Genomic DNA, 57,671 nt, shown 5'->3' with positions numbered 1-57,671 from the left:
GGGCCGGCCGCCGACACCGCCGCCGGGCTGCCGCCGCTGACCGGCGGCATGGTCGGCTACCTCGGGTACGACCTGGTCCGGCGCTTCGAGCGGCTGCCCGCGCTCACCGACGACGATCTCGGCGTGCCCGAGCTGGGCATGCTGCTCGCCACCGACCTGGTGGTCCTCGACCACTACGACGGCTCGGCGATCCTGGTGGCCAACGCGATCCTGCCACCGCCGGACGCGCCCGGCCGGGAGACGGCGGTCGCCGCCGCGTACCACCAGGCGGTCGGGCGGCTGGACGCGATGACCACCGCCCTGTCCCGGCCGATCCCGCCGATGATTTCCACAGTGGACCGGCCGCCGGCCGGCGACGTGCTCTGCCGTACGCCCGAGGGCGGCTACCCGAAGGCGGTGGAGGAGGCGAAGGAGGCGATCCGTGCCGGCGAGTGCTTCCAGATCGTCCTGTCGCAGCGCTTCGAGCGGGCGACCCACGCCGACCCGCTCGACGTGTACCGGGTGCTGCGCACCACCAACCCCAGCCCGTACATGTACCTGCTGCGCTTCGACGGCTTCGACATCGTCGGCTCGTCGCCCGAGGCGCACCTGAAGGTGACCACCGACACCGACGGGCAGCGGCGGGCGCTGCTGCACCCGATCGCCGGCACCCGCCCCCGCGGCGGCACCCCGGCGGCCGACGCCCGGCTCGCCGCCGACCTGCTCACCGACCCGAAGGAGCGGGCCGAGCACGTGATGCTTGTCGACCTGGGCCGCAACGACCTGGGCCGGGTCTGCCGACCGGGCACGGTCGAGGTGCCCGAGTTCGCCACCATCGAGCGGTACAGCCACGTCATGCACATCGTCTCCACGGTGGTCGGCACGCTCGCCGACGACCGCACCGCCTTCGACGCGCTCGCCGCGACGTTCCCGGCCGGCACGCTCTCCGGTGCACCGAAGGTGCGGGCCATGGAGATCATCGAGGAGCTGGAGCCGGTGCGGCGCGGGCTCTACGGCGGGACGGTCGGCTACTTCGGTTTCGGCGGCGACCTCGACATGGCGATCGCGATCCGCACCGCTCTGATGCGCGACGGGCGCGCGTACGTGCAGGCCGGCGCCGGGGTGGTGGCCGACTCCGACCCGGCCGCCGAGGACCAGGAGACGCGGAACAAGGCGGCGGCCGTGCTCGCCGCGATCGCCGCCGCCGAGACCCTGCGAGCGGCCCGGTGAGCGCGAGGAGTGAGCTTGCGAGCCCCGCAGTCGCGAACGAAGAGGTGGCCCGGTGAGCGCGAGGAGTGAGCTTGCGAGCCCCGCAGTCGCGAACGAAGAAGCGAGCCGGTGAGCGGCGGTGACCCCGGCGCGCGGCCCGCGGCGGGCCGGCGCGAGCTGACGTACGCCGTGCTGCTCGGCCTGGCCGGCGCGGGCCTCGCGGTCTGGGCGGCGACCCGCACCTGGGCGGTCGACCTCGCGTCCCGTCCCGCTCCGCTGCCGCCGGTGCGGGAAGCCCGCAGCGGCGCGGACCTGCTGCCCTGGCTACCGGCGCTGGCCCTGGTCGCGCTGGCCGGCTGCGGGGCGGTGCTGGCCACCCGGGGGCGGGTGCGGCGGCTGCTCGGCGGTCTGCTGGCCGGGCTCGGTGCGGCGGTGGCGGCCGGCGGCGGCTACGGCCTGGGCGCCGGGTTCGTCGGCGAGGTCGACCGCCGGTGGCCGGCGCTCTGTCTGGTCGGCGGGATGCTCGCCCTGGCCGGCGGCCTGCTGACGGCGGCCCGGGGGGCGCGGTGGCCGGCGATGGGCGCCCGGTACGAGCGGCGGACCCGGCCGGCGGAGCCGGCGCCGGTCGCGGGCCCGGTGACCGGCGCCCGCACCACCGACGCGTGGGACGCGCTGGACCGGGGCGAGGACCCGACCGACGACTGACCGGCCGGCTCAGGCCGCCGGCTGGCGGTCGCGGGCGGCGGCTCGCGCCGCGGCCAGCTCGGCGATCAGGCGGTCCAGCTCGGCCCGCTGGTCGGCCCGGGCCCGGTCGGCGCAAACGGCCTCCCACGCGTTGCCCCGGGCGGTACGCATGCGCCCCTCGCCGATCACGGCCCGTTCGAGGGTGTGCACCACGCCGACGGCGAGCGACGCCACGGTACGGGAGATGGTGGTGAGGTCGATGTTCTCAGTGCTCATGGTCAACCCCGTACGGAGATCGTTCTGTTGACTCGGCGGACGCCCCATCGAGTCTGCCCGAGGGACATGCTCGCCGGCTCACGTTTCGCTGTCGTGACCGCCACGTCAACTCTGCGGCCGGGGTGCTGGCCAGGGAAAGGGCCGTTCGTCCTTGAGCTTGCTCACAACATCGACGGGCATCGTCGCGCCCTTCGGCGGGAGCGCCCGCACCGTCGGGCGGATAGCATGGCGTCGATGTCCTGGGTGGTTCTCCCGGTGCCGGTCGGCCCCGCTCCGCGGCGAGGGGCCGTGGCCGAGCGTGATTCGGTCTTCACCCGAAGTCCGGCATTATGCCGCAGCCCACTTCGTGAGGAGCGCCATACCCCCGGCGGTCCGGGTCCGGCGACGCCCCCCTAGCATCGGCCCATGACACCCGGAGAGGGGAGTCCGTTGGTGACTGCTGAGCATGCGCACGCGGAAGGGGACGACGCCGGTCCGGCGAAGCCCGGGAGCGTGCTCGACGAGATCCTGGCCGGCGTGCGCGAGGACGTGGCCCGGCGGCAGGAGCAGGTTCCGCTGGAGCGCATCCGGGAACTGGCCGCCGCCGCCCCGCCTCCGCTGGACGCGTACGCCGCCCTGCGCAAGCCGGGTGTGGCCGTGATCGCCGAGGTGAAGCGCTCCTCGCCGTCCAAGGGCCGACTGGCGGAGATCGCCGACCCGGCCGACCTGGCCGGCGACTACGCGGCCGGCGGCGCCCGGGCGATCAGTGTCCTCACCGAGGGGCGCTGGTTCGGCGGCTCGCTTGACGATCTGGCCGCCGTCCGTGCCGCGGTCAACGTGCCGGTCCTCCGCAAGGACTTCGTGGTCTCGAGCTACCAGGTGCACGAGGCCCGCGCGCACGGCGCCGACCTGGTGCTGCTGATCGTCGCCGCGCTGGAGCAGAACGTGCTGGTCGGCCTGCTCGAGCGGATCGAGTCGCTCGGCATGACCGCGCTTGTCGAGGTGCACGACGAGGAGGAGGCCGACCGGGCGCTGGAGGCCGGCGCGCAGGTCATCGGGGTCAACGCCCGCGACCTGCGTACCCTGGAGGTCGACCGCTCGGTGTTCGAGCGGATCGCGCCCGGCCTGCCCAGCAGCGTGGTCAAGATCGCCGAGTCGGGGGTGCGTGGCCCGCACGACCTCATCCGGTACGCCTCGGCCGGCGCCGACGCGGTCCTGGTGGGCGAGGGCCTGGTCACCCAGAAGAGCCCCCGCGAGGCGGTGGCCGAACTGGTAAACGCCGGCAACCACCCGGCCACGCCCCGCCCGGTGCGCTGAGCGCTCCGGGCCCGCAGAGAGGAACCGCGATGAGCGTCGACGCGTCGGCCCCGACCGGTTCGTATCCGGACGCCACCGGGCACTTCGGCCGGTTCGGCGGCCGCTTCGTCCCCGAGGCCCTGGTGGCCGCGCTCGACGAACTCGACGGGGCGTGGCGCACGGCGATGGCCGACGAGTCGTTCCGGGCCGAGTTCGCCGCCCTGCTGCGGGACTACGCGGGCACCCCGTCCCTGCTGTACGAGGCCCGGCGCCTCTCGGCGAAGGTCGGCGCGCGGGTCCTGCTCAAGCGGGAGGACCTCAACCACACCGGCGCGCACAAGGTGCGCAACGTGCTCGGCCAGGCCCTGCTGACCAAGCGGATGGGCAAGCAGCGGGTCATCGCCGAGACCGGCGCCGGCCAGCACGGCGTGGCCACCGCAACCGCCGCCGCCCTGTTCGACCTCGAGTGCGTGGTCTACATGGGCGAGGTCGACACCCGGCGGCAGGCGTTGAACGTGGCCCGCATGCGGATGCTCGGCGCCACCGTCGTGCCGGTCACCACCGGGTCGCGCACCCTCAAGGACGCGATGAACGAGGCGATGCGCGACTGGGTCGCCAACGTCGACAGCACCCACTACCTGATCGGCACCGCCGCCGGCCCGCACCCCTTCCCGGCCATGGTCCGCGACTTCGTCCGCGGCATCGGCGACGAGGCCCGCCAGCAGTGCCTCGACCTCACCGGCGGCCTGCCCGACGCGGTCACCGCCTGCGTCGGCGGCGGCTCCAACGCGCTGGGCATCTTCCACGCCTTCGTCGGCGATCCCGACGTGCGCCTGTACGGCTTCGAGGCCGGCGGCGACGGCGTGGCGACCGGCCGGCACGCCGCCAGCATCACCGGCGGCTCGTCCGGTGTGCTGCACGGCACGCGCACGTACGTGCTCCAGGACGCCGACGGCCAGACCGTCGAGTCGCACTCGATCTCCGCCGGCCTGGACTACCCGGGTGTCGGGCCGGAGCACGCCTGGCTGCACGACAGCGGCCGGGCGACGTACCTGTCGGTGACCGACGCGGAGGCGATGGCCGCGTTCGAGCTGCTCTGCCGTACCGAGGGCATCATCCCGGCGATCGAGAGCTCCCACGCGCTGGCTGGCACCGTCGCGATCGCGCCGAAGCTCGCCGCCGAGCTGGGGCGCGAGCCGGTCGTGGTGGTCAACCTCTCCGGCCGCGGTGACAAGGACGTGCACACCGCCGGGGAGTACTTCGGCATCCTCGACAAGGAGTGACGAGCGTGAGTCGAATCGGGGTCGCGTTCGACAAGGCCCGGGCCGACGGCCGGGCGGTCCTGGTCGGCTGCATGCCGGCCGGGTTCCCCACGGTCGAGGGCAGCATCGCCGCGATGACCGCCATGGTCGAGGCCGGCGTCGACGTCATCGAGATGGAGATCCCGTACTCCGACCCGGTGATGGACGGGCCGGTCATCCAGCGGGCGAGTGACATCGCGCTGGCCGGTGGTGTCCGGGTCGCCGACGCGCTGCGGGTCGTCGAGGCGGTCGCCGCGACCGGCACGCCGGTGGTGACCATGACCTACTGGAACCCGGTCGAGCAGTACGGCGTCGACGCGTTCGCCCGGGACCTCGCCGCTGCCGGCGGGACCGGCCTGGTCACGCCCGACCTGATCCCCGACGAGGCGCAGGAGTGGCTGGCCGCCTCCGACGCGTACGGGCTGGACCGGACGTTCCTCGTCTCGCCGTCCTCCACCGACGCCCGCCTGCGAATGACCGCCGAGCACTGCCGTGGGTTCGTCTACGCCACGGCGATCATGGGGGTCACCGGCGCCCGGGCGCAGACCTCCGAGGCGGCGCCGGTGCTGGTGTCCCGCCTCCGGGAGGTCACCGATGTGCCGGTGGGCGTCGGGCTCGGCGTCAGCACGGGCGCGCAGGCCGCCACGGTCGCCGGGTACGCCGACGGCGTCATCGTCGGCAGCGCCCTGGTCCGCTGCCTCCTGGACGTCCCGGACCTCGCGTCGGGCCTGACCGCCCTCCGCACCCTGACCGCCGAACTGTCCACCGGCGTCCGCACCCCCACCCCCTGACCCACCCAAACCCCCTGACCCACCCGTCCCACCCCCCGCCCGTCCCGCCTCCGCCGCGTCGATCATGGAGTTGTGGTGGGCGTTGTGGCATGGTTCGTCCCGCTCTGTTCCCGCCACAAGTCCATGATCGGCGGAAGCTGGCGGGGGTGGCCGGTCAGGGGAGGGGGGTTGGGGACGGGGTTGGCGGCGCCGTACGTGGGGATGGCGCCGGTACCCGCGGGCAGTCGCGGATCACGCCGCTGCGGCCGGCGAGGGCGTCGGTCAGGGCGGCGCGGGTGGCCGGCGTGAGCGTGCCGGGCAGTTCCGCCGGGGCGTGCCAGGAGAGCCGACACCCGCCGACCGGGGCGTCCACCGGCGCCGTGCCGAGCGTCCGGGCACGGAAGACGTGCACGAGCACGTCGGGCAGCGGGCCACCACGACCGGCCGGAGGCGTGTCGGGCTCGACGAGGTGGTAGAGCCCCACCAGGTCGACCACCTCGACCTCCCAGCCGGTCTCGACCCGGATGTCCCGGATCGCCGCGCGAACCGGGCTCCGGCCGGGCCGCAGCCGCCCGCCGGGCAGCGCGTACCGTCGCTCACCCTGCCGGCAGAGCAGCACCCGCCCGGAGCCGTCCGTGACGACGGCGGCGACCGCCCAGGTGAGCGTGCTCATGACAGTCGAGCCTACGGCGGTGGCCACCGGAAGTCATGGAACAGCGACCCGGCCGGCGTACCGGGGTGCCGCGCGGGGGCCGATCGGCGGTAGCCTGTGCACCCGTGACCCTCGCCTCGCAGACACCCCTGGCGGCCCTGCCCAGTCCGACCACCGCCGTGTGGCAGGTGGGCCCCTTCCCGATCCGCGCGTACGCGCTCTGCATCATCGCCGGCATCGTCGTGGCCTGCTGGGTCACCGAGCGGCGGCTGCGCCGGCGCGGGGTGGCCCCCGGCGCGGTGCTCGACATCGCGCTGTACGCGGTGCCGGCCGGCATCGTCGGGGCGCGGATCTACCACGTGATCACCTCCCCGGAGAAGTACTTCGGCACCGGTGGCGACTGGGTGAAGTCGTTCTACATCTGGGAGGGCGGTCTCGGCATCTGGGGCGCGGTGGCCGGTGGCGCGGTCGGCGCGTGGTTCGCCGCCCGCCAACTCGGCATCCCGTTCGCGGTGGTGGCCGACGCCCTCGCCCCGGGCCTGCCGCTGGCGCAGGCGATCGGCCGGCTCGGCAACTGGTTCAACAACGAGCTGTACGGCGGCCGCACCACCCTGCCCTGGGGCCTGGAGATCCACCGGATGGACCCGGACAACCCGGGCCGGGCGCTGCGCGACGACGCCGGGCAGCCCATCCTGGAGGAGGGCCTCTACCACCCCACCTTCGCCTACGAGCTGCTGTGGAACCTGGGCGTGGCCGCTCTGGTGCTGGTCCTCGACCGCCGGCTGAAGCTGGGCCGGGGCCGGGCCTTCGCGCTGTACGTGATGGGTTATACGGCCGGCCGGTTCTGGATCGAGATGATGCGCACCGACGAGGCGAACACGATCCTCGGCGTACGCCTGAACGTCTGGACCGCGGCCGTCGTCTTCCTCGCCGCGCTCGTGTACTTCCTGCGGGTGCGTGGTCCCCGTGAGTACCTGATCCCGGTCGGTGCGGCGGCGACGCCCGCCCCCGACTCCGACGTGTCCCAGGTCGACCTGTCGGCGCGGGAGGCGGGTTCCCAGCCGGCGGCGCCCGAGGGGTACCGGGTGGTCGGCGAGGAGCAGTTCCGGCGCTGGCGGGAGACCGGCGAGGTGCCCTCCGGGACGGAGACCGGCGCCGAGCGGCCCCCCGGGGCCGACGAGCCCGGTGACGCCGGCACCGACGCGACGGCCGACCGGACGCCGGAGCCGGCACACCGGGCCGCGGGCGACGGGGAGACCGGGGAGGCCGGGGCCCCGGACGCCGCCGGCGTCCGGCCCGCCGACCGCGACAGCTGAGCGGGGAGGACCGCATGCGCAGCGCGGTCGTGGTCGGTGCCGGCATCGGTGGCCTCGCGGTCGCCGGCGCGCTGGCGCGTTCGGGCTGGCAGGTCACCCTGGTCGAGCGCGCCGACCGGATCCGTCCGGAACCCACCGCCGTGGTGCTCTGGCCCAACGGGGTACGCGCGCTGCACGCCCTCGGCCTCGGCGCGGGGCTGGACGCGATCGCCACACCGCTGCCCGATGGCGGCGTACGCCGCCCGGACGGCCACTGGCTCGTGCCGCCCCGTTCCGCGCCGGCCGACCGTAGGCCGGTGGTGGTGCACCGCGAGGACCTGCACGACGCGCTCATCGCCGGGCTGGGGGAGGGCGTCGAGCTGCGCACCGGCGTGACCGTGCGTACCGTGCGCGCCGAGCCGGGCGCCCGCCCCTCGGTCGGCGACGGCCGGCACGGCGTCGAGGCCGACCTGGTGGTCGCCGCCGACGGCGCCGACAGCGTGATCCGCGCCCAGCTCGCGCCCGAGGCGACCGTGATCAGCTCCGGCTGTGCCGCCTGGCGTGCGGTGATCCCCTGGTACCGGGCGCCGCGGCTGCCGGCCGACGCGCCCGTCGGCGGGGAGGTCCTCGGTGCCGGGTACCGCTTCGTCTCCGCCTCGCTCGGGGAACGCGGCTCCTCCGGGGCGTCGAGCCGGGGCGGGATCTACTGGGTGGCGACCGCGGCGGGCGCGCCCCGGCCGGAGTCGCCGGAGACCCAGCTCGCCCTGCTGCGGCGCTGGTACGCGGGCTGGCCCGCCCCGATCGCCGACCTGCTCGACGCCACCGATCCGGCCGACCTGGTCCAGCAGGAGATCCGCGAGCTGCGGCCGCTGCCCCGCGCGTACGGTTTCCCGGCCGGCCCCGGCGGGGTGGTGCTGCTCGGTGACGCGGCGCACGCCATGCCGCCGCACCTCGGGCAGGGCGCCTGTCTCGCCTTCGAGGACGCGGCGACCCTCGCCGCCCTGGTGCGCGAGTCCCGGCTGCCGGACGCGGTGGCCGCGTACGACCGCGCCCGCCGGCCCCGTGCGGCGGCGATGGTCCGGCAGGCACGCCGCATGTCGGCGGTGCTCCAGGCCCGTGGCCGGCTGGCGTTGCGCGCGCGGGACGCCGCCCTCGGCGCGCTCACCCCGCGCCTGCTGGGCAGCGCCGCCACAACCGCCGCCCGGTGGCGCCCCCCGACCTGACCCTGACTCTTCCCCCCCGCCGATCATGGAGTTCTGGTGGTGGAAAAGTCCCCCTGATCGCCGCAGAACGCCCACCACGACTCCATGATCGACGAGCCTGGCGGGGCGGGGGTGGGGGGTGGGGGAGGGGTGTGTCAGGGCACGACGGGGGCGGGTTCGGCGATGCACGCGGTGCCGATGCGGCGGAAGCCGACCCGCAGGTAGACCCGGGCGATCTCCTCGCTGCCTGCGGAGAGGAAGATCAGGTCCGTGCCGGCCTTGAGCAGCGCCCGGGCCAGCGTGGCGGTGACCGCCGCGCCGAGGCCGCGGCGACGGGCGACCGGCAGGGTGGCCACGCCAGCGATCTCCGCGACGTCGGCGACGCGCATCGCCATCCCGCTGGCCAGCGCCCCGTCCTCGGGGGTGCCGGCCAGCGCCGACAGTCGCCGGCCGTCGGCGATGCGGGCCTGTTCCTCGTCGAGGGCCGCCACGTCCAGTTCGTTGAGCGCGGCGTCCCGCTCGGCGGGGCCGGCCGGCCCGCGGTCAGTGCCGGGCGCGGAGAATCCGACGGCGGCGATGGCCCGGTGTGCGGCCACCGCCGCGGCGAAGTCCGGGTCCGCCGGGTCCAGCAGCCGCACCGGTACGTCGCCGAGCGTCGCCGGCTCGGGCAGGGCGGCCGGGTCGAGCACCAGCAGCGGTGCCTCGAGCGCGGCCAGGCCCGCCGACCGGGCGACGGCGAGCAGGTCGGGGTTGATCTCGTGCACCCACTCGAAGGCCTCCGGCAGCCCGAGCTCCCGCTGGCGCTCCCGGACGGCGGCGACGTCGGCGAGGGTGGGCGGGGTGGCGGCGTCGAGCCGGGGCCGGGCGTAGAACGGCCAGCCGGCACCCTCCCGGACGAACAGCACCAGGCCGCCGTGCTCCTCGGCGCGGGCCGAGTCACGGGGCACCGCGTCGTAGAAGCGTTCCAGCCGCTCGACCGTATCCTTGTGCACGGGATCCACCGCGCGAGACTACACGTCTCACAGTCTGGAAGGTGTGATCAATCTGCACTGGCCTTGCGCGGACCCCCCTAACGTAGACTCAAATGACCCTTGAGGGCCGACGTCGTCCCCACCGAGATCCAACCTGAGTGACGACAGGAGGCCCGGTGGCCTTTCCGTACCCGCACAACAGCGCCCAGCAGGTCCCCCACCTCGGCCCCGGTGCGCCCCCGGCCGGGCTCTACGACCCCGCGCACGAGCACGACGCGTGCGGTGTGGCCTTCGTGGCGGATCTGCACGGCCGGCGGTCGCACGGGGTGGTGGCGAACGGCCTCGCCGCCCTCTGCCGGCTGGATCACCGGGGCGCCCGGGGCGCGGAGCCGAACACCGGCGACGGCGCGGGGATCATGATGCAGGTGCCGGACGCGTTCCTGCGCGCGGTGGTGGACTTCCCGCTGCCGCCGGCCGGGGAGTACGCGACCGGGTTGGTCTTCCTGCCGGACGACGACGGGGGCGAGGCGCGCGCCCGCCGGGTGGTGGAGAAGTACGCGCTGGTCGAGGGCGCCGACCTGCTCGGCTGGCGGGACGTGCCGGTCGACCCGTCCGGCCTCGGCGAGACGGCCGTGGCGGCGATGCCCCGGGTCCGGCAGCTCTTCCTCGCCGCGCACCGGCTCACCGACTCGCCGGCCGGGCCGGCCGGGTCCCGGCTGGGCGGCATCGAGCTGGAGCGGGTGGCGTTCTGCGTACGCAAGCAGGCCGAGCGGGAGTCGGCCGAGCGTGGCGTGCCGGCGTACTTCCCGTCGCTGTCCGGTCGCACGATGGTCTGGAAGGGGATGCTCACGCCGGACCAGCTGCCGGAGTTCTACCCGGAGCTGACCGACGAGCGGGTCCGGAGCGCGATCGCGCTCGTGCACTCCCGCTTCTCCACGAACACCTTCCCGTCCTGGCCGCTGGCGCACCCGTACCGCTTCATCGCCCACAACGGCGAGATCAACACCATTCGCGGCAACCGGAACTGGATGCAGGCGAGAGAGTCGATGCTCACGGCCCCGCTGCCGGCAGCCGGCGGAGCCGGCTGGCACCTGCCCGGCAACATCCGCCGGATCTTCCCGGTCTGCACCCCGGCCGCGTCCGACTCGGCGAACTTCGACGAGGTGCTCGAGCTGCTGCACCTCGCCGGCCGGAGCCTGCCACACGCGGTGCTGATGATGATCCCCGAGGCGTGGGAGAACGACCCCGACATGCGCGCCGACAAGCGCGCCTTCTACCGGTTCCACGCCAGCCTGATGGAGCCGTGGGACGGGCCGGCGTCGGTGGCGTTCACCGACGGCGAGATCGTCGGCGCCGTGCTGGACCGCAACGGCCTGCGCCCCGGTCGCTGGTGGCAGACCTCCGACGGGCTGGTCGTGCTCGGCAGCGAGGCCGGCGTCCTCGACCTGGACCCGGCCACCGTGGTCGCCAAGGGCCGGCTCCAGCCGGGGAAGATGTTCCTGGTCGACACCGTCGGCGGGCGGATCGTGCACGACGACGAGATCAAGACGGAGCTGGCCGCGGCGCAGCCGTACCAGGACTGGCTGCACGCCGGCCTCATCGACCTGACCGACCTGCCGGCCCGCGAGCACATCGTCTACACCCACGACTCGGTGCGCCGCCGGCAGCAGACCTTCGGCTACACCGAGGAGGAGCTGAAGATCCTGCTCGCGCCGATGGCCCGGGCCGGCGCCGAGCCGATCGGCTCGATGGGCACCGACACGCCGATCTCCCCGCTGTCGACCCGGCCGCGGCTGCTCTACGACTACTTCCACCAGCTCTTCGCCCAGGTGACGAACCCGCCGCTGGACGCCATCCGGGAGGAGTTGGTGACCAGCCTGCAGTCCACCATCGGGCCGGAGGGCAACCTGCTCGATCCGGGCCCGGCCAGCTGTCGCCAGATCGTGCTGCCGTACCCGGTGATCGACAACGACGAGCTGGCCAAGATCCTCTCCATCGACGAGGACGGGGACCTGCCTGGTTTCAAGGCGGTCCGGGTCTCCGGGCTGTATCGGATCCGGGAGGGCGGCGCGGGCATCAAGGCGCGGCTGACCGAGATCTGCCGGCACGTCTCCGAGGCCATCGAGGACGGCGTGCGCATCCTGGTGCTCTCCGACCGGGACTCCAACGCCGACCTGGCTCCGATCCCGTCGCTGCTGCTCACCGCCGCGGTGCACCAGCACCTGGTCCGCGAGCAGACCCGGACCCAGGTGGCGCTGATCGTCGAGTCCGGCGACTGCCGGGAGGTGCACCACGCGGCGGTGCTTATCGGGTACGGCGCGGCGGCGGTCAACCCGTACCTGGCGTTCGAGTCGGTGGAGGACATGATCTCCACGGGCGCGCTGGTCGGCGTCGAGCCCGCCACCGCGATCCGGAACTACGTCAAGGCGCTCGGCAAGGGTGTCCTGAAGATCATGTCCAAGATGGGCATCTCGACCGTGTCGTCGTACTGCGGCGCCCAGGTCTTCGAGGCGGTCGGGCTGGACGCCCGCCTCGTCGAGCGCTACTTCCGGGGCACCCCCAGCAAGATCGGCGGCATCGGGCTGGCCGAGATCCACGCTGAGGTGGCCGCCCGGCACTCCCGGGCCTGGCCGGCGCCGGGGGCGGCGGCGACCGACGGGCTGGAGGTCGGCGGCGAGTACCAGTGGCGCCGTGAAGGTGAGCTGCACCTGTTCAACCCGGAGACGGTCTTCCTGCTCCAGCACGCCACCCGCAGCCGCCAGTACGACGTCTTCCGCAGGTACACCGCCAAGGTCGACGAGCTGGCCGCGCAGGCGGGTTCGTTGCGCGGCCTGTTCACGCTGCGCACCGGGGTGCGCCCGCCGGTGCCGGTCGAGGAGGTCGAACCGGCCGCCGAGATCGTCAAGCGGTTCGCCACCGGCGCCATGTCGTACGGGTCGATCTCGGCGGAGGCGCACGAGACCCTCGCGATCGCGATGAACCGCCTCGGTGGCAAGTCCAACACCGGTGAGGGCGGCGAGGACGTGGAGCGGCTCTACGACCCGGCCCGCCGGTCCGCGGTCAAGCAGATCGCCAGCGGCCGGTTCGGGGTGACCTCCGAGTACCTGGTCAACGCCGACGACATCCAGATCAAGATGGCCCAGGGCGCCAAGCCCGGCGAGGGCGGCCAGCTGCCGGGCAACAAGGTCTGGCCGTGGATCGCCCGTACCCGGCACGCCACCCCGGGCGTCGGCCTGATCTCTCCGCCGCCGCACCACGACATCTACTCCATCGAGGACCTGGCCCAGCTGGTGCACGACCTCAAGTGCGTGAACCCGTCCGCGCGGGTGCACGTCAAGCTGGTCAGCGAGGTCGGCGTGGGCACGGTCGCGGCGGGCGTGGCCAAGCTCAAGGCCGACGTCATCCTCATCTCCGGTCACGACGGCGGCACCGGCGCGTCCCCGCTGAACTCGCTGAAGCACGCCGGCACGCCGTGGGAGCTGGGCCTGGCCGAGGCCCAGCAGACGCTGCTGCTCAACAAGCTCCGCGACCGGGTCACCGTCCAGGTCGACGGCCAGCTCAAGACGGGCCGGGACGTGCTGATCGCGGCGCTGCTGGGCGCCGAGGAGTTCGGCTTCGCCACCGCACCGCTGATCGTCGAGGGCTGCGTGATGATGCGGGTCTGCCACCTGGACACGTGTCCGGTGGGCATCGCGACGCAGAACCCGGTGCTGCGCGAGCGGTTCACCGGCCGGCCGGAGTTCGTGGAGAACTTCTTCCTCTTCCTCGCCGAGGAGGTCCGGGGGTACCTGGCCGAGCTGGGCCTGCGCTCGATCGACGAGGCGATCGGCCGGACCGAACTGCTCGACGTCACCCCGGCGGTCGACCACTGGAAGGCCGCCGGCCTCGACCTGGGCCCGGTGCTGCACCTGCCGGAGCTGCCCGAGGGCGCGGCCCGCCGCGGCGTACGCGCCCAGGACCACGGCCTTGACCTGGCGCTGGACAACGAGCTGATCGCGCTTGCCGGGCCGGCCCTGCGCGACGGCACGCACGTGCGGGTGGAGGTGCCGGTGCGCAACGAGCACCGCAGCGTCGGCGCGATGCTCGGCGGCGAGGTGACCCGCCGCCACGGCGGCGCCGGCCTGCCCGCCGACACCATCGAGTTCGACCTGCGCGGCACGGCCGGGCAGTCGTTCGGCGCGTTCCTGCCGCGCGGGGTGACCCTGCGGCTGCACGGGGACGCCAACGACTACGTCGGCAAGGGCCTCTCCGGTGGCCGGCTGGTGGTCCGACCGGACGAGGCGGCGCCGTTCGTGGACGCCGACGCCGCGCGGGGCGCGCGGGCGGAGGACCAGATCATCGCCGGCAACACCATCCTGTACGGCGCGACGTCGGGTGAGGTGTTCCTGCGCGGCCGGGTGGGGGAGCGGTTCGCGGTCCGCAACTCGGGCGCGGTGGCCGTTGTCGAGGGTGTCGGTGACCACGGCTGTGAGTACATGACCGGTGGGACCGTCGTCGTGCTCGGCCCGACCGGGCGCAACTTCGCCGCCGGCATGTCCGGCGGCACCGCGTTCCTCTGGCGGCTGGACCGGCGGCTTGTCAACACCGAGCTGGTCGACTTGGCGCCGCTGCGCGAGGAGGAGCGGGCGACGCTGCACGAGCTGGTCCAGCGGCACTTCGCCGAGACCGACTCGGCGGTCGCCGAGGACCTGCTCAAGCGCTGGCCGGAGGCGGTGGAGGAGTTCACCGCCGTGGTGCCCCGGGACTACCGCCGGGTGCTGGAGATCATGCGGGCCGCCGAAGCCGCCGGCCACGACGTCGACGACGCGGTGATGAGTGCGCTGGCGGCGCCCGCCGCCCCGGCGGCGCCCGCCGCTGCGTCCATGCCGCCCGCCCCGCGGGTGGTCGCCCAGGAGGTGGCTCGTGCCTGACCCGAACGGTTTCCTGCGCTACGACCGGCGGCTGCCCGCCCGCCGGCCGGTGCCGGTGCGGATCATGGACTGGCGCGAGGTGTACCCGCCGGCGGGCGAGGAGCTGATCCGCGAGCAGGCGACCCGCTGCATGGACTGCGGCATCCCGTTCTGCCACGACGGCTGCCCGCTGGGCAACCGCATCCCGGACTGGAACGACCTGGTCCGCACCGGCAACTGGGACGCCGCGGTGGAGTCGCTGCACGCCACCAACAACTTCCCGGAGTTCACCGGCCGGCTCTGCCCGGCGCCCTGCGAGGCGGCCTGCGTACTCGGCCTTGGCGGCCAGCAGCCGGTCACCATCAAGCAGGTCGAGGTGGAGATCGCCGACGCGGCGGTGGCCCGCGGCGGGTTGCGGCCGCGCCCGGTGCCGCCGCCGACCGGCCGTTCGGTCGCCGTGGTCGGCTCCGGCCCCGCCGGGCTCGCCGCCGCGCAGCAACTGGCCCGCGCCGGTCACGCGGTCACCGTGTACGAACGCGACGACGCCCTGGGCGGCCTGCTCCGGTACGGCATCCCGGACTTCAAGCTGGAGAAGCGCCACATCGACCGGCGGCTGGCGCAGCTGGCCGCGGAGGGGGTGCGCTTCCGGGCCGGGGTGAACGTCGGCGTCGACGTGACCGCCGAGCAGTTGCGCGCGGAGCACGACGCGGTGCTGCTGGCCTGCGGCGCCCTCGCCGGTCGGGACGCGCCGGAGACGCCGGGCCGGGCGCTGCGCGGTGTCCACCAGGCGATGGAGCATCTGGTCGCCGCCAACCGGGTGGTGGCCGCGGCGGGGGAGGGCCGGCCGGCCCTCGCCGTGCTCCCCGACGGCACGCCGATCGACGCGGCGGGCAGGCACGTCGTCATCATCGGTGGCGGCGACACCGCCGCGGACTGCCTGGGCGTCGCCCACCGGCAGGGCGCGGCCGGCGTGCACCAGCTCGACCTCTACCCGCAGCCGCCGCGCGGCCGGGACGAGGCCCGGGACCCGTGGCCGACCTGGCCGTGGATCCTGCGCGAGTACCCGGCGCACGAGGAGGGCGGGGAGCGGGTGTTCGCCGTCGCCGTGCAGGAGTTCGTCGACGACGGCACGGGCGCGGTGCGGGCGGTCCGCGTCGCCGAGGTGACCGTGGAGAAGCGGAACGGCCGGCGCATCGTCACCCCGCTGCCGGGCACCGAGCGCGAACTCCCGGCCGACCTGGTGCTGCTGGCGATCGGTTTCGACGGCACCGAGGAGCAGCCGCTGCTCGGCCAGCTCGGGGTGGTGCGCAACGCGCGCGGGGCGGTCGACGCCCGACCGGACTGGCGGACCGGGGTGGACGGCGTCTTCGTCGCCGGTGACATGCACCGGGGCGCGTCGCTGATCGTGTGGGCGATCGCCGAGGGCCGGGCAGCCGCCGCCGCGATCCACGCGTACCTGGGTGGCACGGGATCGCTGCCGGCTCCGGTGGACCCGGCCGCGCAGCCGCTGGCGGCCCGCTGACCGGGGCGGGCGGACCGGTCCCGGCGTAGGCGCGGCCGGGACCGGTCGGTGGACGCCGCCGCGGCCGTCGGGGGTGGCCCGACCGTCCGGGACGCTCGTCGAGCAGGTGCGGGATGCGCCCGCTCGACATTGTTTGGCGGACTGGCACCGGTTAGCCCGGTATCGCTGTGGTATTGCTTTTGCTCTCCTGCTGAGTACAATGCCCGGGCTCGCCCCCCGATGAACAGGCGTGACCAATTGTTCGGTCGATATTCTTGGACGTCCCGGCGCCCGTTTCGTCAATTGTTCATCGGTTGGCTGCCGGCGCCCGTGCGGCCGCCCGGGTGACCTGAACCGGGCTCGTGGCCGGTTGTCCGCCCGCCTACCGCCCGGTTGGTCGACGGTCGGCCACGTGCGGTGCGACTTCCCTGCTCGCGCGGGGTCGAGAGGGCTCCGGGAATCGCCACCGACGGCGGTCGACACCCGTCCCCGCGCCGTCTCGTAACGACTGGCTTCCCGGCCGGTAGGTACCCGGCGACCCCGACCGCCCGCCGGCTATCGGCTGCAGGTATTGCGTAAACGCCGTTGGGTGGCGGAATGTCAGAACCGTTGGACGAACCGCCCAACAAGTCGTACAACATCGATAAACGTAATAGTGATGCCGATTTACCGACGGTAATTGCCGCACCGGTGGTCCCAGGATGTGGAATGCAGCGGATTGGATCTTCCGACTCACGGGATTTTAGCTAATCTACATGTCCATCTTGTCATTGACGGTGAGCCTTTGTCCGGCTGACTACACAAAGTATGTGTGCAACTTGCAGACAGTCACGGCATTCCGGGACGGAGCATTAAGGGCGCCGCGCGTGGCGTCCGGCACGCGCAGCGGACGGCGTGTGCCCACTCGGGTACCCGACCGTTGACGGCAAGGAAGCTGGGGAGGCGCGGGTGTCGTTGCGTGTGTTGATCTGCGACGAGCGGACGTTGGTCAGTGATGGCCTACGAACACTTCTCGAGGGTGAGTCCGATGTCGAGGTCATCGGGGGGACCGGCAGCGGTGCGGAGGCGGTGGAGCTGGTCCGGGACAGCCAGCCGGACGTCCTGCTCACCGGCCTGCGCCTGAAGGACATGAGCGGCAGCGAGTTCCTCCAGCGACTCCGCGAGGGCGGGGCGGAGCCGCATCCGCCGGTCGTGGTGTACGCGTTGGGCGAGCTCGAGGACTCGATGGTCGATCTGGTCCGGGCGGGAGCCAACGGGCTGCTGGCGGAGGACGCCAGCAGGGAGGAGCTGCTCATCGCGATCCGGGCGGTGGCCAGCGGTCACGCCATGCTCGGCCCGCCGGTCGCACGGCGGATGCTGGACTGGTTCCGCAGCAGCAACGACCCGGTCGGGGTGCCCTACCCGGCGGTGGCCAACAACCTCACCGGGCGGGAGCGTGAGATCCTCCTGCTCACCGCACAGGGAATGTCGGCGGACGAGATCGCGCGCAAGCTGTTCATCAGCGTCGCGACGGTGCGGACACATCTCTACCGGCTGCGCTGCAAGCTGCAGCTGAAGGACCGTGCGCAGCTGGTGTCGTTCGCGTACCAGACCGGTCTGGCCCGGTCGTTCGACGCCCGGCCCTGACGCCGCCGTCCCCGGGCCGGCGAGCAGCCGACCCGGGGACGGCGGCCGGTCAGCCGGGCAGGGCGAGCGCCGCGCGGTGGCTTGCCGCCAGGGCCGTCTTCGCGGCGCCGCCACTGCCGCCGGTGAACGTGAACAGCCGGCCGGTGTCGCCGGCCGGGCGCAGCCGCAGCCCGCCGTGGTCCGCGTAGCAGTCGAACGACGCGACCGTCCCGTCCGCCGCCGGTTCCACCCCGAACCGTCGCCGTACCTCCCGCACCACCTGCCCGACCAGCGGCCGGTCGGGCGTCACCGCGTCCGGTGCGACATCCCACCGGTCGCAGGGCAGGCCGAACAGGAAGGTGCCGGCGTCCGCGGGGCGACCGTACAGGCCGGTCGTCTCGTCGACGAACGCGCCGAGGCCGGGTAGCCGCAGGCGGCAACGGGTGTACTGGATCTGCTTCGTGCGCAGAGCCGGCGCCGCCAGGCCGGACGCGGCCAGCAACGCCGGCGTCCAGGCACCGGCGGCGACCACCGTGACGTCCGCGGCCGTGGTCGCCCCGTCACGGGTACGTACCGAGCCGTCCGGTGCGACCCGGCACGCCGGCACGGCGCTGATCCGCGTTCCGCCGGACGCCAGGTCCGCCAGCACCCGGTCCCGCAACCGCGCGGGGGACAGGAACCCCGCCCGCCGCTCCAGTACCGCCACCACGCCGGCGGGCAACCGCCGGACCGGGAGCGCGCGGGCGAGGGCCGCGCCCTCCCGCAGCGCCACCGAGCCCGGCAGCAGCTCCTCGGCCCACCGCAGCGCCCGGGCGTCGGCAGGGCCCGGCAGCAGGTAGGCCGAGCCGATCTCCCGGTAGTCGCTCCAGCGGCGCAGCACCGGACTCGCGACCAGCTCGGCCATGCTCCGCGCGGCGGCCTCGGCCTCGTCCGGTCCGGCTTCGAAGGCGCGGACCAGTCCGCCGGACGCCCCGGTGGCGTCCGGCCGCGACGGACCGGTGACCAGGGTGAGCCGCGCCCCGGGCCGTAGGTGGCACAGCCGCCAGGCCAGCAGGGCCCCCGCGAGACCGGCGCCGACGACCGTGATCCGCATCGTCACCGTCCCCAGATCGCGGCCGCGCCGGCGCTGACCGCGCGTGCCTGGACCGCCCGGCGCAGGTCGTCGGTGAAGTCCACCACCCGCCGCCGCAGCGGCACCGGAAGCTCCCCGTGCGCCAGCAGCTTCTCCGCGGCGGCCAGCGTCGGAGCGCTGGCGGCGTAACGCGGGTAGAGGAAGCGCAGCAGCAGGTCCAGCACGAGGTCGCCGCGCAGCCGGGCGAGCGCCGGCGCCTCGGCGAAGAACCGGGCCACGTACGGAGCGGTCAGCTCGTCCTGCTCGGGCTGCCAGAAGCCCTCGGCCAGCGCCCACAGCCGGTAGCTGGACACCGAGGTGTCCCGGGTGATCGTCTCCCAGGCCGCCGCCTTCGCCGCCGCGTCGGGCCGGGCGGCGTGGCAGCGGGCGGCAGCGGCGGCGCTGTCACCGCCAGGGTCGGCGGCCAGCGCGCGGTCGATGCCCTCGGCGTCCAGCGCGCCGAGCACGGCCAGCCGGTGACGGATCCGCCACGCCAGCTCCGCCTCGACCACGAGGCCGGCGGGCGTGCCGGAGCCGGCCAGCCAACCGCTCAGCTCCGCCGCGTCGTCGCTGAAGTCGACGAGCGCCCGGAACAGGGTCACCTGCCGTTCGTCGCCGGGCGCGAGTGCGGCCAGGCGGCGGCGCAGCGCCGCCGCGACCGTCCGCATGGCCGCCGCCCGCCGGGTCGGGTGCAGGAACCGGTCCGCGACGTCGTTGCGCGCCTGCTCCAGCACCTCGGCGAGGATCGACAGCTCCGTCTCGACCGCCACCATCCGGGTCACCAGATCGAGGTGGGCGTCGGCCGGGAACGCGCCGTCGGCGACCGCGAGGAGCAGATTGCACCAGACCATCGCCCGGTTGATCGGGTCCAGCGTCGGCAGGACCGTGGGCAGCGCGGCCAGCGAGACCGGGTCGAACCGGATCTTGGCGTAGGTGAGGTCGCCGTCGTTGAGCAGCACGAACCGCGGCGCGGGCGCCCCGGCCAGCTCCGGAATCTCGGTGCGCGCGCCGTCGACCTGCGCGCGCACCCGGCGTACGCCGTCGCCGTCGTACAGGCCGATGTCGACGGTGTGCGGACGCAGCACCGGGTGACTGTCCGGCGCGGTCTGCCGGACCGCCGCCCGGACGATCCGACCGTCGGCCACCTCGATCTCCGAGTGCAGGGTGGTGACGTTCGCGGTGCGGAACCAGCGCCGCGCCCAGTCGTCGAGGTCCCTGCCGGTCGCCGCGGTCAGGGCCGAGAGGAAGTCCGCGAAGGTGGCTGTGCCGTGGGCGTGCCGGGCGAAGTACAACCGCAGCCCGGCCCGCAGGGCGTCGTCGCCGAGCCAGGTGGCCAGCTGGCGGATGACCGAGTGCCCCTTGAAGTAGGAGATCCGGTCGAGGTCCAGCAGGGCGCTCTGCACGTCCGCGCCGTCGATCGCCACCGGGTGGGTGGAGGGGCGCTGGTCGGCGACGTACGCCTGCCCCTTGCGCCGGGCGGCGAAGGTGGTCGGCGGCCCCGGGAAGCGGGTGGCCTCGCTGGTGATCCGGTGGGCCATGTAGTCGGCGAAGGCCTGGCCGAGCCACAGGTCGTCCCACCAGCCGCTGGTGACCAGGCCGGCCATCCACATCAGCGAGATGCCGTGCGCCAGGACGACGGCGCGGGTCTCCCGCTCGCTGTCGGTGGCGGTGGACCGGAACAGGTACTGCTCGCGCAGCAGGATGCAGCTCGGGTGGTCCAGTGACAGGACGCTGAACTCCGGTGCGAAGACCTGGTCGAGCTTGTCGTAGGGGTAGGGGACACCGAACAGGTCGCGGTAGGCGTCCAGGCACTGCCGGGTGATCTCGAAGAGTTCGTCGACGTCGCCCTTGAGGGCGTCGCCGAGCGAGTCACGGCAGTGCAGGCCCAGGCGTACGCCGTCGTGCTCGGCGTGGAAGGAACGGTAGGGGCCGGCGAGCACGGTGGTGAGGTAGCTCGCCTGCGGAGCGCTCTCGGCCAGCACCCACTGCTGCGGCCCGGTCCGGGTGGCCGGGCTGGTGCCGAGCACCTGCCAGTCGGCCGGGGTGCGCAGCCCGAAGGTGTACGGCGCCTTGAGATCCGGCTGGTCGAAGCAGGCGAACACCCGCGGCGCGTTGTCGACGTAGACGAACGCGTAGACGTACACCTGCCCGTCCGCCGGGTCGACGTACCGGTGCAGGCCCTCGCACTCGCGGGAGTACGCCATGTCCGCGTCGACGTCGAGCACGTTCTCCCCGGGACGGGGTTGGACCGGCAGGCGGCCGTCGTGCAGGGCCCCGGTGTCCACCGGCACGCCGTTGAGCCGTACCGCGTGCACCCGGTGCGGCTTGAGGTCCACGAAGGTCGGTAGGCCGGTGGAGTCGAAGGCGATCCGCGTCCGGGAGCGGAAGGTCTCGTCGTCGCCGGTCAGATCCAGCTCGACGTGGTACGACCGGACACGCAGGCTGCTGCTGCGCGCGGCGGCCTCGACGCGGGTCAAACTCGGCATCCCTGCCTCCTCGATAAAGGGGGTACGTCGGTCGAATCTTTCCGCTGCCCGGAAGGCCTGGCAATTGGCGTAGGATTTACGCCAGCCATTGACGGGATACGTCCCCGGCTGCAGGAAAGTGCTGGTGGAGCCCGCTTGAGAGCTGACAAGTGGGTGCCGGGGCGGGCCGGCGGGCGCGGGGCGGTAAACGTCGTTTGTAGGCGGTCAGCATTACATGGAAATGCGCGCCGGGGAGTATCGGCCGGGACGTCGTTGCGATTCCATGGAGAGATGATTGAGCGCATTGAGGCAGATCAGTTGATTCCCGGGCGGGGCGACCCGGTCGCCGATGCCGTGGTCGTCCTCGACGACGCGACGATCCGGTACGCCGGCCCGGCGGCGGGCGCACCCGACGTGCCGGAGGCGCGGCACAGCCGGGCGCACACCGTGATGCCCGGGCTGTGGGACGCGCACGTTCACTTCATGGGACTACGCTCCGCCGACGTCGGGATGCTGCCGCAGGAGCCGGTTGCCCTGCGTGCCGCCCGGACGGTCACCGACCTGCGGGCCGCGCTCGACGCCGGCGTCACCTCGGTCCGCGAGGTGGGCGGGCTGGGCCTCGACCTGGCCCGCGCCATCGAGGAGGGCACCGTCGTCGGCCCGTCGGTGTACGCCGCCGGCTGCGCCCTGTCCACCACCGGCGGCCACGGCGACCTGCACAGCTACCCGCTGGCCTGGATGAAGGACTTCGCCCGGCACGGCGGCGAGCTGCGGCTGGCCGACGGCGTGGCCGAGTGCGTGCGCGCGGTGCGCGAGCAGCTGCGCCGCAACGCCAAAGTGATCAAGGTCTACGCCTCCGGCGGCGTCCTGTCCGAGGTCGACCACCCCATCCACCAGCAGTTCACCGACGCGGAGCTGCGCGCGATCGTCGAGGTCGCCGGCCTCGCGGACCGGGTCGTCGCGGCGCACTGTCACGGCAAGCCCGGCATGATGGCCGCGATCGAGGCCGGCGTGCGCACCATCGAGCACGGCACCTTCCTCGACGAGGAGGTGGCGGCGGCGATGCGGGAGACGGGGGCGATCCTCGTCACCACCCGCACGATCATGCAGGAGCTGATCGACAGCCGCGCGGTGCCCCCGTACGCCCTGCGCAAGCTGGAGGCGATCGTGGACCGGCACGCCGAGGCGATCGCGATCGCCCAGGAGAACGGCGTCCGGATCGCCGCCGGCACCGACGTCGCCCTCACCGGCGCCGACCTGCCCGACTCGTGGGGCCGCAACGGCCGCGAGCTGCCGCTGCTGGCGGAGATCGGGTTCTCCCCGCTCGAGGCGATCGAGGCGGCCACGGCCGCGGCCCCGGCCACCCTCGGCCCGCAGGCGCCCCGCTCGGGTCAACTCGTCGAGGGCTACGACGCCGATGTCATCACCCTCGACGCCGACCCGCTTGCCGACATCGGCGTGCTGGCCAAGCCGGAGCACATCACCGGTGTCTGGAAGGCCGGACGCCGCGTCAAGTGACCGACGCCCGCCCACGTTCCACCGAAGGGAGTCCATGACCATGACCGACCGCAAACTGCTGGAGATCCGGCTGTTCCGCGTGCAGCCCGGTACGCGGGACGAGTTCGACCGGATCAGCCGCGAGGGCACGGTGCCGATGATGCGCCGGTACGGGTTCACCGTGCTCGCCTGCGGCCCGCTCGTCGACGACGAGGACGGCTACTACCTGGTCCGGGTCTTCGACTCGGTCCAGCAGCGACTGGAACTGTCCCAGCGGTTGTACGCGAGCCAGGAATGGCTCGACAACTACGAGCAGCCGGTGACGGCGATGATCGTCGACTATCGAAACGCGCTGCTGCCGGCGCACGACGCGGTGACCGCTCTGGTTCCGGGCGGCGCGGTAGGCTGAGCGGGTCGTGGGAGCCGACGGGGAAGGCCGTGGTCGATGGTCACCGCTGACGACGTGCGCGCTCTGGCGTTGGCGTTGCCGCGTACGCACGAGGCGCTCGTGCGGGACCGGGTCAAGTTCAAGGTCGGCCGGATCGTCTACCTGTCGATCGCACCGGACGAGACGACCATGGGGTTCGCCTTCCCCAAGGCGGAACGGGCCGCGTTGATCGAGGCCCAGCCGGACAGGTTCTTCATGCCGGTGCGCTCCGACGAACGGTACAACTGGGCCCAGGTGCGGCTCGCCGCACTGGAGCCCGACGAGCTCGACGAGTTGGTCCTCGACGCCTGGTGCATGGCGGTGCCCCGGGGGGTGGCGGCGGCCGAGCTGAGCCGGCGAGGGCTGGCGGCGCCCGACCGCCCGGCACCCGGCCGGAAGGGCGTCCGGTGAGCGACCCGGCCCGGCCGCCGCTGTCCGGCACGCCCCGGACCCGCCTGCGGCGCGGCCGGGAGAAGGGGCGGAGCCGGCGGGAGGACCTGCTCGACGTTCTCGCCGCCGGTTTCGTGTGCCATCTCGGGGTGGTCGTGGAGGGCGCACCGATGGTGGTTCCCACCGTCTACGGGTACGACGACACAAGCCTCTACCTGCACGGGTCGGTCGCCAGCCGGTCGCTGGCCGGTCCACCGGAGACGGTCTGCGTCACCGTCACGGTGCTCGACGGCATCGTCCTCGCCCGCTCGGTCTTCGAGCACTCCGTCAACTACCGCAGCGCGGTGATCTACGGCCGGCCGCGCGACGTCACGGACATCGGCGAGAAGATCGCGGCGCTACGGCTGCTGACCGAGCACGTCGCACCGGGGCAGTGGGACTACGCCCGGCAGCCCGATCGCCGGGAGCTGGCGGCCACCCGCCTGTGGGCGCTGTCCCTGGACGAGGCCTCGGTGAAGGTTCGCAGCGGCCCGCCGGACGACGCGGACAGCGCGGACGCCGTGCCCGGCCGGTGGGCCGGGGAGCTGCCGGTGCTCACCCGGTTCGGGGCGCCGGTGCCCGACCCGGCGCTGCCGGCCGGTACGCCGGTGCCCCCGCACGTCGCTCGCCGCGAGAGCACCCGGCCGGGGCGGGCCTGACGGTCAGACCGGCCCGGTGAGCTGGTCGGTGAGGTAGGCGAGCTTGGCGGCGTCGTCGCGTACCGAGCCGAGAAACACGTCCCATGCCTCGACCTCGTGCCGCACCACCCCCAGCTCCCACACGCAGCCGACCTCCACGTGCCCGGTGGAGCCGTGCCGGCGGAACGTCCCGCCGGCGGCCGGGTCGGCGACGTACACCGACTCCCACAGTTCGTTCGCGTGCCGCCAGGTGCAGACGTCCAGGTAGTACACGTCGCCGTCGCACCGGTGCAGGATGGCGAACCCGAGCGCCCCGGAGAGGTCCAGCCCGCCCTCGGCGGCCTGCCGCCGGATGAAGTCGCGGGCGGCCGCGCGCACGGTGACCGGGACGCTCTCCCCGGCACCGTGCACGTCGTACCACTTCAGGCAGGCGTCGTCGAGCAACAGGGGCGGCCCCGGCTCGGCCCGCTTCGGCCGGTGACGGTAGTCGGCGGGCACCCCGCCCAGGGCCGGAAGTCGGGAGGCCAGCTCAGTCACGCTTATCGATCCTACTGCAGCCCGCCGGTGTCCGTGTCGTGGTCACCGCCGGGTCAACTCCATCACCCAGTTCGTCTCCCACCGACGGCCACCGTCGACTGAGAACGCCTGCCGCCAGCGGGCCGAGCCGGCCGTGATCCGGTCCCAGACGAAGCGGACCCGGACCGGCACGCCGGCCTCGGTGTCGTCACCGAAGAACCGGCCCACTCCGTCGGTGAACGCGCCCACCACGGGCGGGAACAGCACCCCGCTGGCGTCGGTCGTCCAGTGCAGTCGCCACTGCCGGCGCTCGGGATCGAACAGCCGCAGCGTCAGCCCGCGGACCCCGAGCGTCGGGAAGGCGATCTCGTCGACGTTTGCGGCTCCGCCGAACAGCGGCCGGCAGGCGGCGCTCGCCGCGAACTCGTCCCAGTCCGCGCTGCCGACCAGGCGGCGCCGCAGCCGGCGGTTGTGCACGTGCCAGTCGCCGAAGAGAAAGTCGAAGTCCCCGGTCCCGGTCATCGGCGGATTCCGCCTTCGGCGTAGTGCACGGCCTTGGCCGCCGTCTCCAGGGCGGCCCGGCACTCCTGCACGGTGTCGGCCACCGCGGTGACGTACGCGATCCGGCCCCACACCGTGCCCTTCGGCGGTGGCGAGACCACCTGGCCGGGTTCCACAAGGGTCACCGCCCGGTCCACCGCCTCCGGCAGGTGCGCGCGGTCGATCGTCACCGACCCGATCGTGGTGTCGTCGGTGTCGACGTAGAAGAAGCTCACCCCGGCCACCCGCCGCCGGTCGGGCGTGGTCCCGGGTGGAGCGCCGCACGCGGCCGCGGCCGCGATCAGGCCCGGGTCCAGGCCGGTCGCCAGCATCCCGAGGTACGGGATCATGTCGCCGCCCAGCCGCCCGTTGACCTCGATCAGGCGGGGGCCGTCCTCGCACAGCATGTACTCCGTGTGCGTGCAGCCGTCCCGGAAACCAAGGCCGGCATGCGTGCGCTGGAGCAGATCGCGGAACGCGTCGTCGTGCAGCAACGGGTCGGCCGCGTCCACCAGATGGCCCACCTCCTCGGCGTACGGCGGGTAGCCCACGATCTTGCGGGCGACGAACAGTGGAACCACCCGACCGTCGGTCACCACCGCGTCGACGCTGATCTCCTCCCCGGTGACGCACTCCTCGACCAGGACCGGCGCGTCAGTGCTGTAGTGGACCGGGTCCGGCGCGGTGGTGTCCCGGGTGAACGGGAAGTACCGGCGCAGCCCGTCGGGGTCCTCGACCCGGACCACGCCGAGGCTGGCGCCGAGCCCGCGGGGCTTGAGGACGACCGGGTACCCGATCATGTCGGCCGCCACGAGCGCCTCCCGCTCGGTGCGCACCGGCACCGAGCGCGGCTGCGGCACGCCGGCCGCGTCGAGCGCCTCCCGGGTCTGTGCCTTGTCCCGCAGCCGCCAGACCACCATCGGGTCACCGTTGCGGCAGCCCAGCTCCTCGGCGACGTAGGAGGTGGCGTGGATGCGCCCCTCGTCCCAGCAGAGCACACCGGCGAACGGCGTCTGCGCGTGCAGCCGCCGGGCGGCTGTCGCCATCGCGAGGCCGTCGATTGTGGAGTCGAGGACGGTCCAGCCGTCGAGGTGGGGACGTTCCCAGGTGGGCTCGGCGGTGTGGAAGAGGTGGACCCGGTACCGGGTGGCGATCGAGGAGAGCAGGTACTCCCGGTACGGCTGCATGCCGCTGGCCACCAGCAGCAGCCGCGGACGGTCGTCGGTCGTGTGCATTGTCACTCCTGACGGGCGAGGATCAGCGAAGGACTTCGGCGCGGCGGCGCTCCGCCGTCGTGGTGGGCAGGCGGGCGGCGGCGTACCGCAGGCAGGGCGGTGCCATCACCGAGGTGACGATGGCGACCAGGACGATGACGGTGAACATGGCGGTGTCGAGCACACCGAGGCGCAGGCCGACCATGGCGACGATGACCTCGATGACGCCCCGCGCGTTGAGACCGGCGCCGAGGGCCAGCCCTTCCCAGTGGCCCAGCCGGGCGATCCGGGCGCCGGCGTAGGCGCCGCCGAACTTGCCCACGATGGCCACGGCGAGCACCAGCAGGGCGACGCCGAGAACGGCGGGCCGAGCCAGCGCGGTCAGATCGATCCGGAGCCCGACGGTGGCGAAGAACAGCGGTGCCAGCACGCTCAGCACGAACGCCCGTAGCGGTGCCAGCGCGGACCGGTCGAGGTCCCGGCAACTGCCGATGACCAGGCCCGCGACGAAGGCGCCGAAGACCGGCTCGATGTGCAGGGCATGGGTGGCCGCGGCGAACAGCAGGACAAGCACCACGACCGTGGCGGCGAGCGGGCCCGGCTCCCCGGCGCGCTGCGTCCGCCGCAGCACCGCGTTGATGACCGGTCGACACAGCACGGCGGCGAGCACGACCAGGGCGACGCTCGTGGCCGCGAGAGCCACGTCACCGCCGCCCAGGCTGCCCACCGCGAGCGCCGAGGCGACGGAGAGCAGCAGCCAGCCCACCACGTCGTCCACGATGGCCGCGCTCATGATGAGGTGGCCGATGTCGCGGTGCAGGAGCCGCATCTCCCACAGCGTCTTGGCGATCACCGGGATGGCGCTCACGCACATCGCCACCCCGAGGAAGAGCGCGAACACCGGCCGCTCGACGCCGGCGGGCCGCAGGCCGTCCGGCAGGGCGAGCCCCAGCCCGACGCCGAGCGCGAGCGGGACGACGAGGCCGCCGGTGCTGACCCACGCGGCGCCGGTGCCGCCGCGGCGCAACTGGCCGACGTCCAGGTACATTCCGGTGACGCCGACCAGCAGCAGGACACCGAGCTGGCCCACCGCGTCCAGCAGGTGCAACTGCTCGGCCTGCGGAGGCAGCAGCCACCCGGAGAAGGCCGGCGCGGCGGCGCCCAGCACGGACGGGCCGAGCAGGACTCCGGCCGCCAGCTCGCCGACCAGCGCCGGCATGCCGAGCCGGACGGCGACGCGGCCGAGCAGGATCGCCACCCCCAGCAGCAGGCCCACCTGGAGCAGGAAGAGCAGGAGTTGATGGGTGCCGAGCGGTGCCACCGGTGTGACCACCAGGAATCCTTTCGGTCGGGACCGCGGGAGGCGGCCGGAGGAGGCCGCGGTGGCGCAATGCCACCGCGGCGGGTGCGACGTCCACCGGTGGTCAGTGGTCGACGTAGTACCAGTTCTCCGGATTGATCATTCCGAACGGGTTGATCGGCTCGAATCCCCGCAGGTCGCTGGAGACCTCGAACAGGCGGATGGGGAAGTTCGGGGTGAAGATGACCGGGACCTGCTCGGCGATGTGGTCCTGGTACTCGTACAGCGCCTCGAGGTCGTCACTGGTCACCGTGCGCTCGATGAGCGCGTCGGTCACCGGGTCGCTCCAGTGGCCGAAGTTCCCGCCGGCGTCGGTGCCGAAGAGGATCTCGCCGGTCGGGTGGTGGTACGCCCAACCGCCGTTCCAGCAGCACATCTCCCACAAGCAGGGGTTGTCCGGCCCCGGTACGCAGGGGGCGTCCTCGGCGACCAGGATCGAGCCGTACACCTCCTCCAGGCGGATCTCGATACCGGCGGTCGCGGCGTCCCGCTGGAACTTCGTCATCAGGCGGGTCAGCGCCGGCCGGCCCTCCACGTACCGCAGCAGCACGCTGAGCCGGGTGCCGGCGGGGATGCCGGCGCCGGCCTCACCGGGGCCGGTTCCCGGCCGGACGCACACCGCCGGGGTGGTGCTGGTGTCCCAGCCGTTCTCCGCCAGCAGGCGGCGGGCCCGCTCCGGGTCGAAGGGCAGCGGCCACGCGCCGGCACGCTGCCGCGGCGAGACCAGGTCGGTCGCCGGCACCATCGGAACCGGTCCGTTCTGGCGGTACGCGTATCCGTGGTAGATGTCGCGGACCGCGGAGTCCTGATCCAGCGTGCACTGCAGTGCCTGGCGGAAGTAGGTCTGGGCGAAGATCCGCCCGGCGACGGTCGGGTTGTTGTAGTTGAGGCAGAAGTACCGGATGCAGAAGGCGACCTGGGGCACCAGGCGGTAGTCCGGGGCGAGCGGGTTGGCCCCGCCGCGGGTGGGGTCGTCGGTCGGTTCGGTGGTGAAGCTCAACGGCAGGTAGCCGACCTGGATGGCGTCCGGGCCGCGCGGGCCGGCCTGCAGCATCCGGTACTCCTCGTCGTCGGACGTCGTCGGGACCTGTCGGAACTCGTCCAGGTACGGCTTGTTGGGCCCGGAGTAGTGCTGGTTCGGCACGAACGTGACGATCCCGTCGAGGGTGTAGCTCTTCAGCCGCCACGGACCGCTGACGACGCTCCAGATCGGGCTGTCCGCCCAGCGCGTGCGGTGCTCGTTGGTCTCCGCCACGATGTCGCCCTGCTCGGCCATCAGGTAGTCGTAGACCGCGGGCACGTCGGCCAGGTCACCGGAGGCGTTGGCCGGCCCGTCGGCGGTGCGGTCCCACGCCCTCGGCAGCGGGGTGATGGTGCTGAGCTGGTTCATCAGCACCCACTTGCGGGAGTACGGCTTGTCGAACGTGAACCAGACGGTGTCCTCCCCGTCCTTGCCGTAGCCGGTGCAGTTGTCGGGGAAGTAGCCCGGTACGTACTCGCCGTACCGGTCGCCCTTGACCTTCATCAGGTTCACCCAGAACAGCACGTTGTCCGCGCACAGCGTCTCGCCGTTGGACCACTTCCACGGCTTGACCCGGATGCGGACGGTCAGCCCGTCCTCGCTCCACTGCGGCGGCTCGCCGATGCTCTGCTCGTAGTCCACGTCCGGCGAACCCTTGCTGCCGAAGTAGTACAGCGGGCGGTACATCAGCATCTGGAACTCGTAGATGTTGCGGGTGCCCATCCGTTCGGCGGGCGTGAAGGGGAAGATCACGGCCGGCGGGAATCCGGGCGCGCAGGCCCAGGTCACCGTGCCGCCCCGGCGCGGGCGTTCGCCCGCGTCGGTGAGGACGGGCAGGGACGAGGTCATCGGTGTGCTCCTCGGGTCGTGAGGGAGGGGTCGGCCGCGGGGATCTCCTCGATCCGAGAGACGCCGCTGTCGGCGTGCGCTCCGAACCGCTGCCACACCTCGTGCAGCAGGATGCGGCCGTCGGGCAGGATCTCCGGGGTGCTGTGACACTGGCCGGAGACGATCCGGCCGTCGTCCAGGACCATGCAGTAGGCGAAGTCGAGGGAACCGTCCGGCCGGCAGCGCCCGGCGAGCGTGCCGCGGCGGGCGTGACCGCCGGTGAACTCGCCCCAGAGCAGGTCGTCGTCCTGGTAGTAGTGGGCGACCCGGGTGTGTTCGCCGGTGCCGTCGGCCACCGGCCGGAACCGCCGACCGTGGTAGCTGATCGGGCGAGCGCTCACCGGTCCCGCACCTCCAGCGTGCAGCACTTGGCGCCGCCGCCGGACTTGAGCAGCTCCGACAGGTCGACGCCGATGGGCACGTAGCCGCGGCGGGCCAGCCGGTCGGCGAGCCCGACCGCCTGCGCGGACAGCACCACGTGGCGGCCGTCGGAGACGGCGTTGAGGCCGAAGACGAGCGCGTCCTCCTCGGTGGCGGTGACCGCGTCCGGGTAGAGCTCGGCCAGGAGTTCGCGACTGCGCCCGGAGAACGCCTCCGGGTAGTACATGATCTCGTCGTCGGTGAGCACCGCCAGCGCGGTGTCCAGGTGGTAGAAGCGGGGGTCGACGAGTTCCAGGCCCACCACCGGGCGGCCCAGCACCCGTTCCGCCTCGGCGTGCGCCGCGGGGGCGGTGCGGAATCCGCTGCCGGCCAGGATCCGCGTGCCGGTGACCAGGTAGTCGCCCTCGCCCTCGTTGACGTGTGCCGCCTCGTGCACCTGGTAACCGCGGTCCCGGAACCAGGACGCGTACGCGGGGGCCTCGGCGGCGCGTTGCGGGTGCCGGAACCGGGCCGCGAGCACCCGGCCGTCGACGACGGTGGCGCCGTTGGCGGCGAAGACCATGTCCGGCAACCCCGGTTCGGGGTCGATCAGGTCCACCCGGTGGCCGAGGCCGACGAGCAGGCTGCGCAGCCGCTCCCACTGGGCGACCGCCAGCGCGGCGTCGGTGGGTTTCTCCGGCTCCATCCACGGGTTGATCGAGTACGTCACGTCGAAGTGGGTCGGCGGGCACATCAGGTACCGGCGTGGCCGGAAACCCTGGGCCGGAGCCGGGACGGTGGGTGCGGACATGGGCGCTCCTTGACGGTGTGGACGAGGGGTCAGCTCCGGCTCCGGCGGGGAGCCGGAACCGGAGCCGGCTGCGGACCCGGCGGACGGCGCCGCGGAGTCAGCGGGCGAACTGGACGTCGATCCGGGAGGCGAAGTCGTTCATGGTGGACATGGCCTCCTCCTCGGAGCTGCCGGTGGTGCCGAGGAAGCCGAGGATGGTGTTGCCGTTGGGCGGCCGGCGGATCAGGTCTCCCGGCCTCGCCGTGATCTTCAACAGGAAGACCTTGTCGGATCCGCTGACCTCCGGCGGCACGTCCACCCGCTCGACGACGCCCTCGTCGCAGATGAGGCACATCGCGGCGATGTGGGTGCCGGTCGGCCGGTAGTGCCGCACCACCGGCTTGACGCCGCGTCCCACGTCGACGACCGCACGGATGGGGTCGTACCCGGCGGTCAACCGGGCGATCAGGTCCAGCCCGCCGCCGCCCACCCGGGCGGCGATCTCCAGCAGGTGCGGCTCGCCGTTGTGGAACCGCACCTCGGCGTGCATGACGCTGCGGTGCAGGCCCTGGGCCCGGGCGGCGTCGGCCACCACCCGGTGCACCTTCGCCAGGTCCTCCGGGGGCAGGGACGTGGGCGCGTGGTGGACGTCGTCGTCGAACGTGCTCCCCTCGACGGTGACCCGGTCGACGACCGAGCCGAGGTACAGCTCGTCGTCCCAGGCCAGCGCCTCGATCAGGTACTCACGTCCGGCCAGGAACGACTCGACGAGCAGGCCCTGCGGGCCGAGGTCGATCCCGTCGGCCTCGGAGGTCGCCCAGAACATGTCGCGGATCCCCGCGGCGGCCTGCGCGTACCGCCGCGCCATCTCGCCGGGATCGTCGATCCGGAAGACGAAGTGGCTGCCGGCGCCCATCGTCGGCTTCAGGATCACCGGGTAGCCGAACGCGGCGCCGGCCGCGAGCGCCTCGTCGACCGACTCGACCAGGCGATACCCGGGAACGGGCACCCCGGCCTGCCGGTAAGCCTCCCGCATCAGGTACTTGTTGCGGCTGCGGACCGCCGCGTCGACCGGGATGCCGGGCAGGCCGAGGGCCTCGGCGACCGCGGCGACCGTGATGACGGCCGACTCGGAGAACGTGATCACGCCGTCGAAGTGCTCCTCGGCGTGCCACTGGCGGGCCTGCGCGATGATGTCGTCGATCTTCTTCGAGCCGACCAGGCGGTACCGCTCCGGCGGCCAGAAGTCGGGGGTGCCCTCGCCGTTGAGCACGTACAGGTCGACACCGAACGCCTCGACCTGTCGGTAGCGGGAGATGTAGTAGGACAGGTACTGCTGGGTCTCGATGGTGAGCAGTTTCATCAGGCTCTCCGGGTCAGGGTGGGGTACGGGTCACGACACCGGCAGGCGTCGGTCGCGCCGGGCGCCGACTCCGGCCAGCGGCGGCAGGCGCAGCGCCGCGACGGTCTCCGGTGCGGCGGCGGGATCCGGACCGCCCCACCCGTCGCCGTGGGCGATCGCGGCGGTGTCGATCAGCAACGGGGCCGCGCCGGCGATCAGAGCGCGGACCTGTACCACGAGGTCGCCGACGCCGGCGGTGCCGGCCAGCGACTCCGCCTCGGCGGCGAGCCGCCCGACCTGCGTGCCGAGCGTGTCCGCGAGCTGCCCGAGGCTGAACGCCGGCAGCTCGTACCAGGTGCGGAAACGGTCGGCGATCGTGGTGGCACGGCGCCGGCCCTCCGCGCTGGCGGGCAGCCGGTCCGGTACGCCCGCGGCGTCGAGCACCCCGTCGAGGGCGCGGGACAGCCGGTTCCACGGGTCGACCAGCCGGTTCTGCACGATCGACGGCAGCGCCGCCCGGTCGAACGTGGTGCGCTGGTACTCGGGGGCGGTCAGCGCCAGGTAGAAGCGCAGCAGATCCCGAGGCACGTCGGCGAGCACCTCGTGCCCCCGTACCAGGTGGTTGCGGCTGGTGGAGAACTTCGCGCCGGCCAGCTCGTAGAACTCGTTGCAGACGTTCGCCGAGGGCAGCACGTAGCGGTCGCCGTGCGCCATCAGCATCACCAGGTCGACCAGGCCCCAGTGGTACACGTTGTCGTAGCCGTGGAAGTAGACGAGCTCGGTGTCCGTCGCGGCCCGCCAGTGGGCGTCGACCTCGTCCGCCGCGGCGGTGCTCCGCGACCGGGACCACCAGGTGCTGTAGATCGAGGCGGGCATCGCCTCGATCCACGGGTAGAGGATCTGCCCCGGCGTCTCCGGGAACGGCGCCGGGATCCCCCAGGTTCCCGGCACCGTCACCGGGATGTCCGAGAGCGGTCCGGCGAGCAGTTCCGCGATGAGCTGCCGGGCGTGCGGACGCCACCCGGGCGTGTGCCGTGCGTAGTACTCGGTGAGCCGGTCCCGGTAGCCCTCCGTGGGCAGGACGAGGATCTCGACCTCCCGCGGCTCCACCGGATCGTCCGGGTCGAGGCTGTACCGGACGTCCAGCAGCTCGTCGAAGGTGTTCGGGTGCCCGCACGCCTCGCAGGCCCCGCCGGAGCTCTCCGACAGGCAGGTCGGGCAGGTACCCGAGAGCAGGCCGTCGTAGAGGTGGACGCCGGCGTTGCGGGCGTACGGCAGCCGGACCCGGCGCCGCCGCAGCCGGCCGGCGGCGTGCAGCGCGGAGACGAAATCGACGACCGTCCGCCGGTAGGTGTCGCCGATCGGCGGCAGCCCGCCGGTGGAGATCCCGAGCGCGTCCAGCGACCGCGCTATCGCCGCGGTGGAGGTGGCGGCGAGGTGCTGCGGCGGCACGCCCTGCCGCCGCGCGGTGGCCAGCACGTAGCTCTGGCTGTCGTCGGTGCAGGTCGTGTAGACGACCGGCCGGCCGGTGGAGCGCAGGTGCCGGGCGTACACGTCGGCGGCCAGGTACGGCCCGGCGAGGTGGCCCAGGTGCAGGTCGCCGTTGGGGGTCGGGGTCGCGGCGACGATGACGGCCGGGCGCCGCGGGTCAGCCGGCACGGCCGTCCTCCTCGTGCCGTGCCGAGAACCGCTCGGCGAGGTCCGCGTCCCACCACACGGCGTACATCTGGAACTCCGTTCCGGACGTGTTGACGACCTGGTGGCGGCTGCCCGGCGGCAGGTAGACGACGTCGCCGGCGGCGAACGGCTTGCGGACACCGTCGCTGATGATCTCGGCGCGGCCGGTCATCGCGATCCAGATCTCGTACTCGTGATGGCCGTGCTCGCCCGAGGAGACGCCGGGCGGGACGACACACCAGGACCCCTCGAACGGGGCGTTGACCACCGGCCACGGCATCAGCCGCTGGGCCCGCAGGTTGTTGTCGAGCTTCAGGTTGGCGCGGTCGAGGGAGCGAATGTCCATCGGGATCCTCCGCAGGGGTCAGCGCGCGGCGAGCGCGGCCGGTCGCTCGGCGGTGGTGCCGAGCAGGTGGGTGAGCAGATCGGTGACGATCTCCTCGCTGCGCGCCGCGAGGACGCTGAGCAGCGAGTCGGCGATGCCGTGCGTGCCTTCGTTGACGCCCTGCAGGTAGCAGGCGGCGTTGACGTGCGGCGGGAGGTTCATCCGGTAGTCCCGGTTGACCGTCACCTCGCCGACGTCGACCGACGCCGCGAGGTCCTGGACGAAGCGCGGCATGCCGCGGACGAACCCGGTGCCGAGCATGACGATGTCGCAGCGCAGCTCGCTGCTGTCCCCGGTGCGCCGGTCGGCCAGGGTCAGCACGATCTCGTCACCGTCCATCGTCGCCTCGGCGACCTCGGACATCGTGACCATCCGGATACGCTGCCGGTCGGTCAGCCGCTGCAGGTAGATCTCCCGGTAGAGCATGTCCAGCGTGGCCGGCGCGAGACCGGAGTAGTTGGTCCGGTGCATCTCCCGCAGCAGCTGGTCCCGGGCCTCCGGGCGGGCGGCGTGGAACTTGTCCACGAACGACGGGTAGAACAGCTCGTTCGTGAACTTGCTGCTCTCGTAGCAGTTGAGCCCGATGGAGCGCATCACCATCGTGCAGGTGGCCCGCGGGAAGCGCTCGTGCGTCGCCCACAGCATCTCCGCGGCGCTCTGCGCCCCACCGACCACCACGATCCGGTGCGCCGCCGAAGGATCGAGGTCCTCGACCCGCCAGGAGTACTCGGTGCTGTGGATGACCCGCTCCCGGGCCAGGCCGGCGAACTCCGCCGGGATGTGCGCGTCCCGGCCCGCGCCGAGCACCAGCGCCCGGCAGACGACGCGGCTGCCGTCGGCGAACGACACCGACCAGCGGTCCACCGCACCCTGCTCGTCGCGCAGCGGCTCGACCCCCACGCACCGGCGGCCGTAGTCGATCCGGACCTGCCGCAGGTGCTCGGCCACCCAGGCGAGGTAGTGCGAGATCTCCAGCCGGTACGGCGTGAAGCTGCCGAGGTTGATGAAGTCGTCGAGCCGGTGCACGGCGTGCAGGTAGTTGACGAACGAGTACTCGCTGCGCGGGTTGCGCAGGGTCACCAGGTCCTTGAGGAACGAGACCTGGCTCTGCGTCCAGGGCAGCAGCATCCCGCGCTGCCAGACCACGCTGTCGTACTGCTCGACGACGAGCGTGTCGGCGGCGACCTCGGGCGCGAGTTCCTCCAGGGCGACGGCCAGGGCCAGGTTGGCCGGGCCGGCGCCGACGGCCAGCAGGGTCACTTCGTCGGATTGCACGAAACCTCCAGGTGGGAGAGCTGTTCGGTCACCGCGTCGGGGCCGGACGGGACTGCGCCACGAGATCGACCATGTCGTCGACCGTCCGCGCCGCGTGGAACGACCTGAGATCGAGAGTCACCGCGAATTCGGACTCCAGTTGTGCCAGCGCTTCCAGGGACGCGAGGCTGTCCCATTCATGGGCGGCGAGAATCGGATTCTCGTCCAGTGCGCCGACCGGTTCGTCGAGCACCTCAGCGACAATTCGGCGTACTCCGTCGGCGATTTCTTCCCGTTCGTTCACGGCAGCTACTGCTCCTTCGTGGTGATCCAGTCGGGGGTGGGGTCCTCGGTGCCGTCCAGGTCGAGGCGGAACCGTTCCCCGGTGACCGCGGCGAACCCGGACGTGGTCCAGAAATCGCGGGCGGCGCCGTTCTTCGTCGTCGGCACGTAGCGCCCCTCGACCGCCCGCGCGCCCGCCGCGCGGGCCTGCCGGACCAGCCAGCCGGCGATCGCCAGCTCGACGCCCCGGCCCAGCACCCGGCAGCTGAGGACGAGGTTGAGCACCTCCCACGTCGGGTCTCCACGGCGCACCCACAGCGCGCCGACGATGCCCTCGTCGCCGAAGCGGTCGACGACGGAGCAGGACGCGACCAGGTGGCCGTCGTCGGCGGCCATCGCCGACGTCTCGGCCTGGTCGAACCGGACGCCGGTCAGGTTGAACTGGTTGGTGCGGGCGGCCAGCTGCGCGATCCGGGCCACCGTGTACCGGTTGGCCGGCTCGACGGTGAGCTGGATGTCGAGGGCCCGCAGGTAGGCGTGCGACGAGTCGAAACCGGCGGAGAAGGTGCTGCGGTCCGCGCGTCCCCGGTACATCTGCGGGCGGCGGCGGTCGGTTTCGGTCAGCTCCAGCGTGTCGAACCATCCCGGCTCGAGCAGGGTGCGGACCAGCCGGGCCGGGTCGCCGTCGGCGGGCAGGACCGCCACCTCCGGCAGCGCACCGGCCACCTGGCCGCGCTCGAACGGCGAGTCGTCCAGGAACACCACCGAGCCGGTGGACAGCCCCAGGTGCGTGGCCGCCTCCCGGAGGTTCTCCGCCTTCGACGACCAGTTGACCGCCGTGTAGGAGAACGCGTCCGGCCGCAGCAGCACCTCCGGGTGCCCGGTCAGCGCGTCGGTCACCGTGGCCGCGTCGTTCTTGCTTGTCAGCACCAGGATCACGCCCTGCTCCCGGAGGCGTTGCGCCGCCAGTTGCAACTGCCGGTAGGCGTTGCCCGGGTAGAGCCCGCCGAGGGCGATCCCCTCGACGCCGACCTCGCCGAGCACCCCGCCCCACAGCGTGTTGTCCAGGTCCAGCGCCAGCACCTTGCGGGACAGCCCCGCCCGGGCCTGGGCGGCGCGCCGCACTTCGTGCGCCAGGCGGGCCAGCGCGGCGTCGGTGTACGGCAGGTCGCCGTACCGGTGCAGCCGGTCGTCGCGGACCGCGGACGGGGTGTCCGCCAGCGCGCCGACCAGGTCCACCGTGAGCACCTGCGGGTGCTTGTGGGACAGCTCCAGCAGGGTCGCGTTCAGCCGGTGCCACAGGGCGGTCACCGCGGCCCGGTCCCGCCACGCGAGGAACGTGTCGCGTACCTCGGCCGGCAGCGGCACCGTGTGCAGCACCAGCGACGCCGTCGTGCCGGCGGCCCCGGACGACACCGCGGCGCAGAAGTCCGCCAGCCGCCGCTGCACCTGCCCGGTGAAGTCGTCGACGTCGGCGGCGGACCACCGGTCCGGCAGGAACACCGACTCGTCGAGCAGCAGCACCACCAGCTCCGGGTCGCCCACGCCGAACTCGCCGGTGGCCAGGGCCAGGTCGAACGATCCGTAGTCGGCCACCCGCAGCGCCGGGGCGAGGCCGGCGGCGACCAGGCTCGCCCGCAGCAGGTCGGTGAACGGCCCCACGGTGAACGGGGCGAGCACACCGACCCGGATCGGGCGCAGCTCGTCACCGGTCAGTCCCGGCCGGTCGAGCAACCGGCCCACCCGGCGCAGCAGCACCGGGTCGCGTTCCCGCACCAGCCGGGCGCGTACGCGGGGGTCCGGGTACCGGCCGGCGCGTACCGCCTCGCGGACCCCGGACCACAGGTCCAGCTCGTCGGCCGCCAGCGCGACGGCCTGCTCCGCGGCGGTCATCAGATCCGCACCAGCGTGCAGTACCAGCGCATCCCGATCGAGATGCCGGCCAGCGCCACGACGTCGCCGTCGGCGAGGTCGGCGCGTTCCAGGTGCTGGCCGAGGCTGACGAGCTGGTCGGCGGCGCCCATGTGGCCGTGCGCCACGGCGAGCGGCGCGTTGGTGCGCTCGCGCGGGAGGCCGAAGGGCGCGGCGATGTCGTCGATCGCCTCCGGGCTGTCGTTGATGTAGATGACGTGGGCCACCTCGTCGCGGCCGATGCCGGCGCGCCGGCACGCCCCCTCGATCACGTCCACCACGCGGGCGTTGAGAACGTCGACGAACTCCCGCAGCCGCCGGGGGTCCTTGGCGAAGTGCGCCTGCACCCGCTCGTGCCCGGCCGGCGCGGTCCGGCTGGTCCAGCCGGGCGGGGGCACCGGGGCCACCGCGCCGCCGTAGTCGGTACGGAACCAGTCGCACAGGTCGGGGTCGGTGAACTGGTCGGTGGCCAGCCAGCGGTTGCGCGGGTGACCGCGGCGCAGCACCGCGGCGACCGCGCCGTCGCTGTGCACCGCGTTGTTGACCTTCATCCGGTTGCGGTGGAACTCGCTGACCCGGTTGACGGCGACGAACAGCACCGTGTCGAGTTCCGGCTGGACGGCCATCAGGCCGGCGACGACGCCGAGCCCGGTGACGCCCGACGCGCACCCCTCGTTGAGCAGCAGGGTCTGCGCCCGGGCCCGGCCGAGCTTGCGGGCCAGCGCCGCCGAGGAGTCCCAGTGCGGGTACTCCGGCATCTCGGAGGTGGCCAGCACGATCAGGTCCACGTCGTCGGCGGCGAGGTCGACCTCGGCGAGGGCCTTGCGGGCGGCGTCGGCGGCGAGGTCCGTCGCGGTGACCCCCTCCGGGGCCCGGTGGAAGGTGTGGTAGCCCCACCGGAGCACCCGCTCGGGGTCGTCGACGTAGTCACCGGCGACCCGGGCCACCTCCTGGTCGTCGCCGAACGCGTACCCGAAGCCCTGAATTCCGAACTGGACTGGATTCGGACTCATCTCGTTCCTTCCGGATGTCGTCCGGCGACGGATAACGCCGGAGGGACCCAGGTCTACCGGTGGCGATCGAGGACACACAACGGAGCGGCGTCGAATTCAGCCGGATCCGCACGGGCATTCCCCCTCATCGTTCAAAGCGCGGTACGGCGCGCCGGGCGCCGCATTGTTCGTTGTCCGGAACGGCCCGCTCCGGGCGTAAGCGGAAGCGGTATTCCGCGGCGCGGAAAATCAACCGCAGCGCTACGGCCACAACCTCGACCCGAAAAGCCGGCGTCCCTAGACTCGACATCCATGCATGTCATCGCGCCCACAGTGAAGGAACTCCGCGCGGCGGTGGACCGCTTCGTCGGCGACGCCGGCCCGGACCGGTCCTGGCTGCGCCTGCAGGAGCAGACGGCTCCGGCGATCGACCTGGCGGTGCCCGGACACCGCCGCGCGACGCTTGTGTGGTTGAACGCCTGGGGCTGCCGGCTGCGCTACCCGCGCCCGGGGGAGGAGGACCCGTACGACAGCGGCCTCGCCGGATGGTGGGGCCGGTGGGGCGACCGGCTGCCACCCGCCGGCACCACGCTGGTGGCCCTGCCGGAGGAGAGCATCCCGGCCCTGGGCGCGGCGTTCGCGGACCTGGCGGGAATCCGGGTGGGCGCCGGACCGCGCGGCCGGTCGCTCGGCCCGACCGCCGCCAGCAAGCTCCTGTACGCGCTGCGCCCGGCCGCGCTGCCGCCGTGGGACGAGGCGATCGCCCGGATCCTGCACGGCCGCCGGGACGGCGACGGTTACGCCGCGCACCTGCGGCTCGGGCGTGAGTGGGCGGCCCGGCTGCTGGCGGAGGCCGGCGACGAGCGGGCGCTCGCCGACACGCTCGGACGCCCCGAGCGGTCGCTTGTGAAGATGCTTGACGACTACTGGTACCTGACCTGCACCCGGGGCGTCGGATCGGCGTCGTCATGATCATCGGAATCGACCACGTCGGTCTCGCCACCGACGATCCCGCCGCCCTCGCCCGCCCCCTGGCCGCCCTCGGGCTGTCCCGCACCGACGCCGGTGCCGCCCCCGACTACCAGGTCAGCTGCGAGTTCTGGGGCGACCCGCGGCAGCCCGGCCAGCCGGCCGTCGAACTCGTCGCACCGGCCGCACCGGACTCCGCCGTGACCCGGCACCTGGCCAGCCGCGGGCCGGGCCTCTACCACATCGCCTTCCGCGTCGACGACCTCGACGCCGAGGTGACCCGACTGCGCCACGAGGGGTTCGTCCCCGTCGACGACCGGCCCCACCCGGGCGCCCGCCCCGGCATGCGGGTGCAGTTCCTCTACCTGCGCCGACCCGGTGGCCTGCTGGTCGAGCTCGTGGAGTACGCCGCCGGCTGACCCGGGCAGCCGTCCAAGCCGCGCACCATCCGCCGCACCCGGCGACGCCAGCCGTCGCCGGGACGCCCGGTCCTGCAACCAGAAAGGACACACCATGCCCTCGCCCGCCGCGCCGCACCCGAGCCCCGCCACCCTGCCCACCGACGAGCAACTGCGCGCGGCCGTCGCCCGCGAGATCCCCGGCGCGCGCGCCGACCTGGAACGGCTCGTCCGGATCCCCGGCGTCGCCTACGACGGCTTCGACCACCAGCACCTCGAACACTCCGCCACCGCCGTCGCCGACCTGCTGCGCGGCTGCGGGCTCACCGCCGAGGTGGTCCGGGCGGGCGGGCAGCCCGCCGTCATCGGCCACCGCGCCGGCCCGCCCGGGGCCCCCACCGTCCTGCTCTACGCCCACCACGACGTCCAGCCCGCCGGCGACCCGCGGCTGTGGGACAGCGACCCGTTCGAGCCGGTCGAACGCGACGGGCGGCTCTACGGCCGCGGGGCCGCCGACGACAAGGCCGGCCTGATGGCGCACGTCGCGGCGCTGCGCGCCTTCGGCCCCGACCTGCCGGTGTCGGTGGTCGTCTTCGTCGAGGGCGAGGAGGAGTACGGCTCGGCGTCCCTGCCCGACCTCGTCGCCGGTCACCGGGAACGGCTGAACGCCGACGTCATCGTGATCGCCGACTCCGGCAACTGGGACGTCGGCGTACCCGCGCTCACCACATCGCTGCGCGGGGTGATGAACTGCTTCGTACGCGTACGGGTGCTGCGCCAGGCGGTGCACTCGGGGATGTTCGGCGGGCCGGTGCCGGACGCCCTGACCGTCCTCTCCCGACTGCTGGGCACTCTGCACGACGCCGCCGGCGACCCCGCCGTGGCCGGTCTGGCCGCCGGCTCCGCCGCCCCGCTGGACCTGCCCGAGGAGCGGCTACGGGCGGAGGCCGGGGTCCTCGACGGCGTACGGCTGATCGGCACCGGCCGCCTCGTCGACCGCATCTGGACCCGCCCCGCGATCAACGTGCTCGGCGTCGACGCGCCCACCACCCGGGAGGCCGCCAACGCCCTGGTGCCCGAGGCCACCGCGAAACTGAGCGTCCGCCTCGCGCCCGGTGACGACCCGCGGCGGGCGTACGAGGCGCTCTGCGCGCACCTGCGCGCCCACGTGGACTGGGGGGCCGAGGTGAGCTTCCGGTACGAGGGCGGCGGCGCTCCCTGCCGGATCGACGCCTCCGGCCCCCGGCACGACGCCGCCCGGGCCGCGTTCCGCGCCGCCTGGGACGGCACCGAGCCGGTCGACATCGGCGTCGGCGGTTCGATCCCGTTCATCGCCACCTTCCAGGAGGCGTTCCCGGACGCCGCCATCCTCGTCACCGGCGTCGAGGACCCTCACACGAACGCGCACGGACCCAACGAGAGCCTGCACCTGGGCGAGTTCGCCCGGGTGTGCCTGGCCGAGGCGCTGCTGCTGCGCAACGTCGCCGCGCTCTGCTGACCGGGTCTCCACCACGGCGCCGCCCCCGACCGGGGGCGGCGCCGTCGTGCGCGCGTCAGCCGGCGCGGCCGGACGGCGCGACCGCCATCGCCGGGTGGTCCGCCGCGTCCAGCGGGACGGGCCGGACGGCGGGCTGCGCCGCGGCGGCGGCCCGGTACCGGAACACGTGCCGGTAGGTCTGCGGGGTCACCCCGCTGACCCGGCCGAAGTGCTGGCGCAGGTTCGCGCCGGTGCCGAAGCCGGTGCGGTGGGCGATCCGCTCCACCGGGTCGTCCGTGGTCTCCAGCAGCTCCTGCGCCAGACGGACCCGCTGCTCCAGCAACCACTGCAGGGGGGTCGTCCCGAGCGTCTCGCGGAACCGCCGGGCGAAGGTCCGCGGGCTCATGTTCGCCTCGCGGGCCAGGTCGTTGACGGTCAGCGGCCGGTCGAGCCGGCCACGGGCCCACTCCAGCACCGGACCGAGGTCGTTGGGGGACACCCCCCGCACCGGGGGCGGCGGGTACTGGGTGTGCTCACCGGCCCGGTGGGGCGGCACGACCATCCGGCGGGCGACCTCGTGGGCGATCGCCGTGCCGTGGTCCCGTTTCACCAGGTGCAGGCACAGGTCGATCGCGGCCGCCGTGCCGGCGGAGGTGAGGATGTCGCCCTCGTCCACGTAGAGCACCCGCGGGTCGAGGTCGACCAACGGGAACCGGGCCGCGAAGTCCTGCGCGTTCATCCAGTGGGTCGTCGCCCGGCGGCCGTCGAGCAGCCCGGCCGCCGCCATCACGTACGCGCCGGTGCAGATGCCCACGATCCGCTTTCCCCGGGCGTGCGCCACCCGGAGCGCCTCGACGAGGGCCGCGGGCGGGTCGACCTGCGTCGCCCGCGCGCACGCCGGCACCAGGACGGTGTCCGCCTCGACGAGATCGTCCAGGCCGTACGACGGGTTGAGCCAGCTCCCTCCGGTGGCGCGCAGGGGGCCCGGCTCGGCCGCGCACAGGCGCATCTCGTACCACGGGTCGGCGATGTCCCGGCGGTCGGTGCCGAACACCTCCTGGGGCACCGCCAGCTCGAAGATCGGCAGGTTCTCGGTAACCGCCACCGCGACGACGTGCTCACCCATGGCAGAAATCTACCGCACCCCGGCACGAATCAATCTGTTTCACCTGGCCGAATCCAGCGATGGTGATCTCATGGCTGAGACACCATCCGCGCCGGCGACGGGCGGTCGACTGACCGTCGCGCAGGGCACCGCCCTGTACGTCGGCGCCGTCCTGGGAACCGGAGTCATCGCACTTCCCGCGCTGGCGGCCGAGGCCGCCGGCCCCGCATCACTGTTCGCGTGGCTGCTGCTCGTGGTCGTGTCCGCGCCGCTCGCGGCGACCTTCGCGGCGCTGGGCTCCCGCTACCCCGACGCGGGTGGCGTGTCCACGTACGCCCGGATGGCCTTCGGGCCGCGAGCCGCGGCGGTCGTCGGCTGGTGCTTCTACTTCGCGGTACCGCCGGGCGCCGCGGCCGCGGCGCTCTTCGGCGGTGCGTACGTCGAGGCGGCCGTCGGCGGCGGCGGGACGACCGTGGCGATCACGGCTGTCCTCCTCATGGTCGTCGTTACGACCACCAACTTCTTCGGGGTCCAACTGGCCGGGCGGGTGCAGCTCGCGCTGGCCGGCATCCTGGTCGCCTTCCTGATCCTGGCGGTGGTCCTGTCCCTGCCGCACGCCTCGACCGACAACCTCGAACCGTTCGCGCCGCACGGCTGGACGGCGATCGGCCCGGCCGCCGCGCTGCTGGTCTGGAGCTTCGTCGGCTGGGAGGCGATCACCCACCTGACGGCCGAGTTCCGCCGGCCGGCCCGGGACCTGCCGAGGGCCACCGCCGCCGCGGTCATCGTGGTCGGTGCGCTGTACCTCGCCGTGGCCTTCGCGATCATCGCGGTGCTCGGGGCTGCCGCCGCGGACGCCGACGCCCCGCTCGGTGAGCTGTTCGCCGTCGCACTCGGCGGTGACGCACGGTGGCTCGCCGCCGCCGCCGCGCTGCTGCTCACCTTCGGCGCGATGAACGCCTACTACGCCGGCGCGGCCAAGCTCGGTGCGGCCCTCGGCCGCGACGGTGCGCTGCCCGCCTGGCTGACCCGGGGGAGCGTCGCGGGCGAGGTGCCCCGGCGCAGCCTCACGGTCAACGCGGTGCTGTCCTTCCTGGCGCTGTTCGCGGTGCTCGCCGCCGAGGTCGGCCCCCGACCGCTGGTCCTGCTGACCACCGGTTCCTTCGTCACGGTGTACGCCGTGGGCGTCGCGGCGGCGCTGCGACTGCTGCCCCGCCGCAGCAAGATCTGGTACGCCGCCGTGGTGACCGTCGGAGCGGTGGTCTTCCTGCTGATCATGACGGGCGTCTACCTGGTGTGGCCACTTGTCGTGACCGGCGCGGCCCTGCTCTACCTCCGGCTCCGGGGCGACCGGGGCCGCGGCACCCCCGCCGGACCGGAGGCCTCCAGCCCCGCGGGGGCGGCCGGGACGGAGATCTCGGCGGAGGCCGCGGAGGTCGGCAGGAACGACATCAGGGCCTGACCATCTGGGGCCGTCACCGCGGGCTTCCTCCCCCGCGCCGGCTCGGAGCGCCCCAGATGTCGGGAGCGAGGAGCCGGATGCCCCCCGTCGTCCGGCTCCTCGCCGCTCGCGTCCCGCTTTCAGTAGCATTCCGGTGCAGGCCCGGCCGATGGGTGGTTGAGGATGCGCGTCGCGCTGTTCGTGACCTGTCTGGCGGACACCCTGTTCCCGCGGGCGGCGGTGGCGACCGTGCGCCTGCTGGAGCGGCTCGGCCACGAGGTCGTCTTTCCCGAGGACCAGACCTGCTGCGGCCAGATGCACGTCAACACCGGCTATCCGGACGACGCGCTGCGGCTGGTACGCCGGCACGTGCGCGTGTTCGCGCCGTACGACGTGGTGGTGGTCCCGTCCGGATCGTGCGTCGGGTCGGTGCGGCACCAGCACGCCGCGGTCGCCCGGCGGGCGGGCGACGAGCGGCTGGCCGGCCGGGCCGAGGACGTCGCCGGCCGCACGTATGAGCTGTCCGAGTTCCTGGTGGACGTGCTCGGGGTGACCGAGGTGGGTGCCTACTATCCGCACCGGGTGACGTACCACCCGACCTGCCACTCGCTGCGGATGCTGCGGGTGGCGGACCGGCCGTTGCGCCTGTTGCGGGCGGTGCGGGGTCTGGAGCTGGTGGAGTTGCCGCAGGCGGAGCAGTGTTGCGGCTTCGGCGGCACGTTCGCGGTGAAGAACGCGGACACCTCGACGGCGATGCTCGCCGACAAGATGCGCAACGTGCTGGCCACCCGGGCGGAGGTGTGCGCCGCCGGCGACGTGTCGTGCCTGATGCACATCGGCGGTGGACTGTCCCGCCTGAGAGCGGGGGTGCGGACGGTGCACCTGGCGGAGATCCTGGCCGCGACCGAGACCGGGGAACGCGAGCGACCGGGGGTACGGGTGTGAGTCGGACGTTTCTGGGCATGCCCGCCACGGCCCCGCGCGGGGTGGGACAGCTGCGTGGCGACGAGCCGTTCCCGGCCGCCGCGCGGCGGGCGCTGGCCGACGCGCAGCTGCGCCGCAACCTGCGGCACGCCACCACCACCATCCGGAACAAGTCGGGGGCCGTCGTCGGCGAGCTGCCGGACTGGCCGCAGCTGCGGGCCGCTGCCCGGGCGATCAAGACCGGGACCATGGCCCGCCTTCCCGAACTGCTCGAGCGGTTGGAGGCGGCGGTCACCAGGGCCGGTGGGGCGGTGCACTGGGCCGCCGACGCGGTCGAGGCCAACCGGATCGTCACCGACCTGGTGCGGGCGGCCGGCGCGGACCGGGTGATGAAGGTCAAGTCGATGGCCACCCAGGAGATCGGCCTCAACGAGGCCCTGCAGGCAGCGGGGATCGAGCCGGTCGAGACCGACCTCGCGGAGCTGATCGTGCAGCTCGGCGGCGACCGGCCGAGCCACATCCTGGTGCCGGCGATCCACCGCAACCGGGCGGAGATCCGGGAGATCTTCCTGCGGGCGATGCCGGGCGTCGACCCTGCGCTCACCGACGAGCCGGCGGCGCTGGCCGCCGCGGCGCGCCGGCATCTACGGGAGACGTTCCTGAGCACGCGGGTGGCCGTGTCCGGGGCGAACTTCGCCGTCGCCGAGACCGGGACCCTCGCCGTCGTCGAGTCGGAGGGCAACGGGCGGATGTGCCTGACCCTGCCGGAGACGCTGATCACCGTGCTGGGCATCGAGAAGGTGGTGCCCACCTGGCGGGACCTGGAGGTCTTCCTTCAGGTGCTGCCGCGGGCGGCGACCGGGGAGCGGATGAACCCGTACACCTCGATGTGGACCGGGGTCACCCCGGGCGACGGCCCGCAGGCGTTCCACCTGGTGCTGCTCGACAACGGGCGCAGCGCGGTGCTCGCCGACCCGGTCGGGCGGCAGGCGCTGCACTGCATCCGCTGTTCCGCCTGCCTCAACGTCTGCCCGGTGTACGAGCGCACCGGCGGGCACGCGTACGGGTCGGTCTATCCGGGGCCGATCGGGGCGGTGCTGTCCCCGCAGCTGACCGGGGTCGACGACAACGCCTCGCTGCCGTACGCGTCGTCGCTCTGCGGCGCCTGCTACGACGCCTGCCCGGTGATGATCGACATTCCGTCCATCCTGGTCCACCTCCGCAGCCAGGTGTCGCATCCGCGTGCGGAGGCGGCAGCGATGGCCGCCGCGGCGTACACGATGGACCACCCGGCGCTGTACGCGGCCGCGCAGCGGGCCGCGCGGCTGAGCCGGCTCGCCGGGCGGAGCGGGCGCGGCCTGCCACCACCGTTGTCCGGCTGGACCGCAAGCCGCGACCTGCCGGCGGCGCCGCCGCGGACCTTCCGCCAGTGGTGGGCCGAGCGGTGAGCGCACGCGAGGTCATCCTCGGCCGCCTACGGGCGGCGCTCGACGACCGGCCGGAGCGACCCGAGGTGCCCCGGGACTACCGGCCCGCCGGCTCGGTCGCCGTCGATTTCGACCTGCTCGTGGACCGCCTCGCCGACTACCGGGCGACCGTGCACCGGTGCGCCGACGCGGACGTCGCCCGGGTCGTCGACGACGTGCTCGGCGGCCGGCAGGTCGTGGTGCCACCCGGGCTGCCCCGGCACTGGTTGCCCGACAGTGTGACCGCGGTGCCGGACGACGGCCTGTCGGCGGGGCGGATCGCCACCCTGGACGGGGTCGTCACCGCGGCGGCGGTGGCCGTCGTCGAGACCGGCACCATCGTCCTCGACGGGTCCCCGGATCAGGGTCGCCGGATCATCACGCTGCTGCCCGACGTGCACGTGTGCGTGCTGCGTGCCGACCAGGTCGTCGCCACGGTGCCGGACGCCCTCGGCCGCATCGATCCGCACCGGCCACTGACCTGGATCAGCGGGCCGTCCGCCACCAGCGACATCGAACTCGACCGGGTCGAGGGCGTCCACGGCCCCCGCAACCTCCACGTGATCATCACGGTGTGAACGGCGGCGGGCACGCCGGCCGGTCGGGCCACCCGAGTGCGCTGTGCGGTGCCAGCGCGGGTTAACGGCTATTCACTTTATCCAAATGTTTCGATAGCATTACCGACTAGTAACAACCGTTGCACCCCTGGCCACGCGCGCGGTCACAGGGCCACCACCACCCCTGTCCTGTGGAGGTCCCTCATGCCACACCGCCCGCTGGCCCGCGCCCTGGCCGCGCTCGCCACCCTGTTCACCGCCGTCGCCGGCGCCGTGCTCGTGCCCGGCACCGCACAGGCCGCCACCGTCAACTACGTCGCACTCGGCGACTCGTACTCCTCCGGCGTCGGCGCCGGTCCCTACGACTGGTCCGGCTGCTTCCGCAGCGAGAAGTCGTACGCCCCGCTCTGGGCCGCCGCCAACGCGGTGACCAGCTTCAAGTTCCCGGCCTGCGGTGGCGCGGTCACCTCCGACGTCATCAACGAACAGGTGAGCTCGCTGAGCACCAGCACCACCCTGGTGACCATCACGATCGGCGGCAACGACGCCGGCTTCGCCGACGTGATGACCACCTGCCGCTTCGAGAGCACCTCCAACTGCACGAACGCCGTCAACGCGGCGAAGTCCTTCGCCACCAGCACCCTGCCCGGCCGGCTGGACGCCACGTACGCGGCCATCCGCAACCGGGCCCCGAACGCCCGGCTGATCGTGCTCGGCTACCCGCGCCTGTTCGAGACCGGCTGGTGCGGGCTGTTCGCGATGAGCAGCACCAAGCGGCAGATGCTCAACGAGGCCGCCGACGTCCTCGCCAGCGTCACCGCCGCCCGGGCCGCCGCGGCCGGGGCCACCTTCGCCGACACCCGCCCCTACTTCGCCGGTCACGGCGTCTGCGCGTCGAGCCCGTGGATCAAGGACGTCACCGGGGTCATCGAGGCGTACCACCCGAACGCCGACGGCTACCGGTACGGCTACCTGCCGGCCCTGAACGCCGTCACCCGCTGACCGCGCCGCCCGGCGGCCGGTGGTCCACCCCGGACCACCGGCCGCCGGCCCGTTTGCCCCCACCCGCCACACTGGGTGGATCGCGCAGACACGCTGCGCCACTGATCGCGGGGGTGACCATGCGGGAGTCAACAAGCCAGAAGCAGCCCCCGGCCAGCCGCGACCGGCTGCCGGCCGGCGGGTGGGAGCTGCTCGGGCTGCTCGCCCGCCTGCTGCGCCGGCCCCGCCGCGGCGACCGCCGGCTCCCGGTGCTCTGGCTGGTGCGGCCACCCGGCACACCGGACCTGATGGCGCTCGTCCGCCGCTTCCTCGGGCAGGGGCCGCGCCGACGCGTCCCGCACGCCGTCCTGGACGCCGCCGCCCAACCCGCCGACGTGCCCACGCTCCTGCGGGAGCTGCACCGGCAGCTGTCCCTTGAGGCCTTCGGCGCGACCCGCCTGCGCTTCGAGCACTACCGGCTCGCCGACTGGCTGATGCAGCAGAGCCTCACCGTCGGCCTGGACGCCGACGAGGGCCGCTCGGCGCTAGTCCGCCGGCTGCGGGACCGGCGCGGCCCGCGGGGTGGCACCGATCCGGCGCCGGCCGGCGGCGACGCCGTCTCGATCGTGTCGCAGCTGCTGCTCTGGCTGGTCCGGCGGGCGGTGCCCGGCGCGGTCTTCCGGCTCGCCGTCTCCGGGCGGGTGCCGATGCTCGGGCGGCACTACCGCTGGTTCATGCGCCAGCAGTACCTGGCGCCCCGCCAGTCGGTCACCTTCCTCGGCTTCGCCGAGCGGCTCACCGCCGGCTGGCGCGACGGGGAGCAACCCGACCAGGTCGACAAGCTGCTGCTGCACGCGTTCCTGGAGGACCTCCGCCAGGCCTACCGGCGGCGGCTGTGGCACCCGGCCGACTGGCGGCGCACCGCCTACCCGGTGCTGCTGCTCGACGGCGTCGCCCCGGGCAACCCCGGGCACCTGCTGGTCCGCCTGCTGACCGACGTCCGCAACGAGACCGGGCGCAACGACCCGCTGCTCGTGGTCGCCGCCGCCGACGACGGCCCACCCGAGCTGCCCGAGCCGCACCCGCTGGACGAGGCCGACGAGGCGTACGACGAGTGGTCCGCGGCCCTGCCCGAGATGCGCCGGCTGCGCCGGGCGGCGGCCTGGCTCGTGGTGCTGCGGCCGGACCCGGACGAGACCGGGCCGCCGCCGCGCGGTGGGGTGCGCCCGTTCAGCGCGCCGGAGCCGCCGTGGTGGTCCCGGCGGTTCCTGCCGGCCGCGCTCGTCCTCGTGCTTGTGGCTTCCGGCGGCACCTGGGCGGGCACCCGGTGGGGGCCCGGCTGCCACCCGTCGGTCACCGGCGGGCGGGTCGCCGTCGAACTGGTCGACGGCGAATGCGTCGGCTACAGCGACAGCGCGGTCCAGCTGTTCAACAACGACCCCGGCCAGGACCGGCTGCGCGCCGTGCAGGAGCGCATCTTCGCCCAGAACCGGGCCACCGAGGAGGTGTGGCGGCGCAGCGACCGCCGCCGCCCCTACCTCACGCTCGTCTACCTGGGCACCCTCACCGGCAACCGCACCCGGGCCGACGAGGAGTCCTACGTGTCCGAACGCGAGGAACTGGAGGGCATGGCCACCGCGCAGTACGCGCTGCTGAAGGAGTCGGCCGGCGCGGACGGGGCGGCGCTGCTGCGCATCGTGGTCGCCAACGGCGGCCGGCAGATGCGGCACGCCGACCGGGCCGTGGCCATGCTCGCCGACCTGGCCCGCGACGACCCCACGGTGCTCGGCGTGATCGGCATGGTGGAGAGCCGCACCAGCACCGCCCAAGCGCTGGCCGAGCTGAACCGGGTCGGCCTGCCGGTGCTGGCGCCCACCCTGTCGGCCGACCGGATGGACGCCAACTCGCGCCTCTACCTCCAGGTCAGCGCGCCCAACACCGACCAGGTCCGGATGGTCGAGGCGTACGCGCGGGAGGTGCTGAAGGTCGACGAGGCGCACGTGTACTGGACGACCGGGGAGGGCAGCTCCCTCGAACGGGACCTGTACGTCAACACCCTGGTCCACGGCCTGCGGGAGCGGTTCGGGCCGCGGCTCACCCGGCTGGAGGAGTGGCGCACCGGCAAGCGGCTGACCGCCGAGTGCGGCTACCCCGGCCTGCTCTTCTTCGCCGGCCGCTGGTCGGAGTTCGACGGCTTCCTGCGGGCGCTGCGCGAGTGCGGCGACAACCCGCCCCGGCACCTCGTCGGCGACGACTCGGTCAACCGCTACATCGCCAACCCCGGGCTGCGCGCCGCCGCGCCCGGCAACATCCCGGTGACGTACGTGTCGAAGGCGTCGCTGGGCACCTGCGCCGCGCTGCGGGCCGCGCAGCAGCGGCGCGACGAGGCCCGGGCCACGTTCCTGACCTGGATCCAGGCCGACGACCTGCTCGACCCGCCGCGCTGCCGGCCCGACCGGCCGCACGCGGTGGGGGAGCGGGTGAGTCTCGCCTACGACGCGGCGATGATGATGGTGCGGGCCGTGGAGAGCCTGGCCGCCCGGCTGCACCACGCCGACCCGGGCCAGCGGTGGGAGCCGAGGGCGGTCAACCCGGTCGGGGTGCACGCCGAGGTGTTGCGGCAGAACGCCGGCCGGGGCTACCCGGGCGTGTCCGGCCTGATCCGGTACCTGCCGGACTCGGGCGAGCCGGTCGACAAGCGACTCGCGCTGATGCGGGTCGAGCGGGTGCCGGACGTCACCGTCGAGCCGGTCGAGGTCTGGGCGTGCGGCGCCATCGACCGTCCGACCGCCGGCCCCGCCCCCTGTGGACCGTCGCCGCGCTGACCGGCGAGTCGTGTCGTGTCCGGACTGTTCCGTCGCCGCCGCGGTCGGTTAGGGTTCTCGGCGGACCGGACGGGCGAGGCGACGGGAGCGGAACCGAGGGTGGGCAGGCTCGCGTCGGCGTACGGGCAGGCGGTCGCGGCCCACCGCGCGGCCCGGGCGCACCTCGACACCGCCCGCCGGGCGTTGGGTGCCGCCGCGCCGCCGGTTACCCCGGTCGGCGGAGCCGACCTGCTCGCCCGGCTCGCGCGCCTCGGCGGTGAACTGGCCGCCCCCGCCCCCGGCGCCACCCCGCTCGCCGCCGGCCCGGCGCCGGTACGCCTTGGCGAGGCGACCACGCCGCTCGGTCGCTTCCCGGTCGTCGTCCCGCTCGGTGGCGGTCACCATCTCGCCATCGGCACCGACGCCCGCGACCCACGGATCGCCGGGCTGCTGCGGGCCGTGGTGCTGCGACTGCTGGCCACCGCCCCGCCCGGCGGGGTCCGCGTCGCCGGCCTCGACACCGCCGCGCTCGGCGCCACCTTCGGCCCGCTGCGCCCGCTGCTCGACGCCGGTGTGCTCGACCCGCCGGCGACGAGCGAGGCCGAGGTCACCGCCGTGCTCGACGCCGCCGAGGCGCACGCCCGCGCGGCCCGCGCCGCCGACCGGCCCGACCAGGACCTGCTTGTCGTGGTCGCCGCGGGCCCGCCGCCGCCCCGGGACGCCGCCCGGCTCGCCGCGCTCACCCACGCCGGCCCGGCCGCCGCGGTGTGCGTGCTGCTCGCCGGCCACACCGGAACGCCGGCGCTCGGCGCGACGACGACGGTACGGCTCGACGGCGACGACGCGCACGTGGGCGACCCGCCCGGGCACCCGTTCAGCGCCGACGGCAGCGGCCTCGCCGCCCCGGTGCGCCTCGACGGCGACCCGCCCGCCGCGTCCGTCGCGGCGCTGGCCGGGCACCTGGGCGCCGCCGTCCGGCAGGGCGCGGTGCCGCGCTTCGCGGACCTGCTGCCCGGCCGGCGCTGGGCCGAGCCGTCGGTGGGCGGGCTGCGCACCGCGGTGGGTCGCGCCGGGCGGGACCCGGTGACCGTCGCCTTCGACGACGCCACCCCGCACTGGCTGGTCGGCGGGCGCACCGGCGCCGGCAAGACGGTGTTCCTGCTCGACGTCCTGTACGGGCTGGCCGCCCGCTACTCCCCGGCCGAGCTGCAGCTCTACCTGCTCGACTTCAAGGAGGGGGTGAGCTTCACCGAGTTCGTCCCCACCGGGCGCGACCCGTCCTGGTTGCCGCACGCGCGGGCGGTCGGCATCGAATCCGACCGGGAGTACGGCGTGGCGGTGCTCCGCGAGCTGCGCCGGGAACTACAGCGCCGGGCCACCGCGTTCAAGCGGCACGGTGTCACCAAGCTGGCCGACCTGCCCGGGCCGGCGCGGCTGCCCAGGGTCGTCGCCGTGGTCGATGAGTTCCACGTGCTGCTCGCCGGCAACGACGCGCTCGCCCGCGAGTCGGTCGACCTGCTTGAGGAACTGGCCCGCAAGGGGCGCTCGTACGGTGTGCACCTGGTGCTCGCCAGCCAGGCCACCACCGGCATCGAGGCCCTCTACGGCCGCGCCGAGGCGATCTTCGGGCAGTTCGCGCTCCGGGTGGCGCTGCCCGGCGGTGGCGGGGTGCTCGACCCGCTCAACGGCTCCGCCGCCACCCTGCCGGTCGGGTCCGCCGTGCTCAACACCGCCGCCGGCGCGGTCGGCGCGGACACCGTCGTCCGCTTCCCCGACGCCCACGCGAGCGCCGCCGAAGTCACCCGGCTGCGCCACGAGCTGTGGGAGGCCCGCCCGGCGGGCGCGCGCCCGCCGTCGGTCTTCAAGGGGTACGAGACCGCGCGGCTGGAGGACGACCCCACGTACGCCGGGCTGCGGCCGGGCGGCCGGCGCCCGCTCGCCCTGGTCGGCCGCACGGTCGACGTGGACGGCACCACCGCGCTGTTCATCATGGACAACGCCCCGGGCCGGCATCTGGCGGTGGTGGGCACCTCCGCCGACGGCGCGGAGGTGCTGCGCGCGGCCACCCTCAGCCTGGCCCGCCAGCACGCCGTCGGCGACGCGCGGTTCCTGCTCGCCCCGCTGGTGACCGCCGCCGAGCCGGCCGTGGCCGACACGGCGGCCGCGCTGGCCGCCGCCGGTCACCCGGTCGAGCGCCTCGACGCGGCGGCGCTGCGCGCCGGCATCGCCGACCTGGCGGCGCAGACCTCCGAGCCCGAAGCGGCGGCCGGTGCGTCAGCCGGCGGCGCGGCTGCGGCCGGTGCCCGCACCTACCTCGTCGTGTTCGGTGTGGACACCGCGACCAGCCTGCTCGCCGCCGCCGACCCGGCGACCTTCCGCACCGGCCACGACGACCTGCGGCAGCTGCTGCGGCAGGGCCCCGGGCGGGGCGTGCACCTGCTCGGCTGGTGGCGCGGGCTGCGCCGGCTCGCCGACGACCTCGGCGGCACGCACAACCGGGACGACGTCGCCTGCCTGGTCGCGCTTAACGTGCCCGGCGCCGACCTCGCCCTGCACCTCGGCGTGCCCGAGCTGAGCTATCAGCCGCGCGCCGACCGGGCCCTGCTGGTCGACCGGCACGACCACCGCACCCGGTTGATCGTGCCGTTCGCCCGTGACGGCCAGCCCGATGACGACGGGGAGGGATAGTGTCCTTCGCCGACTACGCCGCCCTCGCCCGGCTGCTGGCCGAGCAACGCCGCGCCGGGGAGCAGGGTGCTGCCGCCGAGGCCGCGCGCCGACGTGACCTGCACGCCGCCGCCGAGTCCCTCCGGCACCGGCTCACCGCCCAGGGGCAGCGCCTCGACCAGCTCGGCCGCGCGATCGGCGCGCAGCCACCCGCCGGCCCCGTTCCACCGGCTGCGCCCGCTGATCCACCGCCGCCCACCGCACCGGGCGGCCCGACGGCCCCGGCGAGCGGTGACGCGTCGACGGCCGGACCGGTGTGGGCGGCATCGCCCGCGCCCGCCTCGAGAACACCGATGCCGCCGGGCCCGCCGTCTCCGGCGACGGCCCGAGATGTGCCGCGACCGCAGTCCGGCCCGCCCCCGGCCGCGCCGGCCTCGGGCTCGGGCTCGGGCTCGCCGGATCTCACCCCGGCCGGGCGGACCGGCACCGACCCGGGGACGGAGCTGACCGGCGGCGCAGCCGCCGCCCCGGTGCGGTCGGGTGTCGGGGCGTACCCCTTCGGTGGGGTGGGGGAGACGGCGCCGGCGGTGCCGGGGCCCCGCGCGGGCGACGCGGACCCGGCGGCGGAGCTGGAGCTGGCGCGGCGCTACGCCGACGAGGCCGACCGGCACGGGCAGCAGGCCGAGCTGCTCGCCCAGCGGCCCCCGCTGCTGCCGGCGTGGTCGCCGGTGGCGCGGGCGCTCGCCGTGTACGCCGGCTGCGCTGCGGTCGGCGTGGTCCTGATGCTGGTGATGGTGCTCGCCTCCGGGGTCGGGGTGGTCGACTCCGGCACCCTGTACGCGTGGATGTGCGCGGGGCTTCCGGCCGTGTCGCTGATCGCCGGTTGGCTGCTGCTGGGCCGGTTCGGTCGGGCGCCGATGGTCGCCGGTACGCCGCCGCGTTACCCGCTGCTGGGCATCGCGGTGTGCTTCCTGGCGACGCCGATCGCGTACTGCGGCTACCTGGTGCTCTTCCGCAGCGTGTTCTGAGCGGTAGCCGGACTCCGTAGCGCCGATCGCGTTGACAGCTCATCAAAGAGGTGGCCGACGGGTCGTCCGACTCCGGGTTCGGCAGCGCGATCGCCGCGCCGGAGAACCGCCACCTGGAGATCTACTGGCACGGGCCGGTACCCGCCGCTGTCGAGGCCGTCATCGACCGGGAGCGCAGCAGCGTCCCGATCGTTGTCAAGCCAGCCCGGCACAGTGAGCGGCAGCTGCTGCACGCACTGAACGGTCTGGCCAAGCGCAGCGAGCTGATCGAGGTCGGTCCTTCGCCCGACGCGGGCGGGCTCGTCATCCGAATGCGGAAGGGCCAGCCCGTCACGGCGAGCGTCCGCAGCGCCATCGCCGACGCCGGCGTCTCGACCTCCGTCAGCGATGCCGCTGGAGACCCCGTCCTCTTCTCACGACAGGACGACTCGTCACCGTGGTACGCCGGCGCGCGGAACATCTTCAGCTCCACGCAGCCGTCCGGGGGTGGCTGCACGACCGGCTTCGCCGTCAATCACGGCGGACGGACCAAGCTGCTCTCCGCCGCCCACTGCGGTAACGACGGCGCGCCGTTCTACGACGGCGCCGGCCAGTTCATCGGTTACGCCCAGTCCGGCAACACGGGCAAGGACGTCCAGCTGATCGACGCGCGGGGTGCTGGCAGGATGTGGGACGGCGGGGTCAACAGCACCTACTCCAAGCCGGTCCAAGGTGCGAGCCAGAGTGTGGCGGGAAACTGGCTGTGCACCTCGGGATCTCGGTCGGGAGTCCGGTGCGGCATCCAGGCGAAGGCGGTCAACCAGAGCTACGGCGGCGCCTACCCCCTCGTGCGCGCGGAGCGCACCGACGGGACCAGCGCGGCCGGCACCCGCGACAGCGGCGGTCCGGTCTTCTCCCTTCCCTCGCCTGACAACGGCAAGGTCATCGCGAAGGGCATCATCAGTCGTGGCGACCCCAATACCACGGTCGGCTGCGTGGGTGAAAACTTCTCCGGCCGGATCTGCACGTGGCGGTTCTACTACGCGGACGTCTCGCAGACGCTCGTGCACTACGGGGCGAGTATCGTCACCGGGTAGTGGCAACTGTGGATCGGGGGGCCGATGGCACCGAAGCTGAGATTCGCAGGGGCGCTGGTCGGGCTGGTCCTGGTGGCCGGATGTGGCGGTGCCGGTCCGTCCGACGTCGAGGTGGGAACGTCCGGTCAGCTCACCCCGAGCAGCGCGTCCGCCTTTCCCAACCAGGGGGAGCTGGAGCAGATCGCAGCCGAGGTCAGCAAGCTGGGCCAGGGTGAGCTCGCTTCGCTCTATGCCGGGGTCGCCATCGACGTGCAGGACGACCGGGTCGACGTGTGGGCGAAGGATCCGACCCGGTTCGAGGCGGCGATCGACGCGATGCCCTGGAGGCAGCGGATCAGGCTGCATCCGGCCGCACACGCGGCGGCGGAACTGGAGCCGACCTTCCAGCGGATTCTGCAGGACCAGGATCACTGGCGGACGCAAGGACTGCCGGTGGTGCAGTCGGGTGTGCGGCACGACGGGTCCTGCATCGAGGTCGGCACCCCTGATCCGCAGCGGGCGGAGCGGGAGTTCCGCCAGCGGTACCCCGGCGTACCGATGTGCTTCTCGGCGCAGGCGGACACCGGCAATCCGTGGGAGGAGGATCGCGCCGGGTGATGCAACGACCACGTGTCGATCTGGGCGCCGCTGAGAGGTGGGCATGACGGGTGACGGAGGTGTGCTGGACGGCTTCCGGATCGGGCAGGTGCCGGCCGGTGTCGGTGCCGAGGTCTCGGACTTCGCCAGCGAGTGGGAGGACGTCCGCTTCGCCACGCGGGTGTGGGAGCGCCAGGTGGCCGAGGGCTACCGCGTCCACCTGCGAATCCATGTGCTGCGGGGCGATCGGCTGACCGACCTCGCCGCGCTGCGGGACTTCCTCGCCGGCTACCTGGAGCGCGACCCGGCCTCGTGGGACGACTTCAGCCACGGAACGAGTCCCGGCGGAAGCAGCGACGACCAGGTGTTCTGGCTGGTCGAGCCGGGCGTCGGCTTGGCGGTTCTGGTCGATCCGGAGCGCGTAGGCCCCGACGAGCTTCTCGCCACGGCGCTTTCCGTGCAGCCGATCTGACTTACTCCGGCCGCTGGGGCAGCTCAGCCGGCCTTGACCCGGGCAGGTCTTGACCAGGCGGGCGAAGCGGCTCGTCGAGGTAGCCGCAGGCCCTCGCCTAACTCCCGACGCGAAGTCGCGAGGTTTGCCATCGTCGTGTCGCTGTCGATCAGCGGTGCGATTCAGTAGGGTTGCTGGTATGACCGAGCCGGTGTGCAAGAAGTCGTTCTCACTGCCGCAGGACGTCGCGCGGCGGCTGGAGCGCGAGCCGAATGCCAGCGCGTACGTGGCCGAGGCGATCCGGGCCCGGATGCGTGCCGAGGACCTCGACGCCGAGCTGGCCCATCGCGGCATGACGGTCTCGGCAGAGGGCAGGGCTCGGGCGGCGGCCCGCCGGGCTCAGGTGGAGCAGGACTGGTCGCCCGGACGTCGGGCCGCCCTGCGGGACCGGTCGCGTCGGGCCGCGCGGGAGATGCTCGACGGTGCCGACCGCGAGGCCCCGGCGGCGTGACCGACCTGGACCTGCCACCGGTACGGCTGGTGCTGGACCGGTCGGCGCTGCTCGGGTACCTCGCCGGGTCGATGGATGTGGCGGAGACCATCCACGAGGTCACCCACGACGGTGTGCGGTTCGGCGTGCCGGCCGTCGCCGTTGCGGAGGCCCTGGCGATGGTCGACGATCCGGTCGACCGGGCGGCACTGCACCGCCTGCTCGGCGGTTCGGCCTGTGCGGTGCTGCCGACCTGGGGTGAGGACTGGCAGGAGTTGGCGTACTGGCGCGCCGTGACCGGCCGGGTCGACCTCGCCGCGGCGGTGATGGCGGTACTCGAGCACGACGCCTGCGTGCTCACCGGCGAAGGCAAGGCGTACGGCGACGGCGGTGACCTGCCGGTGATCGCCTTCCCGGCTTGAGGCTCGTCGCGCCCGCCGTAGCCGGCCGGTTAGGGGCAATGCCGCGTAGTTAGGGTTCCGTTCCTGCTGTCAACTGGTCGGGCCAGAGGATCTTGATTCTGATCGTGGTGTTGTGGTTGGTGCGGTCGATG

50 protein-coding genes (1 of these 50 running past the window's edge) are annotated in these 57,671 nt (G+C 73.7%); 30 read left to right on the top strand and 20 right to left on the bottom strand.

Annotation, left to right across the window (positions count from 1 at the left end; genetic code table 11):
- Both ABTW87_RS25860 and ABTW87_RS25855 read left to right on the top strand, forming a co-directional pair.
- Window positions 1-1,209 carry the 3' portion of an anthranilate synthase component I gene (locus ABTW87_RS25860; protein WP_350653575.1) on the top strand. Its footprint begins 345 nt before the window's first position, so only the last 1,209 of its 1,554 coding nucleotides appear in the window; the start codon falls outside the window, past its left edge; the stop codon is at window positions 1,207-1,209.
- A gap of 108 nt (window positions 1,210-1,317) precedes the next feature.
- Window positions 1,318-1,893 carry a Trp biosynthesis-associated membrane protein gene (locus ABTW87_RS25855; RefSeq protein WP_350653573.1) on the top strand — a complete coding sequence of 192 codons (576 nt, stop codon included), beginning with the start codon at window positions 1,318-1,320 and terminating at the stop codon, window positions 1,891-1,893.
- 9 nt (window positions 1,894-1,902) lie between these two features.
- Here ABTW87_RS25855 and ABTW87_RS25850 read toward each other — a convergent pair whose 3' ends face one another.
- Entirely contained in the window at window positions 1,903-2,148 is a 246-nt protein-coding gene (locus tag ABTW87_RS25850) for a hypothetical protein (RefSeq protein ID WP_350653572.1), read from the bottom strand.
- Between the two features lie 492 nt (window positions 2,149-2,640).
- Between ABTW87_RS25850 and trpC the strand changes: the two genes are divergently transcribed.
- From trpC to trpA, 3 genes are read left to right on the top strand one after another with little or no spacing between them, the layout of a single operon-like run.
- Window positions 2,641-3,444, top strand: coding sequence for an indole-3-glycerol phosphate synthase TrpC (gene trpC, locus ABTW87_RS25845; RefSeq protein ID WP_350653596.1), 804 nt, complete (start codon window positions 2,641-2,643; stop codon window positions 3,442-3,444).
- 29 nt (window positions 3,445-3,473) lie between these two features.
- On the top strand, window positions 3,474-4,706 hold the full coding sequence (gene trpB, locus ABTW87_RS25840) for a tryptophan synthase subunit beta (protein ID WP_350653570.1): 1,233 nt from the start codon (window positions 3,474-3,476) through the stop codon (window positions 4,704-4,706).
- 5 nt (window positions 4,707-4,711) lie between these two features.
- A complete protein-coding gene (gene trpA / locus ABTW87_RS25835; RefSeq protein ID WP_350653569.1) occupies window positions 4,712-5,515 on the top strand; it encodes a tryptophan synthase subunit alpha in 804 nt (267 codons plus the stop codon).
- A 154-nt stretch (window positions 5,516-5,669) separates the two neighbouring features.
- Here trpA and ABTW87_RS25830 read toward each other — a convergent pair whose 3' ends face one another.
- Window positions 5,670-6,167 carry an NUDIX hydrolase gene (locus ABTW87_RS25830; protein ID WP_350653567.1) on the bottom strand — a complete coding sequence of 166 codons (498 nt, stop codon included), beginning with the start codon at window positions 6,165-6,167 and terminating at the stop codon, window positions 5,670-5,672.
- Window positions 6,168-6,271: 104 nt separating this feature from the next.
- Between ABTW87_RS25830 and lgt the strand changes: the two genes are divergently transcribed.
- Both lgt and ABTW87_RS25820 read left to right on the top strand, forming a co-directional pair.
- On the top strand, window positions 6,272-7,462 hold the full coding sequence (lgt, locus tag ABTW87_RS25825; RefSeq protein ID WP_350653566.1) for a prolipoprotein diacylglyceryl transferase: 1,191 nt from the start codon (window positions 6,272-6,274) through the stop codon (window positions 7,460-7,462).
- Window positions 7,463-7,476: 14 nt separating this feature from the next.
- Window positions 7,477-8,664 (top strand): FAD-dependent oxidoreductase, encoded by a 1,188-nt coding sequence (locus tag ABTW87_RS25820; RefSeq protein WP_350653564.1) that lies wholly within the window; start codon window positions 7,477-7,479, stop codon window positions 8,662-8,664.
- A gap of 134 nt (window positions 8,665-8,798) precedes the next feature.
- Here the strand turns inward: ABTW87_RS25820 and ABTW87_RS25815 are convergent, their stop codons facing one another.
- Entirely contained in the window at window positions 8,799-9,644 is an 846-nt protein-coding gene (locus ABTW87_RS25815; RefSeq protein WP_502891645.1) for a GNAT family N-acetyltransferase, read from the bottom strand.
- Between the two features lie 146 nt (window positions 9,645-9,790).
- Between ABTW87_RS25815 and gltB the strand changes: the two genes are divergently transcribed.
- The 3 genes from gltB to ABTW87_RS25800 all read left to right on the top strand — a co-directional run bounded on the left by gltB (window position 9,791) and on the right by ABTW87_RS25800 (window position 17,630).
- The gene (gltB, locus tag ABTW87_RS25810) at window positions 9,791-14,524 is read left to right on the top strand and encodes a glutamate synthase large subunit (RefSeq protein WP_350653562.1); all 4,734 of its coding nucleotides are present in this window, start codon (window positions 9,791-9,793) and stop codon (window positions 14,522-14,524) included.
- Window positions 14,517-16,025, top strand: a complete 1,509-nt coding sequence (locus ABTW87_RS25805) for a glutamate synthase subunit beta (RefSeq protein ID WP_350653560.1) — start codon at window positions 14,517-14,519, stop codon at window positions 16,023-16,025. The genes gltB and ABTW87_RS25805 overlap by 8 nt, the downstream gene beginning before the upstream one ends.
- A 927-nt stretch (window positions 16,026-16,952) precedes the next feature.
- A complete protein-coding gene (locus ABTW87_RS25800) occupies window positions 16,953-17,630 on the top strand; it encodes a response regulator (RefSeq protein ID WP_350653558.1) in 678 nt (225 codons plus the stop codon).
- A 49-nt stretch (window positions 17,631-17,679) separates the two neighbouring features.
- On the opposite strand, the gene ABTW87_RS25795 is transcribed toward ABTW87_RS25800, so the two are convergent.
- On the bottom strand, window positions 17,680-18,708 hold the full coding sequence (locus ABTW87_RS25795) for an FAD-dependent oxidoreductase (RefSeq protein ID WP_350653556.1): 1,029 nt from the start codon (window positions 18,706-18,708) through the stop codon (window positions 17,680-17,682).
- Window positions 18,705-21,206: an aminopeptidase N gene (pepN, locus tag ABTW87_RS25790; RefSeq protein ID WP_350653554.1), complete on the bottom strand. Its 2,502-nt coding sequence runs from the start codon at window positions 21,204-21,206 to the stop codon at window positions 18,705-18,707. The genes ABTW87_RS25795 and pepN overlap by 4 nt, the downstream gene beginning before the upstream one ends.
- Before the next feature lie 270 nt (window positions 21,207-21,476).
- Here pepN and ABTW87_RS25785 point away from each other — a divergent pair, with 270 nt between their 5' ends.
- The 4 genes from ABTW87_RS25785 to ABTW87_RS25770 are packed head-to-tail and all read left to right on the top strand — an operon-like array spanning window position 21,477 to window position 24,197.
- Window positions 21,477-22,703, top strand: coding sequence for a metal-dependent hydrolase family protein (locus ABTW87_RS25785; protein WP_350653552.1), 1,227 nt, complete (start codon window positions 21,477-21,479; stop codon window positions 22,701-22,703).
- A gap of 34 nt (window positions 22,704-22,737) precedes the next feature.
- Window positions 22,738-23,091: an NIPSNAP family protein gene (locus ABTW87_RS25780; RefSeq protein WP_350653550.1), complete on the top strand. Its 354-nt coding sequence runs from the start codon at window positions 22,738-22,740 to the stop codon at window positions 23,089-23,091.
- 36 nt (window positions 23,092-23,127) lie between these two features.
- Window positions 23,128-23,520 carry an MmcQ/YjbR family DNA-binding protein gene (locus ABTW87_RS25775; RefSeq protein ID WP_350653548.1) on the top strand — a complete coding sequence of 131 codons (393 nt, stop codon included), beginning with the start codon at window positions 23,128-23,130 and terminating at the stop codon, window positions 23,518-23,520.
- Complete coding sequence (locus ABTW87_RS25770) at window positions 23,517-24,197, top strand: pyridoxamine 5'-phosphate oxidase family protein (protein ID WP_350653547.1); 681 nt, start codon at window positions 23,517-23,519, stop codon at window positions 24,195-24,197. The genes ABTW87_RS25775 and ABTW87_RS25770 overlap by 4 nt, the downstream gene beginning before the upstream one ends.
- Window positions 24,198-24,200: 3 nt before the next feature.
- Here ABTW87_RS25770 and ABTW87_RS25765 read toward each other — a convergent pair whose 3' ends face one another.
- From ABTW87_RS25765 to ABTW87_RS25700, 14 genes are all read right to left on the bottom strand, one after another.
- Entirely contained in the window at window positions 24,201-24,713 is a 513-nt protein-coding gene (locus ABTW87_RS25765; RefSeq protein WP_350653546.1) for a hypothetical protein, read from the bottom strand.
- A gap of 42 nt (window positions 24,714-24,755) precedes the next feature.
- Entirely contained in the window at window positions 24,756-25,214 is a 459-nt protein-coding gene (locus ABTW87_RS25760; RefSeq protein ID WP_350653544.1) for a cupredoxin domain-containing protein, read from the bottom strand.
- Window positions 25,211-26,467 (bottom strand): ATP-grasp domain-containing protein, encoded by a 1,257-nt coding sequence (locus ABTW87_RS25755; RefSeq protein WP_350653543.1) that lies wholly within the window; start codon window positions 26,465-26,467, stop codon window positions 25,211-25,213. The genes ABTW87_RS25760 and ABTW87_RS25755 overlap by 4 nt, the downstream gene beginning before the upstream one ends.
- 22 nt (window positions 26,468-26,489) lie before the next feature.
- Window positions 26,490-27,779, bottom strand: coding sequence for a cation:proton antiporter (locus ABTW87_RS25750; protein ID WP_350653542.1), 1,290 nt, complete (start codon window positions 27,777-27,779; stop codon window positions 26,490-26,492).
- Between the two features lie 91 nt (window positions 27,780-27,870).
- Window positions 27,871-29,676: an ABC transporter substrate-binding protein gene (locus tag ABTW87_RS25745; protein WP_350653540.1), complete on the bottom strand. Its 1,806-nt coding sequence runs from the start codon at window positions 29,674-29,676 to the stop codon at window positions 27,871-27,873.
- Entirely contained in the window at window positions 29,673-30,056 is a 384-nt protein-coding gene (locus ABTW87_RS25740; RefSeq protein ID WP_350653539.1) for an avidin-fold protein, read from the bottom strand. Before ABTW87_RS25740 ends, ABTW87_RS25745 begins: the two co-directional genes overlap by 4 nt.
- The gene (ddaH, locus tag ABTW87_RS25735) at window positions 30,053-30,886 is read right to left on the bottom strand and encodes a dimethylargininase (protein ID WP_350653537.1); all 834 of its coding nucleotides are present in this window, start codon (window positions 30,884-30,886) and stop codon (window positions 30,053-30,055) included. Before ddaH ends, ABTW87_RS25740 begins: the two co-directional genes overlap by 4 nt.
- A gap of 97 nt (window positions 30,887-30,983) precedes the next feature.
- Entirely contained in the window at window positions 30,984-32,228 is a 1,245-nt protein-coding gene (locus tag ABTW87_RS25730) for an ATP-grasp domain-containing protein (protein WP_350653536.1), read from the bottom strand.
- A gap of 30 nt (window positions 32,229-32,258) precedes the next feature.
- Window positions 32,259-33,866: a class I tRNA ligase family protein gene (locus ABTW87_RS25725; protein WP_350653534.1), complete on the bottom strand. Its 1,608-nt coding sequence runs from the start codon at window positions 33,864-33,866 to the stop codon at window positions 32,259-32,261.
- Window positions 33,856-34,230: a cupin domain-containing protein gene (locus ABTW87_RS25720; RefSeq protein WP_350653533.1), complete on the bottom strand. Its 375-nt coding sequence runs from the start codon at window positions 34,228-34,230 to the stop codon at window positions 33,856-33,858. The genes ABTW87_RS25725 and ABTW87_RS25720 overlap by 11 nt, the downstream gene beginning before the upstream one ends.
- A gap of 18 nt (window positions 34,231-34,248) precedes the next feature.
- Complete coding sequence (locus ABTW87_RS25715) at window positions 34,249-35,544, bottom strand: lysine N(6)-hydroxylase/L-ornithine N(5)-oxygenase family protein (protein WP_350653531.1); 1,296 nt, start codon at window positions 35,542-35,544, stop codon at window positions 34,249-34,251.
- Between the two features lie 28 nt (window positions 35,545-35,572).
- Window positions 35,573-35,827: an acyl carrier protein gene (locus tag ABTW87_RS25710; protein ID WP_350653530.1), complete on the bottom strand. Its 255-nt coding sequence runs from the start codon at window positions 35,825-35,827 to the stop codon at window positions 35,573-35,575.
- Window positions 35,828-35,832: 5 nt separating this feature from the next.
- The gene (locus ABTW87_RS25705) at window positions 35,833-37,698 is read right to left on the bottom strand and encodes an HAD-IIIC family phosphatase (RefSeq protein WP_350653529.1); all 1,866 of its coding nucleotides are present in this window, start codon (window positions 37,696-37,698) and stop codon (window positions 35,833-35,835) included.
- Window positions 37,698-38,729: a 3-oxoacyl-[acyl-carrier-protein] synthase III C-terminal domain-containing protein gene (locus ABTW87_RS25700; RefSeq protein WP_350653528.1), complete on the bottom strand. Its 1,032-nt coding sequence runs from the start codon at window positions 38,727-38,729 to the stop codon at window positions 37,698-37,700. The genes ABTW87_RS25705 and ABTW87_RS25700 overlap by 1 nt, the downstream gene beginning before the upstream one ends.
- Before the next feature lie 291 nt (window positions 38,730-39,020).
- Between ABTW87_RS25700 and ABTW87_RS25695 the strand changes: the two genes are divergently transcribed.
- The 3 genes from ABTW87_RS25695 to ABTW87_RS25685 all read left to right on the top strand — a co-directional run bounded on the left by ABTW87_RS25695 (window position 39,021) and on the right by ABTW87_RS25685 (window position 41,573).
- Complete coding sequence (locus ABTW87_RS25695; RefSeq protein WP_350653527.1) at window positions 39,021-39,680, top strand: hypothetical protein; 660 nt, start codon at window positions 39,021-39,023, stop codon at window positions 39,678-39,680.
- Window positions 39,677-40,096, top strand: a complete 420-nt coding sequence (locus ABTW87_RS25690) for a VOC family protein (protein WP_350653526.1) — start codon at window positions 39,677-39,679, stop codon at window positions 40,094-40,096. Before ABTW87_RS25695 ends, ABTW87_RS25690 begins: the two co-directional genes overlap by 4 nt.
- A 94-nt stretch (window positions 40,097-40,190) precedes the next feature.
- Complete coding sequence (locus ABTW87_RS25685) at window positions 40,191-41,573, top strand: dipeptidase (RefSeq protein WP_350653525.1); 1,383 nt, start codon at window positions 40,191-40,193, stop codon at window positions 41,571-41,573.
- Window positions 41,574-41,628: 55 nt separating this feature from the next.
- On the opposite strand, the gene ABTW87_RS25680 is transcribed toward ABTW87_RS25685, so the two are convergent.
- Window positions 41,629-42,678 (bottom strand): GlxA family transcriptional regulator, encoded by a 1,050-nt coding sequence (locus ABTW87_RS25680; protein WP_350653524.1) that lies wholly within the window; start codon window positions 42,676-42,678, stop codon window positions 41,629-41,631.
- A gap of 70 nt (window positions 42,679-42,748) precedes the next feature.
- Here ABTW87_RS25680 and ABTW87_RS25675 point away from each other — a divergent pair, with 70 nt between their 5' ends.
- The 13 genes from ABTW87_RS25675 to ABTW87_RS25615 all read left to right on the top strand — a co-directional run bounded on the left by ABTW87_RS25675 (window position 42,749) and on the right by ABTW87_RS25615 (window position 57,540).
- Entirely contained in the window at window positions 42,749-44,119 is a 1,371-nt protein-coding gene (locus tag ABTW87_RS25675; protein WP_350653523.1) for an APC family permease, read from the top strand.
- A 162-nt stretch (window positions 44,120-44,281) separates the two neighbouring features.
- On the top strand, window positions 44,282-45,043 hold the full coding sequence (locus ABTW87_RS25670) for a (Fe-S)-binding protein (RefSeq protein ID WP_350653522.1): 762 nt from the start codon (window positions 44,282-44,284) through the stop codon (window positions 45,041-45,043).
- 17 nt (window positions 45,044-45,060) lie between these two features.
- Entirely contained in the window at window positions 45,061-46,470 is a 1,410-nt protein-coding gene (locus tag ABTW87_RS25665) for a lactate utilization protein B (RefSeq protein WP_350653521.1), read from the top strand.
- A complete protein-coding gene (locus ABTW87_RS25660) occupies window positions 46,467-47,066 on the top strand; it encodes a LutC/YkgG family protein (RefSeq protein ID WP_350653520.1) in 600 nt (199 codons plus the stop codon). Before ABTW87_RS25665 ends, ABTW87_RS25660 begins: the two co-directional genes overlap by 4 nt.
- Before the next feature lie 183 nt (window positions 47,067-47,249).
- Entirely contained in the window at window positions 47,250-48,047 is a 798-nt protein-coding gene (locus ABTW87_RS25655; protein ID WP_350653519.1) for an SGNH/GDSL hydrolase family protein, read from the top strand.
- Window positions 48,048-48,166: 119 nt separating this feature from the next.
- Window positions 48,167-50,851, top strand: a complete 2,685-nt coding sequence (locus ABTW87_RS25650; protein WP_350653518.1) for a hypothetical protein — start codon at window positions 48,167-48,169, stop codon at window positions 50,849-50,851.
- 99 nt (window positions 50,852-50,950) lie between these two features.
- On the top strand, window positions 50,951-53,518 hold the full coding sequence (locus ABTW87_RS25645; protein WP_350653517.1) for an FtsK/SpoIIIE domain-containing protein: 2,568 nt from the start codon (window positions 50,951-50,953) through the stop codon (window positions 53,516-53,518).
- Window positions 53,518-54,525: a hypothetical protein gene (locus ABTW87_RS25640; RefSeq protein ID WP_350653516.1), complete on the top strand. Its 1,008-nt coding sequence runs from the start codon at window positions 53,518-53,520 to the stop codon at window positions 54,523-54,525. The genes ABTW87_RS25645 and ABTW87_RS25640 overlap by 1 nt, the downstream gene beginning before the upstream one ends.
- A 50-nt stretch (window positions 54,526-54,575) precedes the next feature.
- Window positions 54,576-55,601: a chymotrypsin family serine protease gene (locus ABTW87_RS25635; protein WP_350653515.1), complete on the top strand. Its 1,026-nt coding sequence runs from the start codon at window positions 54,576-54,578 to the stop codon at window positions 55,599-55,601.
- Window positions 55,602-55,625: 24 nt separating this feature from the next.
- On the top strand, window positions 55,626-56,198 hold the full coding sequence (locus ABTW87_RS25630; RefSeq protein WP_350653514.1) for a hypothetical protein: 573 nt from the start codon (window positions 55,626-55,628) through the stop codon (window positions 56,196-56,198).
- Between the two features lie 43 nt (window positions 56,199-56,241).
- Window positions 56,242-56,649: a hypothetical protein gene (locus ABTW87_RS25625; protein ID WP_350653513.1), complete on the top strand. Its 408-nt coding sequence runs from the start codon at window positions 56,242-56,244 to the stop codon at window positions 56,647-56,649.
- 178 nt (window positions 56,650-56,827) lie between these two features.
- Window positions 56,828-57,139: a hypothetical protein gene (locus ABTW87_RS25620; RefSeq protein ID WP_350653512.1), complete on the top strand. Its 312-nt coding sequence runs from the start codon at window positions 56,828-56,830 to the stop codon at window positions 57,137-57,139.
- Window positions 57,140-57,210: 71 nt separating this feature from the next.
- Window positions 57,211-57,540, top strand: coding sequence for a hypothetical protein (locus tag ABTW87_RS25615; RefSeq protein ID WP_350653594.1), 330 nt, complete (start codon window positions 57,211-57,213; stop codon window positions 57,538-57,540).
- Window positions 57,541-57,671: the final 131 nt, after the last annotated feature.

It is taken from the genome of Micromonospora sp. NPDC126480 (genome assembly GCF_040302465.1).
Lineage (GTDB): Bacteria > Actinomycetota > Actinomycetes > Mycobacteriales > Micromonosporaceae > Micromonospora.
The sequence above is the reverse complement of the archived record's forward strand: the minus strand, read 5'-3'. Positions and strand labels throughout refer to the sequence as shown.

Excerpts from the sequence above, each read along its gene's own strand:
- ABTW87_RS25680 (WP_350653524.1), bottom strand. The coding sequence starts at position 42,678 with ATGGGTGAGCACGTCGTCGCGGTGGCGGTTACCGAGAACCTGCCGATC.
- ABTW87_RS25620 (WP_350653512.1), top strand. The coding sequence starts at position 56,828 with ATGACCGAGCCGGTGTGCAAGAAGTCGTTCTCACTGCCGCAGGACGTC.
- ABTW87_RS25785 (WP_350653552.1), top strand. The coding sequence starts at position 21,477 with ATGATTGAGCGCATTGAGGCAGATCAGTTGATTCCCGGGCGGGGCGAC.
- ABTW87_RS25820 (WP_350653564.1), top strand. The coding sequence starts at position 7,477 with ATGCGCAGCGCGGTCGTGGTCGGTGCCGGCATCGGTGGCCTCGCGGTC.
- ABTW87_RS25650 (WP_350653518.1), top strand. The coding sequence starts at position 48,167 with ATGCGGGAGTCAACAAGCCAGAAGCAGCCCCCGGCCAGCCGCGACCGG.
- ABTW87_RS25700 (WP_350653528.1), bottom strand. The coding sequence starts at position 38,729 with ATGAGTCCGAATCCAGTCCAGTTCGGAATTCAGGGCTTCGGGTACGCG.
- ABTW87_RS25630 (WP_350653514.1), top strand. The coding sequence starts at position 55,626 with ATGGCACCGAAGCTGAGATTCGCAGGGGCGCTGGTCGGGCTGGTCCTG.
- ABTW87_RS25670 (WP_350653522.1), top strand. The coding sequence starts at position 44,282 with ATGCGCGTCGCGCTGTTCGTGACCTGTCTGGCGGACACCCTGTTCCCG.
- ABTW87_RS25665 (WP_350653521.1), top strand. The coding sequence starts at position 45,061 with ATGCCCGCCACGGCCCCGCGCGGGGTGGGACAGCTGCGTGGCGACGAG.
- ABTW87_RS25830 (WP_350653567.1), bottom strand. The coding sequence starts at position 6,167 with ATGAGCACGCTCACCTGGGCGGTCGCCGCCGTCGTCACGGACGGCTCC.
- ABTW87_RS25615 (WP_350653594.1), top strand. The coding sequence starts at position 57,211 with ATGGATGTGGCGGAGACCATCCACGAGGTCACCCACGACGGTGTGCGG.
- ABTW87_RS25745 (WP_350653540.1), bottom strand. The coding sequence starts at position 29,676 with ATGACCTCGTCCCTGCCCGTCCTCACCGACGCGGGCGAACGCCCGCGC.
- ABTW87_RS25720 (WP_350653533.1), bottom strand. The coding sequence starts at position 34,230 with ATGGACATTCGCTCCCTCGACCGCGCCAACCTGAAGCTCGACAACAAC.
- ABTW87_RS25705 (WP_350653529.1), bottom strand. The coding sequence starts at position 37,698 with ATGACCGCCGCGGAGCAGGCCGTCGCGCTGGCGGCCGACGAGCTGGAC.
- pepN (WP_350653554.1), bottom strand. The coding sequence starts at position 21,206 with ATGCCGAGTTTGACCCGCGTCGAGGCCGCCGCGCGCAGCAGCAGCCTG.
- ABTW87_RS25755 (WP_350653543.1), bottom strand. The coding sequence starts at position 26,467 with ATGCACACGACCGACGACCGTCCGCGGCTGCTGCTGGTGGCCAGCGGC.
- ddaH (WP_350653537.1), bottom strand. The coding sequence starts at position 30,886 with ATGTCCGCACCCACCGTCCCGGCTCCGGCCCAGGGTTTCCGGCCACGC.
- ABTW87_RS25730 (WP_350653536.1), bottom strand. The coding sequence starts at position 32,228 with ATGAAACTGCTCACCATCGAGACCCAGCAGTACCTGTCCTACTACATC.
- trpB (WP_350653570.1), top strand. The coding sequence starts at position 3,474 with ATGAGCGTCGACGCGTCGGCCCCGACCGGTTCGTATCCGGACGCCACC.
- ABTW87_RS25775 (WP_350653548.1), top strand. The coding sequence starts at position 23,128 with ATGGTCACCGCTGACGACGTGCGCGCTCTGGCGTTGGCGTTGCCGCGT.
- ABTW87_RS25695 (WP_350653527.1), top strand. The coding sequence starts at position 39,021 with ATGCATGTCATCGCGCCCACAGTGAAGGAACTCCGCGCGGCGGTGGAC.
- ABTW87_RS25675 (WP_350653523.1), top strand. The coding sequence starts at position 42,749 with ATGGCTGAGACACCATCCGCGCCGGCGACGGGCGGTCGACTGACCGTC.
- ABTW87_RS25850 (WP_350653572.1), bottom strand. The coding sequence starts at position 2,148 with ATGAGCACTGAGAACATCGACCTCACCACCATCTCCCGTACCGTGGCG.
- ABTW87_RS25685 (WP_350653525.1), top strand. The coding sequence starts at position 40,191 with ATGCCCTCGCCCGCCGCGCCGCACCCGAGCCCCGCCACCCTGCCCACC.
- ABTW87_RS25655 (WP_350653519.1), top strand. The coding sequence starts at position 47,250 with ATGCCACACCGCCCGCTGGCCCGCGCCCTGGCCGCGCTCGCCACCCTG.
- ABTW87_RS25625 (WP_350653513.1), top strand. The coding sequence starts at position 56,242 with ATGACGGGTGACGGAGGTGTGCTGGACGGCTTCCGGATCGGGCAGGTG.
- ABTW87_RS25780 (WP_350653550.1), top strand. The coding sequence starts at position 22,738 with ATGACCATGACCGACCGCAAACTGCTGGAGATCCGGCTGTTCCGCGTG.
- ABTW87_RS25690 (WP_350653526.1), top strand. The coding sequence starts at position 39,677 with ATGATCATCGGAATCGACCACGTCGGTCTCGCCACCGACGATCCCGCC.
- ABTW87_RS25760 (WP_350653544.1), bottom strand. The coding sequence starts at position 25,214 with ATGACCGGGACCGGGGACTTCGACTTTCTCTTCGGCGACTGGCACGTG.